The following is a 57,671-nucleotide window of genomic DNA, read 5'->3' as shown; positions in this document are numbered from 1 at the left end:
AGGGCGGCTCAGAGCCGCGCCGTTGCCCCCTTGGCGGTCGCGGGTCAGGCGAAGTGGCGTTCGGCGGCGGAGGCCGTCAGGTAGAGCCCCGCGCGGGGCGCGTCCTTTTCGGGCCGGGCGAGCGGCTGGGTGTGAACACGGCCCTGACGGGTCACCCACCAGCCTCGGTCGACTGCCTGGGTGAAGACCTGTGTGCGGCCCCGCAGGATGCGCGAGACGTGTCCGGTCGCGGGGTCGTAACGGACGTCCAGGAGGTATCCGGCGGCGATGAGCCAGCCGGTGAGAGCCTCGGCGTCCTCGACCGCGATGCCGAACATGCAGGCGATGGCCCCTTCGACCGCGTTGCGGCCGTGGAAGGCGTCCCAGGAGAAGGTGCCGTTCAGGTAGCGCATGGCCTCCTCGGGGGTGGGCAGCCCGCCCGGCGTATAGGGGGCGGTGGGGCTGCTGTTCAGGGGGCGGGAGTGGCTTTCGGCGCTTTCGGTGGCATGGGCGTCGACGGACACGCGACATCTTCCCTTCGGGTGGTGGAGGAGAGCAGATCCGCTCTTGAGACTGCAAACTATGTACTAGGCGGTTTGCATTCAATATCTGTCGCTGGGCGAGTGGGGTACGGCGCGGCGGTCTACCGCGTCGGCGGCAAGGGCGGAAACGCGGGAGAGGCCGATCAGCAGGGCTCGGCGAGCATGCTGGCCACCGCATGGTCCAGGCTTGTGAGGAACCCGGGCACTTCGGCCTCGCGGCCGTAGGGCACGGCCTTCGCGGTCCGCCGGAGAAAGTCGGCGAGTGCCTGACCAGGGACGGTGAACTCGGCGGTTCCGTCCGGGGAATGCAGGCGAAGGCTCAGTGTGCGGGAATCCAGACCAGTAGGGCCGATCTGAACATCGCCGAGTCCTGCGGGTCCGCTCAGTCCGTCCCTCAGCAGCTCCCGCCCGATGGTCCATACGACGGGGTCATGGTCGCCGCCCAGGTCGAAGGTGACCTTGACGCAGAGCGGGATGTCCGGCGAGTAGTACAGGCGGGTCAGCACGCGCGCGGCTACCGGGAAGCCAAGGCGCATGTAGAAGTGGGTTTCCATTCGGTGCTCCAATATGAGGGTACTGGGCCACAGTCGGGCTGGGGTGTCGCCGCAGAGCGCTCAGGGCCTCCGGAGCGGCGCTTTGCCGCGCCGGGTCAGCCGCGCGCGGGCGGGCGTCTGGTTACTGGGTCGGGCGGGTGTCGCGTACCGCCCGACCCGCAGACGGCTACGGGCGGCAGGAGGCCGCCGAGGCCGCGCAGTTTTCGGGACAGGTGTGTGGTCAGGGGGCAACGAGGTCAGCCCGGAAGCGCGCGCATGCATCGTCGTAGAGGGTGGAGCCGTGCTCGTTGTGGAAGTGGCCGCACTGCACACACTCACGGTTGGCCAGGTAGGAGGGTGCGGGCACGTGGCCCGCGGCGGGCTCACTGGCCATCGGTCTGCGTCCTGCCCGGACGGCCGTGCAGCTCCTCGCGGGCGGCCTGCCAGTCCTCGGCGCTCGGCGGCAGGATCCGCAGCGCGCCGAGGACGGCCCGCAGGATCGTGCCCGGGTCGGCCCCCGGCTCGCCGGCGGCGCCCTCGATCGCGTGCCACGCTCGGTCGTGCTCGGCCGGAGTGAGCACGTACGGCTTCCGCGCGCTGGCGGCGGTGCGCTGCTGCGCGAACTGCGCGGTCATGGCGAGCGCCTCACGCAACTCCGGCAGCCGGCCGGTGAGGACGACGACGCGCACCACGGCGGCCCCCTCGTCGTCGTTCGCCTGCCGGGTCACGGTGAACGTGGTCCAGGTGGTGCCCGGCGTCACGCTGAGACCGTCGCCCGTGTGGTCGGTGGCGCGGTACTCGCTGCCGGTGTTCAGCGCGGCGTCGAGCTCGGCGACCTGCTCGGTCGTCAGCCAGGCGCTGACCTCGTCCCCGCCGAGGGCGAGGTTGGTGGCCTCGACCCACACGTACGGCTCTCCGTTCCCGTCGACCGCGGTGCGCAGGATCAGACGGTGGTTCTGGCCGTCGACGTAGGTGTACGGGTAGGTGAGTTGCTTGGGCACGGGGTGCTCCGTTCTCGTTGGCCGCCGGGTGGTGCACCGCGGCGGTGAGCGGGGGGGGCAGGCGGGGCGGGGGACGGACAGGCTGGGGAGCTCGAGCGGCCACGGCCGGTGGCGGGCGTACTCGGTGCGGTCGGCTCAGCGGCCGGAGTTCGGCTTGCGGCGGCGGGGCGTGACGTTCCAGCGCATGGCGGTGCCTTCCTGGGCGTGCGGTGGTCAAGCGGCCTGGGTGTCGTTCGGCTCGACGATGCGGAGGTGACGCGTGCGGGCCTGCGCGCGCTCGCGGGCCTTCTCGGCGGCCACCTGGGCGGACCGCTTGCGCTTGCGCTGCGAGGCAGCGTCCGGCAGGCGCCAACCGGCCTGGGCGTCGGTCAGGGCGGCACGGCGCGCGGCCTGCTGCTCCTGGGTCGTCATCAGGGGCTGTGGGGGCCGGGCCTCTCGGACGGAGTCGCCGAACCTGCCGGTCGGGATGGCCTCGGCCATGAGGCGCTCGTACGGCGTCGTCATCTCGCATCTCCTGCCGGTTGTGCGGGTGGTGAAGGGGGCCGGGCGCGCGGCGGCGCCCGGCCGGGGCGACTACTCGTCGGTGGCGTCCGGCTTGGGGGTGCCGCAGTAGATGCAGGCGACCGGGGAGTCGGAGAGGGCACCCTTCTTGAAGAAGTGGTCGCCGACGTTCCCGTCGATCACGTTGCGGCTGCACCCGTCCGGCCCGGCCAGAGCGGCGTTCAGCTTGGCGTCGGCGAGCTCCTTGCGGGCGAGCACCTTGACGCACGCCTGGCACGAGACCTCGGTGCCGGGGTCCTCGAGGCTGCTCACGGTGTCCGTGGGGAAGTACATGCCGCACGCGCCGATGTCGCCGATCCCGTCGTCGAGCTGCCGGGTGGCGTGCACGGTGCGGCTGCGGTTCGTCTTCTTCCGGCTCGGGTGGCCGTGGGGGTCGGCCTGTCGCTCGAGGGCGGCCAGGGCCTGGCGCACGGCCTGGGCGTTCTCGTCGCTGCAGATGCCGACGGCGCGCAGCGACTGGCACGGCCACGGCTCTTTGCCGCCGATCTGGTGCTCGCTGCTCCGGCACTCCGGCCGGTGGCCGCTGCACAGCTTGGGCGAGGCACAGCACCCGTGCCGGGGGTTGGCGGTTTTCGGGTGCAGGGCGAGCATCGCGCCCTGCACCCGCAACAGCTCCTCCTCGGCGGGCGAGCGCGCGCCCCCCGCGACGGCTGCCAACTCCTGCACGACGTTCCGGCAGTGGCGCCACGCCTCGCCGTACGACCCGGCGTCGAACGTGCCCTTCAGGTACTCCGGCAGGGTCATCGCGGCCAGCCGCTCATCGACTTCGGCGAGCGTCTCGGCTCGCACCGCGGCCTCGTGCTCGTCGAGCATCGCCTTCACCCTGACGTGGAACACGGGCCCGCCGGCCTCGGGGGCAACGAGGTGGTTGAAGATCGGGCGGCGGGTCTGCCGGGACGGGGGCTGCGGCGCGGCGGCCCGCTCGTCGGCCTGGTGGTCCAGCCACATCGCAGACGTGAGCACGCCCAGGTGGGTGTTCTTGTGCGCGGTGTCCGGGAGCTGCAGCTCCATCGCGCGCAGGTACCGGGCGGCCTGGCGCAGGGTGTGGATGTCCTTCGCGGTGAAGGCGATGGGTTCCATCGGTGTCCTCCTGGGACGTGGGGTGGTGGAGTGCCGGGCCGTCTGGGGGAACGTCGCGGCCCCGCTGGCTGTGTCAGAACAGGCCGGACTGTCCGGCCGCCTCGAGCGCCTGCCGCTCGGCCTCGACGCGCTGCTGGCGCTCTTGACGGCGGAGCTGGTCCACGAGCGGGGCCTGCCGCCGGGCGGCTGCCGCCTTGCGGGCCTGCAGCTCCGCAGACGTCGCCCACCGCGTCATCGCCTCGTGGTCGGCCGAGGACTTGCGGGATGTTGCATGGACAGCAGGTCGGGGGCGCCGGGGTGAGCTGCTCGGGCTTGGTAACAGTGGCGGAGTGGCGGCTGGGTAGGTACAAGGTGGGACGCGCAGGGCTGCTGGGAAGGTCTGCTGGCCACCTCGGCTAGGGGCGGCTACTTGTGCCGGGCCGCTGGGTGCCTCGGCGGTTTGTCGAGTTGTCGTGCGGGCGTTCACAGGTCGCCACGGCGAGCAGGAACCACAGGCACGCGCCGATCAGCTCGAGCGCGGAGTTCCGCCCGTACGCCAGGCCGGCGAGGCCTGTCAGGGTGAATCCCGCTGAGACTGCGAGCAGCCAGCGGTGGGCGGATCTGGGGCCCCAGACTGCGAAGGCCACAAGGGACAGGCCGAGGAGCGCGCCGGTCAGTAGGAGCATCTGGACAGAGGTCATCTGCGCCCTGTTCTTGGGATGGTGGGGACGGGAGGGGGACGGGTGCGAGGGCAATGGACGCGGTCGGCCTTGGCCGGGCCCGTGGGACGTGCGCCCAACGGGCCCGTGAGGCAGGCCTGTCAGGCCGCAGGATGCGCGACGACGTTGGGGCAGGAATCCCCGTCGACGACTCCGTTGCCCTGGCAGTTGGGGCACTCCCGGGCCAGCTGGAGCTGGTGCAACGCGCAGAGGCTCGTGAGCGCTGCGGCATAGCCCGAGGCGGATCGGTCGTAGTGCTTCTCGATCGCATCGGCGAGTAGGCCAGCGGTTTCGGTGGCCAGCGCATAGCTGGCGGCGGCGGTCTCGGGCTGGCTGGATCGCTTGTTGGCCACGGTGTCTCCTCTGAGATGGGTGATTGATGGGGCGGTCGGTCAACTGCAATCTATATAAACGAGACTCGCCATTCAATAAGTCGGCCTCAAAGATGCCGATTTGCTTCACCGCCGGCCCGGCTGGCCGGCTGGGCGCCCGAAGTTGCGGCATGGGATGGCGCTCCGATGCCGCACCTCCATGGTGCATTGCTCTCTTCTTGCTGATCAGCGTCTGCCGGGCTGCGCCGATCGTCATCCACCAGTCAGAGGACGCAGGATTGGGGAGCGGTTCCCGGCGGTCGCGGAACCATACGACGGTGACTCCACCCCAACTAAGGTCGAGGTCTTCCTCCGTCAGTGGTTAAGCACCGTCGCAGAGGACCGGTTCCGGTTGTGCAGGACGTTCAGTGCGCCCACGCGGTCGGCGCTCTCCACCAGGCCGCACTTGACGCACTCGAATTTCGCTTGGGTGACGTGGTTCTCCGCTCCGACATGGCCGCATCTGCCTGGGGCGGGCACGTGTGGGAGGTGTTGCGGGCGTCTACTGGCATCACGCAGCGAGCGACACTCCAGCCTTCTACGCCAGGATGCTCGGGGTTGTCGTTGTCCCCAACCCACTTGGACGAGATGCCCTTGTTGAGCCGGTCTTCGCGGCGGCACGTTCGGAACAAACGCACGAGCAGACCTCGTCGACGTCGGTGGTCGCGAAGGGGGCGCTGCTGCGGTATCCGTGTCCGAGCTGGTCAGAGATATCGATGGCTGCGTTGGTGTCGTGTTCGGTGAGACTGCTGTAGCGACCCGCAGCGTTCAGGTCGTTGCGCCCGTCGTGCTGTCTACGCCGTAGGGGTCCAGGATTGTGTCCCAGTCTATGGCCGGAGCTCCACTGGCCAGTTGGCCGAGCGCGTCCAGTGCGGCGGTGCGTGTCAGGCCGGGTGAGAAGAGCTGGGCTGTATCGAGCGCATCGAGGCTCAGCGCGTGGCCGGCATTCCGCGGCATGGCCATGGGGTGCGCGTCGTCGGCCTGGCCGTTGAGGTCACGCGCCACGCGGAGGGTCACGAGGGCCAGGTCCTCCTCCGTCGCGGCGAGGTTGTCGTGCAGGTGGGCGTGAACGCGTCGTGCGAGCTTGGCGTTCGGCATCGGTGGGCTCCTCAGTTGCGTTGATTGATCAGGGTGGGCCAGGGCCAGCCGCACTGCTCACGGCCCTGGCCTCATGGGGGTTCCCAGGTAGGGAGGCGGAGGTGTCTGTGGTTGGGCAGGCGGACGCGACGGCGGGAAGGTGCTTCTGGATCGCTGACGTGGTGGATGTGGTGGGGGCGGAGGAACGGATGTACGGAGCTGCTCGGTCCGGCTACGCGAGGCCTGCGCCGAATCGCGTGCGAGCGCTGCCAATCGTGCGGCGCCGGGCGCCAGCGCTGGACGGCCTGGCCGCGGTTCGGGCGCGCGCTCTTCGGGTTGGACGGCCCGCTCTCTCTTCACGTCGGGGAGAGTGAGCCGTGCAGCTGCGCGTTCGTACACCTCGGCCTGTCGGCGGGGGCCGACTGCCAGGACTTGAAGCCGCGGCCGGCGGTCTACGTTCTGGGGGTCGTCGGATGGAGGGAGAAAACGGTAGACGATGCGGTACCGCGGGGCCTGGCGGTTAAGGCGACGACCGACGTCGTGTTCGTGGAGGTCGAAGTAGAGCTTCCAGCAGTTGCCCAGTTCAGCGGGCCAGGCTGGTAGCTTCTTCAGCTGCCTTCCTCGAATTTCCTCGGCGGCGAGCTGTCCGATGCGGATGAGGGCGATTCTCTGCAGTTGGACGTCGCGGAGGGCTGCGATGTCAGCGCCGACTTGCGGTAGGTGGTGGCTTCGGAAGCGGTCTCCTCTCATCGTGCTGGCCTCCGTCAGCCGGGCCGGTCCTCGCTCGCGTGGCCGAGATCCCGCAGCAGTTCTGCTGCGTTTTCGGGGTCGTGCGTGGCCACGAGCCGCGTGAGTTGCTCGAGGCTGACGCCCTCTTCCCCGGCCTCGGCGACGCGTTGGCCGGCGAGGTCCACAATGTCGGCGTTGTCGATGTGTTCGGCTCGGAGTAGCGCCACGAGTAGCGGCAGGGGCATGAGAACTGCCGCGAGCTCGCCGTCTTCGGTAGTAACGATCTGGGGCTGGGCTTGGTCGGGGTTCGCGACGAACCCATCTACGACAGCGTGCAGGTTCTCTTGCAGCCATCCAACGCTTGTCATGTCGGCTCCTTCAACATCACTTAGGGTACTGATACTCCGGGCGTTCACGAGGTTGCGGGGCGGCTGACGATACGGGAATCTTGGCGCCTCGAGTCCTGTGCTCAGAATGGGATGAACTCCGAGCAGTTCACGCCGCGGAGCCTGTGCTCGTGGTGCAGGTGTGCTTCACAGGCCGCGCACCTGCCGGCGGGCAGGTTGTCCGGCGCCCCGCAGGATGTGGCGTCGCACACCGTGCAAGGCAGGCCCTTTGCCGGGTTGGGAGCCGACATCCTGATGAGGAGGCGGCCTGCGATCATCCCTGTCCCGAGTTCGACCAGGTCATCGATGGCGGCGTTCAGCAAGGGGGTGTGCTCCGTATCCAGGGTCAGCGCCTGGACGCCTCCGCCGTCGTAGTGGAGCACGAAGTGTCCGGTCCGGTCAGGCTGGACCAGCGCACGGGCAAGGCCAGCCTGGGGAGGGTTGGACGACTGAAGGAGCTCGCGTAGTGCGCTCGCGGCAGCGGTCTGTCGGCGTGCCACGAGTATCTCGGTGGCGCGCGCCCTGATGGTGGCGAGCTCTGTGTCGCTGCGGTCTTCCAGACTCCGTAGATCAGCTTCCGCGAGAGCGGTGAAGGTGGCGCCGAGAGGTGGCATGGACAGGTCCATCGGTTGTTCCTCTGATCGGGCCCGGGCGTCGCGGTCGTGGCGGCGCCCGGGCACTGCGTTCGGGGTGCTGTCTTCGTGATGGGTTCGCAGAGTGCGTTCGGTCAGGTGTCCAGGTGGGATGCAGTCTGGGCCCGTGCTTCCTGGCTGATGAGGGCTTCCCACTGAGCTCCGGTAACAGAAGCCAGGTCGACTGCCTCGCCCGCGGCGGACCGTTGGAGCAAACCTTCGACGGCGGCCGCAGAAAAGCACACACGGCCGTCCTCGTCACAGTCCAGAGAGTCGTGAGGGCCTGGGAATGGCCCCAGGAACGGGTGGTGCAGGTTGAGCTCCCCCATGATCTGTATTCCGTCGGCATAGCCGATGCCGCTCCAGAAGCGCCAGGACGCCCCAGGCGCGCACTCGATCAGGGCGCGCATCATGGTCGTATGGGCGAACTCGCCACTGTTCGCGGCATTATCGGTGCCGACGGGGAACGTGTCGCAGGTGTACAGGGAGTCGTCGGTGAGCTGCGGAGGCATGGAGGCGGCGGGAGCCTCGCGGAAGCCGCGTCCGGTCAGCAGTGCGTGCAGGCGCGGCTGCTGGTCGGCTGGGCAGGTCGCGAGGTGCAGGTAGGCGCGGCGGCTTTCGTTTCCCATGGGGCGATTCCTTTGCGTGAGGTTGGTGTTGCTGGGGCCACCGGTGTGATGGCGCAGGGTGAAGGTAGGGAGGCGACTGAGCGCATTCAAGGCTTCGGGCGAGCTCTTCGTGAGTTGGGGCGAGGCCGACCAGCGGCCCTCCGAGGGGCTCGCCGCCCGCAGTTGGAGGCGGGCGGCGAGCTCGTGCTGACTGTGTTTAGCAACGGGCGCCGCAAGGGGCGCTCTGCTCGGTCAGAAGAGGAAGACGGGGGCGGTTCAGGGTGGCCCGTTCGATCTCTTTCCGGGGTGGCTGGGAGAGAGCCATCCGTACGGCTTTTTCCATCCGTTCGAACTCGGGCGTCTCGTCATCGAGGACAATTCCGGGGTCGGGTCCTCCCTTCTTCCGTGCCAGGTCAATAAGGTCGTGCATGGAGCGCCCGGCTTGGAAGGTGTCGCCGCGGACTGCCTCGACCAGGGCGATGAGGTTGGCGAGTCTGGGACGGCGCCTTACCGCGATGATCAGATCTCGCTTCGAGCTCAGGATGCAGAAACTGCAGGAGCAGCGGCTGGTTCCTGCCCAGTCCCCCGCGCCGGGAAACGAGTCGTAGGTCCAGTGGTGCTGGAGACCGGAGGCGGCGTGGAAGTCCTTGACGTCCTGGGTCGTCCAGTCCTTTGCCGGGCACCATTCGTCGGTGTGCCGTATCGAGTTGCTGCTGATGTTGCGGTAACCGGGACGCTCCGCTCGATCCCGGGATTCTTCGCTGCGCAGCCCGAGCACTTTGAGACGGCGGACCGGGCGGGTCAGTTTGCGGGCGGTCGGTGTGTGGGCTAGGCCGAGAGTCACCTTCAAGTTGTTGATTATCGGTGTCATCGCGGCTTCTTCAAGCTGCTCTTTGAAGGCCTTGGTGCAGAAGCGTGTACCGAGGCGGGGGAAGCGGCCATATGCGGCAATATAGGTGAGCAAGTCGTAGACTGCAGGCATTTCGTCCTGGGTCATCTTCGTTCGCTCCAGATGACGGCTCGCCGGCAGACCCGAGGCACTGCTTTGGAGAGCCGCAAGAGTACTGACGCTGGGGAAGACCTCGGTTCCGACCTGGACCGAAGGCCATTCGAGCGCTCCCAGCGTGGCGTGAAAGCTGTAGACGCGATCCACCACTCCTGCTTCGCGAGCCTCCTGCATCGCCAGGCACTCCATGAGCCAGCTGTCTTTTCCTCCACTCAGGTTGGCAGTGATCACGTCGTACTGGGTCAGGTCAGGTGTAGGACCATCGGTGATGGTATTGCCCTGCTCAACGGCGGGAGGCCGGGCGGCGAGGTCGAAATGTGTTTCAGAGGTCACGAGGGTTCCTTCGCGTGGTCGTGGGTCTTCTGAGCGGCGAACTCACTGCAATCTATTTATTAAGCCTGCTTCATTCAATACGCGTCGATGTTCGTTCTGTGTAGCGCCTGCGGGCGGGCGGCGCCGTAGTCAGGAGGCTCTTCCCACCGGACGGGACAGTGCCGAGGAACCCTCCCGCCCCGCAGGAGCAGGCCAGCTTCCCGTCGTCCGGTTCTTGTCGTGCCGCATGTGCTTGGGGAGCGTCGACTACCGCGCTCTCCGACCTCCGGTCCAGGGCGGCCCATGCCCAGCCCGTCGTAGTCCGAGGCAAGGAGTTGATGTGAGCAGACCGGACGATTGCCAGGGTGTAAGCCCTCTGAGTTCCGGCGTCAGTTATGGGCGTCTGCTCCGTGCGCCATACGCGGCTCGCCTTTTGTTCTCCACCTTGGTGGGGCGCCTGCCCAACGCAATGGCTCCGGTGAGCCTGCTCCTCGTGGCTCAGGCTGATCACGGCTCTCTCGGCTTCGGCGGGGCACTCTCCGCCGTGTATCTGGTGGCCTTCGCCGTCGGACAACCAGTCCTCGGACGTGTCGCGGATCGGCGAGGCCCTACCCTGCCGATTGTCTCTGGCGCGATCGCGGCCTCCTGCGCGCTCGGGGCACTGGCGGTCGTTGGCACTGAGAGCCGCGGGCTCAGCGTGGTGCTGGCAGCCGTGGCTGGCCTCTCGAACCCTCCGCTGGAGTCGGGGCTGCGCACACTGTGGCCGAGGATCCTCCCTGCCCGCCCCGAGTATGTTCGCGCGGCGTATGCCCTGGACAATGGTTCGCAGGAGGCCGTCTACGTGGCGGGGCCCCTGCTGGCCGCGTTGCTCGCCGGGTTTACTCCTGGGGGAGCGCTTGCTGCTACCGCGGCGGTCGGTTTGGTTGGAGGGCTGTCCCTTGGGCTGTCACGGCCTGCCCGGGAGCTGAGACCTCTCGCTGTGACGGAGCGCCATTGGCTCGGCCCATTGCGCAGCCCGGAAGTCCTCGTGCTCCTGGGTGCTCTGGTATGCGCTGGAGGGGTAGTCGGCGCGGTACGTGTCTGCGCTGCGGCTCAAGGCGAGGTTCTGGACGTCACATGGCTCGCCGGCGCCCTGCCTGCCATCATGTCCTGCGGCGGCCTGGTCGGAGGGCTCGCGTACGGTGCGCGGAGTTGGCCCGGGTCCCCCTTGACGCATCTGGTGCTGCTGGCTGTCGGACATGCCGTTGCATGGGTTCCGATGCTGTGGGGACCGCATGCTGCGTCCTCCGCGGCTCTCGTGGTCCTTCCGGGGGTGTGTTTCTCGACTCTGGTGTGTGTGGCCTGCCTCGTCATCAACATGGTGGCCCCGGCGGGTACGGCGACTGAGGCGTTCGGCTGGCTGATAGCAGCGATCAATCTGGGCATCGCGGCTGGGTCGGCTGCAGCTGGATGGGCTGACGGACATTATGGCGTTGCGCTTGGGGCCTCCGTCGCTGCCGCGCTGGTACTGCTTATCGCCGGCGGCCGGCTTCGCGCCCGGGCTGCCAAGGGACCGGCTGCGGCTCGCTCCGGACCATCCTCTGCTGCGGACCGCCTACACGACGCGGTAGCGCCCGTCTGAAGGCGGTAGCACCAACGAGAAGGGGAGGGGCCCGGTCACAGCCGGGCCCCTCCCCCGCACGGTCACGCAGCCAGGTCGAGCCGAACGATCGGCACTGGGCCGCCAAGCCGCTCACTGGCGACAGGAGCGTAGTCACGCAGCGGCGGATACCAAGTGCCCGAGCGGCCAGTGGTCTTCAGCCACATCGCCTCGAAGCCCGGCCGTTCCTTGTCGGCGATGCCAACGGGAGCGGCCACGAGATACGCCTCAGCACACGGGTAGCCACTGCCCCGGCGGAGGTAGTGTGCGCGCTCGATACCGGAGGTCGTTCCCCGCCCCAGCTCGGCTCCCCGGCGGGCCGCGAACTTCCGCACCAGGGCTTCCGCGTCGCTGCGGGACCCCTCGAACAGGGTGCGCACCGACCGCCAGGCAACTCCCTTCTTCGCCTCACCTCGGCACTGGGCCGAGCCTCCGCACCACGGCGGGTCGACCCGATGAAGCGGGGCGCCCTGCTCGTCGTGTCCGATGACGTGCTCGAGAGGAGGGTGTTCCCGTTGGCAGGTTTCAGTGCGGGGCGCGTGGCACCACCACCGCGGGGTGCTGCACTTCTTGCCATGATGCTGGCGGCAGTCGTCTGTGCGTGCGGCATCGTAGACCCGGCGTACCTCGTAGACGGCGTGCGGAGCCACGTCGAGGGAGCGGCGGTAAGTCTCGATGATGGCTTCGTTTGCGGGGTCCTCAAGCAGCCGACTGAGGAGTGTCGAGGTCGCATACAGCGAGGAATTCTCGTTGAGGGCGAGCGAAGCCTGTTCCATTCGCAGCACGTAGGCTGCATGTTCCGGGTATTGACGCAGCCGTGCTTCGTGTCGCTCTCTGGACGCTGCGACACCCGAGAATGGGCACATCCAGCAATATGACTTGTTGACGGTTACTCCCGCGCGCTCAAGGACGTATCGCTCTACTTCCGAGCGCCCCATTTCATCATCAATGAGAGGGTAGTACGGGGTGCAGATAGTTCTTCCTGCGGCCTCATTCACCTCGTTCTGAATCCTGCTGTCCTTAATCATTCGGGCGATCTCGTCATTGTTGTACCCGATGGCGCGGCGGCACTCGTCGCCCTCAAGCAGGTAGTCGAGGATGTTGTCCAGCACCCAGCCTTTCGAGCGTATCGAGCAGGTCCGGCGGCCATTTGCGACCTGGGGAACCGTTCCGGCGCGCGTAAGCCAGTCAGACAGGCGCCACGGACCTTGCTGGAATACCTTATCGGGCTTCCGGGTATCCGCAAGGACAGCGATTCCGTCCGCGTCAGACGAACCCATACGACTGACTTGCACCATTCGAACATTGGCTTCCCGCAGGCGGGGCAATAGGTATTTCTCTGCGGTTTCCAAAGTATCCGGAAATTCGTTGCCGGTGACTGCGTGAACGACCACCAGATCGGACAGGTCAGGCTTCAAGCCGTACCTTTCCGGGTCATCCAGGAATTTAAGTGTTATCGCCCAACTGTCCGCTCCAAGCCCAGTTGTCTGCACCGTCTTCACCAGCGCCTCCTTGCCTGATACCTTGCAAGCCCTTACGACTTGCAAGGTATTTACAGGGATGACGCCATTCAATGATTTCAGAGAATTAGAGAGCTAAGCTCGGGAGTAGAACTTCTAGGCGGAACCCATCTCCTCTTTCTGCCGCCCCGCCATTTCTGTGCGGGCACGACATCTTCACCAGGCGGCGTCACGCTTGGGGTAGGGGAAGCTCTCCGGCATGAGCGAGCGCTGCCGCCTGGAGGGGCGCAGCCGAAGGGCATAGCGGTGGTTACCCCCGTGGCGCATCGACACGGCGCCGACCTGTGGGAGGATCTCGGTGAGCCAGTGATCTCCCGGCTCTCCTGGACGCCGCGGACGGGCCCCAAACGCCTCAAGCCGCCGTTCAGCGCCCGCATGACCGGAGTGATTGGATTTGATCTTTGCCAAGGTACGTTCAGCCAGGACAGTCCCGTCTGGGAGTACGGTGAGAGTCCTGGCTCTGGTGCGCTGCAGATAGCGCATATTTAGAGCTTGGTAGATGATGCCTACGTGCCCGGGGAAGAGCTGTTCGGGGCCATGCGGAGTCTGGCGGAGCCTGGGCTCAGGGTCGCTATGAGCAATTATCCCGCGGATGCCTTGAGAGTATGCTTGCCGGAAACAGCGCGCTGCGAACCAGCTCTCAGCCGGCGCTTTCACCTCGTCGAGTAGAACGAGCCGGTTCAGTTCGACGGACTGCTGATACGGGATTAGATCTGGAAAGGGCCCGGTAAGTACGGCCTGGCGCATCGGGATCCCAAGGGTGAGAACCCCCACGAGAAGCGGTCGCACGCCGGTTACATCAAGAAGGCCATAACAGAGACTGACTGGCGGCCAGGTGCTGCTGTAGTGGTGGGTCTGTACGAAAGAGCGGGCAGCACCAATGGCAGGGCCCGCGAGTTCGGCTACACGGTACGCGTCGGGGTCGAAGCCGCCGTCGCTGGTTCGGCGCCAACTGTGCCGGCCACGGTTCCAGCGCTGACAAGCGTCGGGCTCTGGAAACGGGAGTGCAAGTTGGTGGTTGTTGAGGCTCACGGCAAAGTCCTGTCGTCGTGAAGCGATGCGGAATGGTCGGTGGTCTGGCCTGGCTGAGAGGTGTGGCCAGGGGCTGTTTTTCGGCCGCGGATGCAGCGGCCTTGGCGCGGACCCCTGAGCCCCGCAATCTCCGCTAGGCCGTGGATTCGAGCCGCCGAACCCTGTTCGGCCCGGGTGGGGAATGCAACCAAGAGGAGTTGGACCAGGCTGGGAGGAGCATGGCGTTGAGCAACGCCGAGCTGTTCGACCGGTCTGCGGCCGGGGCAGCATGTTTGCCTGCCCCGGCCGCAGAAGTGATGTGGCGGCTACTTGAGGCGGTCCATTTCCGCCTTGATGAGTACCGTGACCGGTGCCAGCCAGCTGCCCTCGCTGTCGTAGGGCGTTCGTCCGGCAGCCGTGGCCTCGATGGCGTCGGCCTGTGCGGCGTACACGCCGCCCAGTGCCCGCAGGTCGCGGACGGCGCTCGCGGCTCCCGAGGCGAGGGGCTCGCGCCAGCTCCGGTCGCTCTTGTTGCGGACGTTGTACAGGGGGCCTTCTACGGCGATGTGGGCCAGGTAGAAGACTGGCGGGTGGATGCCAAGGAGTCGGCCGAGCGCTTGGGACTTGGCGTACTCGGGGAGTGTGGCGAATCCGTGGGCGCGGCGGTATCCGGCGGGGTGCGGGCGGGTGATGAGCCCGAGGTGCCGTGTCTGCAGGGCGAGGGGCTTCATCAGTTCGGTCAGGGTCTTGCCCGTCTCCTGGCGGACGGACGCCAAGCGCGCTGTGACGAGGTCCGCCAGCAGTCGGCGCGGCTCGGGCGCCTGCGCCTTGGCGTGCTCGCGTCGCAGGGTGGCGGTGGTCACCGGCTTGGTCTCCCGATGCGCGGTGGTCAGGTAGGCCCCGGCGGGCAGCTTCTCCGCGTCCCAGACCTCGGCGTCCACGAGCGGGATCTTCCGGTGCTCACGGTTTCCCAGCTGGGTGAGGGCGAGGGACGCTGCGATGCAGAGTGCCCTCTCAAAATCCCGAGTGCGGTCGAAGAAGCTCTGGAAGCCGGGGGTGCGGGCGGCGTACCGATGGCCGTACTCGTGGAAGAGGGTCTGGAGGGTGTCGGTGAGGTCGTCGAGGAGGTGGTCCTGTATGCCGACCGTGTCGGTCGTGGGCCAGTAGGCGCCGCGTGCAGAGCAGCCATTCTGCCCAGCCTCGTGGTGGGTGAAAACTCGGAGGGTGCCCAGGCAGCCGCGCCCGAAGGTGGCCTCCATGATGCCTCGGGCAAGGTCCAGAGTTCGGCGGTGTGAGTGGCTGAGCTTGGTGATCGTGGTCCAGATGGTTGTGCGGGTGGGAGCCTCACGGGTGCGGGAGGCTGCCTCGGCTTGGGGCGGGTCCCCCACTCCAAGCAGGTGCATGAGGGCTCGGTGCTCGGTGGGGTTCAGGCCACTGGTGATGCACTTCCATCCCCGGTCCTGAAGACCGAGTTCGGCTTCCTGCGCGAGGTTGCGGGCGTTGTGGTAGACCCGTCCGTCGGGCCATCGGTTCTGGCCGATCTCACGGAACAACTGTCGGACTTCGTAGGAGGCGACGCTGGTGAAGAACGCCTCGGGACCGGCGAGCTCGCCGTCGTTGAGGGCGTGGTCGACGAACCTTGTCAGGACCTCAAGGCTCGTGCACTGGGCGAGCGCGGCTCGGATGTGCTGCTCCAGGACCCGGCTGCTGACGATGGTCCGGTCGCGGTTCTGGTGCTCCTTAGCGGTGGCCAGAGGGAGGTCGTAGCTCGCGACCAGACGGACGTCAGTGGTGACCAAGATCCCTCCAACCCAGATTCGTCCCGGCTGGCCGTCGAGGACGATGGTCGCCGTGCCCTGGGGCGGGCTGTAGTTCGCTTCGTTCAAGTAGCGGATCTCAGAGATGAGTTCGTCGGCGAGCTGCTGGTCGCATTCGACCGTGATGCGGGTGCCTCGGACGCGCTGGTTGTCCGTGAACATGAGGGTCAGCACGCGGGCGCTGTCCGTGCCGCCGTGGGCACTGATGTTCTTGAGCAGGTCGCTGTCCTCCAGTCCAGCGCTGAAGCTGTAGCCCACGGTCTCCACGGTCACCGCGCCGATCTGGGGGTCTCGGGCGAGCACGAGCAAGGCGAGTTTCTTGCCTTCGCCGAACTGTCCGATGTGGCGGGAGTCCTTGGTCGAGCCGCCGAACAGCAGGCCCTCGTAGGGGATGCCCGCCCCGTCGTCCTCGATCGTGAGGTGCCCTTCTGACCAGGTGACACTGTAGGTGGGGGACGCGTCGATCGCGTTGGAGACCAACTCCTTGAGGGCTCGCTTGGCGGTCCAGTCCTTCACGTAGTCCGACGCCATGGGGTACTCAAGTTTGCGTGCCTTGTCGGGCGCGGGGGTGGCCGTGGGCGTGGTCATGGAATCTCCAGGTGGGAGCGATCAGGAGCCGGATTTCCGGTCCTGGTCCGATCAGCCGGACACCTGCAAACTATGTTTTCGAAGTCACTTATTCGATAGCTGGAGAGGTTGAATTCAGGTGCCGCCACGCTCGTGTGGCGGGTCCAGGCTCTGCTCCCGCTCTCCTTGGGTTGGGATCGCCCCACCCCCGGGCAGAGCTGGCGTGGTGGAGGCAGGTGGCATGCAGCTTCGCCTGCGCTGCCAGCTCTACCTGTCCGACGTCTTCCGGACGTTCAGACCCCCAGATGTCCGGGCCCGCAGAACGAAAGGCCTTGACAAGGCAGTAGGCCGCAAACGGGAGTGTCCAGCAGCCCCTGGGCGACCCTGCCCGAGCGGCACCGACCCATCCGCCGCTGGAGAAGCAGACGTCAAGGCTGCGGCGCTTCACCAGTCAGGGCAACGGTCCGGCCCCTGGCCTCCTGGTCGGTACGGCGAGAGACTGGGGCGTGGCCGGCGTCCAGGCTGATCAGCAACGAGCCCCCGCTCGGCTATGGCCGCCATCTGTGAACGAGCGGGATGCTCGCGATCGCTCAGCTCACGGACGTGGGCAGTTCACCCAGTGCACGCGCGGGGAAGCGGTCCCTTCTCGTTGATGCTCCTACTCCCAGCTGCGGCCCACGGCTTGCCGTCGGGCTTAGCTGCCCTCGTCTCCCCGCGGATCCATGGGCAAGTCGGCCAGTTGGCACGCCAAACCAGCACGGCCACGGGTTGACCGGTGCAGCTCGTTCAGCTCTATCGGTCGACTGCTGCTGGTGGCTGCCAAGGCCGGCATGGCTAGTCCTGGATGGAGAACTGTTCCTTGAGCCAGTCGACGATCGTGCTGGTGTCGTACTCGTAGGCACTCCGGCCTACCATCAGATGCCTTCGCCCCAAGGGGGCGGGAGCCCCCTCGCGCTTCAAGCGCTTCGCGACCCAAGCATCGGAGCGCCCTGCCGCTTGGGCGATCTCGACGCGGATGCAGGTGTTGCCGACCTGCTGCGCCCACTGCTCAAGGTGGCCGGCGGTCAGTGGGCCCAAGCGCTTCCTTTCCCCCCGGAGCTCTCCCCGGTAGAAGCTCGCGACTTGAGCTGCGTCGTACTCGTACTCACCTTCGCCGTGCCCTTCTACTACCGGGTCGTTGTCGCGGCCTTTCGCGGTCAGGCGGTAGGTGACCCTCGGAGCCAGTTCTGCATCGCCTCGAGCGACCATGGCGGCGAAGTTGGTGCGTGAGACACCTGCCTTGACGATGTCGTCGATGAGCAACGATTGCGGATAGCACTCCTTGAGGAGTTCCCAGGCGAGATACTGCTTGGTTCCGACGCGAGGCGAGTTTCTGCGGCCCGCCGGAGTGAGTCGGTAGCGGATCTCCCGCGTGCGCTCGAGCATTCCGTCACGGGCGAGACGTTCGAGGGTGAGCTGCTTGATGTCGTGCTCGAGTAGCGCCTCTTCTGGAACCGTTTCCGACTGGCTTCGTTCGATGAACGTCTTCACTGTCCGCCACACGCTGCGTACTCCGACAGGCCTTGGGAAACCGTCACTAGACGCGGCTTTGTGGACTGCGGCGATGCTGACCTTGCGTAGGGCCGCGATCTCGCTGGCGGTCAGGCGGAGCCCAGGGGTAGCGGGAATCTCCCCGAGGGCGTCGGCGGCCTTGGGGCCGGGAGCGGTGCCAGCTTCGTCTGCAGAGAGTTTCGCGGCGATGTAGAAGGCACCGAACAGGTCACGATTGAAACGCCGGGCTCCGTGAGGCCCGTCGCGGTCGACCTCCGGGGGAAAACCTGGCCATGTCTGCCACCGCCGGACTGCGTCCACGTCCCGAAGGGTCACGTCCGCAATCTGCTGAAATGTGATGATCTCGGGCAGCGCACTGAGCCGCCGGGCGAACTGCTCGCTCAAGCTCGGGGTGCTGGACATGGCGCGCTCCGTCGGTCGGTTTGTCGTCTGGGAGCCGTGTACAGCTCCGTTCGGGCAGCGGGGGCTCAGCGCGCGGAAGCGGCTGATGCCAGTCCTGCGGCGAGCCACGGGCCTTTCCCTCGACACGCCCAGGCGAGATGCAATCTAGCTTGTCAGCGTGATCTGGTGCAATGAGGGGGCCGGCGCGCGCCGCAGCGCAGTCGGCACCACAGGGAGCCGACTGCAATGCCGATCATGCCGGGGAAATGCCACGCCCTGCGGACATAGAAGCGGGCTGCACTGTCTGCATCTGCTCCGTGCGCCCGCCGTTGCGAGGCGGGGGTGCGGTCCCGGCCGTGCGGGCAGCTCGCCTGGTCGCTTCGTCTGCCAGGCGGCGCGCGGCAGCGCAGACGTCCGGACGGTCTGTGACCTGCTGTGAGCGGGAAGTGTTCAGCGGTGGCTGTGGTGAAGTCGGCGTGGAGGCCGTCGGGGCCGATTGTCGCTCGTACGCGGCCGCCACGATGATGAAGAGTTCTGCCTGGGCAGCGGTTACTGGTGCGGTTGCAAGGTCCGTGGCCCGCCTGCGGAGGTGGTCCCCAAGCTCCTGGATGCTCGTGGGCCTTTGGGAGAGTGTCGTGGGGTAGCCGGCGATCCGGTTCCTGTCGTGGGGGATGAGTCCTTCGGGGGGTTCTCCGTGGTGGGCCTTGTAGCGGCTGTGCCAGCGCGCGCGGTTAAGGATCCACTCTTCTTGGAGGGCGTGTCGCTGTGCCCGTGGGAGACCGGGCGTGGCCAGCTGAGTTTCGATGATGCGCTGGGTGCTGGCGTAGATCTGGAGCCGTCGGTCACCGCGGGGCGCGAGCACGGGCTTGGCGGGTTGGGGGCGACTGCCGCGCAGGCGTTCTGTGAGCTGCTCGATACGTTGGCTGGCCGCGGGAGCACGCAGTCGGGCGGCGAGGTCCCTGAGCTGCTCCGCTGTGCGGACTAGGAGGTCGAGTGCTCTGGTCCAGAGCGTAGGGCGTTGGCTGGCGCGGATCCGGTTCAGCTGCGGCAGTGTCTGGTCGATCTGCGCGATGAGGGCGCTCAACTCGGTGCGGATCCGTGGTGGGGTGCGCGGTGAGTCGTTGATGGCCTCAATGTGGGTGTCGAGGTCCGCTCGGGCGCGGGTGAAGACCGGGGGAGGGCCTGGTCGGGCTGGCTTGGCTGCCTGTGCTGCGGGGGCGCCGGTTGACACATTCGCTGTGGAGGCGTTGGCGGTGCTTGCCGTAGCAGCGAGGGCTTCGAACAGTTCACGGAGGGCGCTGATGTGCCGATCGAGATGTTGGTCGCTCGTGCCTTCTTCCACCTTGGTCTGGACCGCGTCCTGCAGGACTTGTGTCTCCAGAATTACGTCACCGTTCGTCCCGGGTGGCTGTCCGGGCCCCTTCGGGCGTGCGGCCGTTTCCGCGCGCGGCGGCTCCGACCCGAGTTCGAAGGGCGCCTGGGGGCTGGTCTGAGGTCCTTCGGCGCCGGCGTCGGTGGTGGTTTGAAGGAATTCCGAGCGCGGTGGGGCGGGCTTGGGGCGTACTGTCGCCGGCGCTGGGTCGGGTGGCGTCGGCTCGGGCACTCCTTGGGCAGCATGGTGTTCAGTGGGCGGGGGGAGCGAGACGTCGGTGTCGAGATTGACACTGGTTGCGTCGGTGGTAGTGGTTACGGTGTGTCGCGATGCGATGCCGGTTCGGTCACCGTTTTGCGGGGCCTGACGCTGGGAGCCGACCTTGTCCTGACGGCTCTGGGGTTCAGGTCCGCCGTGGCTGCCGCCGTTGTCATGCGCGGGGCTGTCAGGGGCACCGTCATCTGCGTCGGTGGCGATCGCGCTGCCGGTGGCCGGGATAGCCAGTTGGGTCTCGTTGAAGGCGCCTGCTCCGCCATGGTCAGGTACGTCGGGGCGAGGTGTCGCGACGTCGGGGTCGCTGCTGGCCCTCGGCGGCCGGGATTCGTCCTCGTCTGCTTTTTCCGTCACCATTTCGTTAACCAGCGTGGCCTGGACCTCTTCCCGTGCGGTCTCCTTGGCTGGCTGCTGCGGACGAACGGGCGATGCTATGTCGAACAGGTTGACGATTACGGGTTCGGCGGCATGTGCCCATGTAGCGACCGCGTGCTCGAAGTCTGAGGCGGTGAGGCGGGAAAGGTCCGAGTCGGAGATGACCGCGATCGGGATGGAGGGTTTGGAGGTGTCGTCGGTTAGCCCCAGGTAGAGCCACCGGGAACCTATCTGGAGGTCGGCTACTTCCGGTGGTTCGGCGCTGACCATGTGGTAGATGGTGATCCCGTCGATGTCGCCGAGCACGGTGGGCACCGTGGGTGCTTGCTCGCTGCCGAGGGCCGAGCCGGCGAGCTCGTGCAGGGGAGCTTGCTGGGCTGGATCGGCTTCGGCCGTATCTCCGTTGTGAGGTACAGGAGGCTCTGAGGTGCCTGCGGCCGGGGGCGTGTCGTCGGGCGACGGTGCGCTGTGTTCTGCGGCAGGAGCGGCGGCTGTTGCCTCGGCGCGCGCTACCAGGTCTTGGCCGAGGGCCGTGAGGTAGGGCACGAGCGGCCTCGTCCCACTCGGCGTGTCGACCAGGATGTCCGGGGGCAGGGACTCGTTGCGGGCCGACTCCCAGAGGTCTCTGACCTGCTCCGGGAGGGTCGCGGCGGTAGCCGCATCGACGATTTCCTGGGCTCGGCGTTGCTTGTCTGGGTCAGGGAGAGATGAAGGAGCCGGCGCTATCCCGGTTTTTTGATCGACGGTTTCCTGCGGGGTTGTGGTGGGGCCTACTTCGGAGGCGGGTGCGCTCACTTGGGGGCGGTCCGCGCTGGTTTCGGTTGCGGCAGGTGGCTGGTCGGCGGGCGGCTGGCTGAGCTCGCTATCTGCGGCCGCCGGTGCGGGATCAGGAGGGGTGAGTTCTTGATCGTCGGAGATGAGCGGTCGCCGCAATGGCACGGGCGGGAGTTCTTCTGCGGACGCCGCAAATGGGCGGAGCCGGACCAGGAGGTCGGGCTGCTCGATGACCAGGTCCTCAGTCAGGGGGTGACGCTCCTGGTCTGCCGCTATCAGGCGAACCTGGCTGAGGCGGATCGAGTAGGTTTCGTCGTCGCGTCCCTTCAGCTTGGCTCGGATGCGGGATCCTGGTTCCCCCAGTTGTGGGTGTTCCAGGGATCGCTGCAGCTGAGGATCCAGATCCGCGGGGTCGAGTTCGACCCAGGTCCCTTCGGGGACGGCCCAGCCGGCCTGAACGTCTGCGTACGCCACTCCGTCGGCGGTGACTGGGCGTGTGGTGTCGCTCGGCACGGTCATGTTGCGGGCGAGGACGACCGTGTCATCCGTGTCGAGGACGAGTGTGACGAGTCCGCTCGGGCTGACGGTTCGGCTTCTGATGTCGAAGAGCCTGAGTTCGTCGTCCATCTCGAGCAGGATCAGTTCTCCCGCTTCCAGGTGGTCCGCCCACTGGTGGCCGGCGGGTGCCTGCGGTCGTCGCGTGCCTGCTTCGAACTTGAGGTATTCCGTCGCGGCGTGTGAGTCGGCGCGGCCGTGGGATCGGTCGAAGTGGGCGCGTTCTCTCAGCAGGGCAAGGTACAGCGGAGCGCCGTCCTCAGTGCGCCAGGTCTGTGCTGTCGCGGGGAATGTGGGAGACGCGAAGTCTATGGTGCCGGGTCCTCCATGGCAGAAGAGGGTCGTGAGGCGGTTCGCGAACTCCTCCGCCTGATGGGCGTCCGAGAATCCAGCGAGAGGCCACGGTGGCTCACCGTCGAAGCCGTAGACGTACTCGTTGGGCCAGATGACAGTCGCGGTGGTGGCAGGGAGGAGTTCCCAGCTGCGGTCGGTCTGCTGGTGCAGAGCGAACTGCCCACCGGCGACCAGTTGAAGTGTGCTGAGGTCGTGTACCTGCCGGCCTTGCGGTCCCTCGGCCCAGAGCTCTCGAAGAAGGCGCGTGGTAATGGGCCGCCCGTCGGCAGGAGCCGTTACTGCAGGGTGGGCTGTGGGGTGCGCGATGGTGACGTTCGCGGTGGGTTCGTGGGTGACCTTCCTGGTCCCGCCTCGCGGTCCCGCTAGTATGAATTCCAGTACGCTGCTGGCCCGCTTTCCTGAGCCGCGGGTGCGGCGCTCAATGGATGTGACCTCAAGGTACTCGGTGCGCTCCTTGCCTTTGGAACCGCGGGTCGCGGCCAGGCTGTCACCGAGGCGCACGTGTCGCGCGGGGAGGTGAGCGACGTCTTCGCCAGCTGCCTCCGACCTGTCCAAGTCCTCCCAGCGTGCCACGTCCTCTGGGTCTTGGATACTGGGGTACCGCTGGGTGTCCTGGCGGCTGATGAGTGCCGGATGAACTATCAACCGGCGGCCTTCTTCATCGAGCACGACTTGCCACTCGCCGGTCCCGAAGGGGGCGGGGGCTGCCCCGTCCGCTGTGATCGGGTGTGAGGTCGTCGCCTTGCCGGGAAGGGACCGGTGCAGGAGCAGACGGGTTCCGTCGGCATGGAGGAGTCGGCCGGGACGTAGCAGTGTGTCTGCTGGCCGTGCGTGCGGCACCGGTGTCCTGGAGTCCTCCAGCGGTGCGGTGGCTACAGCGGGAGACAAGTCTCCAAGGTTGAGCGGTGGGTGCATGCGCGGTCCCGAAGCTGCACCCTCGTCTACCAGCGGTTCGCTCGCATGAGTTCCGAGGGGATTCAGCGCAAAGTGGTTTGCGTCATCCAGGATCGCACTGTCTCGGTCGTCGGCACCGGGTGAACCGGCTTCGTCGGTGGTCGACCGGTCTTTGCCTTTGCCGGGTGTTCCGACCTCCGTGTCGCTGGGGCTGCCGTCTGCGTCAGCCTGGCCGGCGTTGGCCATGTCTGCTTGCGAGGTCTGCCGAGTGGGAGTGTCCGAGACTCGCGCGGTGTCTGTGCTCGTGTCGCTGGCTGCGGAGTCGTTGTCGGTCTGGCCCGGGCGCCGCCAGAGGTCCCACTGCTCCGGGGTGAACTTCTCCACCAGGCCGCGCTGCGGCATGGTGACAGTGTGGCGGATGCCGCGGTTCTCCCACTGCTGCCGGTCTTCGTTCCACTCCCGGCGCTCGTAGGAGATCTGGGTGCGGCTGAGTGACGTCGACGAAGCGCCCCAGAATGTGCCGTAGTACGGGGCGATCCGGTTGTTGACGCCGTCCTCGGCCTGGAAGGAGACCAGGTCGCCGTCCTGCAGATCCCATGGGTGGTACAAGGTGCCGCCGTTGGGGCCGTCGCCCTGTGGCTGCGGGGCGCGGTCGGGGAGTGCCTGCAGCGCCTCGTCAAGGACGGTACCGAGGTCGAGCATGCCAGCGCGGGCGACGTTCACCTGCGCGTGGTCGCCAAGAAGTTCCCGGGTCAGGCGCTGTGCGATGAAGTCGAGTTGCCTGCGGACGCGGCGCAGGTCCTCGCGGGCGTCGGCGGTCGGCGGGTTCCCGTTGCAGATGCCGTCCAGCGACTCCCGGATCTGCTCGTAGTCCTTGCGGATGCGGCGTACCGCGTCCTTGTCATGGCGGGACAGGCCGGCCAACGTCGGCAGCGGTGGGAGTTCAGGGAGCCGGTCCGCGACCATGCGTGCTGTCGCAGTCTCATCTTGCTCGAGAGCATTGTTGGCGGCAGTGACAGGCCTCGGAACCTCCCGTTGTGCAAGGCCGAACAGGGCGCCCTGCTCCTCCTGGCGCTTCGGCTGCTCGTCCCGCTTCGGGGCGGGTCGGGTCTCCTCAGCGGCCGGGGGCTCAGCAGCATCGGTCTTCGTGGCCTCGGTGGCCGTGACGGGTCTGGCATCGTCACCCGCGGAGGCCTCCGCCTGCTCCTCCAGGCGGGCGGCGAGGGCGGACAGCTTTTGGGCCTGTATATCGAGCTGCTGGCCAAGTTCGTGGAGGGGACGGCCGATGTGCCCCTCGTTGCGGGCGACGGGGCCGGCCTGGGCGAAGACACGCACGAGTGCATTCCGGGCCGCGGTCATCACCTCTGCATTGGACCGATAGGCCTCCGCTCCCCTGCCCCGAGGGGACACACGACTCATGACAGTGTGCAGACTGCGAAGCTCGGGTTGCGGTCCGTCCCCGTCAGGCCACTGAAGCGCCGCAGCGTCCTGAAGGGCCTGGTAACTCTCCGAAAGGTTGTGCATGTCCGCCAGCACGGTGTCGTGGCTGGTGTGCTCGCCGAATAGCGGAGCTACGTCCTTGGGCGGGCGGCGCTCCCGCGGGACCACGGAGAGACCAGTCCTGTGCAGCCGAGTGAAGCTGTTCTCGGCGCCGGTGACGACATCACGGGTGAAGAACGTGGTCGCTCCGCTTGGGTGACTGGCGTAGGCGACCGCAGTGACGGCCGCGCCCCTAGCGCCGCCCTCGACGATCAGGTCGCCGACCCGGACAGCCGTGACGCCGCGCAGTTCCGGGTACAGCTCCTTGCGGTGGCCAGCAGGAGTGAGCAGTACCTGTTCAGGCATAGCCTGCACGGCGATGTCCCCGGCGGCGACCTCGTCGCCTGCCGAGTCGCGGACCACGGCGTCGAGGAGGATCGCATGACCGTTCGTCCCCAGTGAGGCCCGGTAGCCAGGGTAAATATGGCCGCTGATCACCAAGGGACTGGGCAGTTCACGGTCGGCGAGTTCTGACGCGTCGATGTCGTCCAGTGTGAATGTGACCAAGCTGCCGGGCCACAAGGTGCCGCGGTGGACGGTACGGCTCTCGCTCGATGGCGGTGCTGGTGGTTTCGTGCTGTCCTCTTGGTCCGCACCGAACAGTCCGAGCTGTTCCGACTCGCCTGTCTCCTGGGAGACCAATCCTTCCCCTGCTTCGAGGACCTGCAGGGGGGTGCGATCGCCACTCGTCTCACTGCCGCCAGTTGCCAGTTCCTGCTCTATCAGCGAGGTGTTCTCGTCTTGGGTCTCCCCATCATCAGCGGATGATGGTGCTTTGGCGTCTTGGGTTCGCTTCGCTCCGTGATGCTGAAGGATTTCGTCGGGGGTGAGGTTCGCGGTGCCGTCGTTGTCGTGGCCGCTGACTACTGCGCTCGGGGCGGCAGCGTCCCGCTCCGTGCCGCGATTCCTCGGCTCGGAGGCGGCCTGCTCGATACGTTTGCCGTAGTTCCGGTAGGCCCGTGCCTCCTCCAGGGCGGACTCCAGCCCTTCGCCACCCTCCGGCGTCGAGTGTTGGGCGCGTGACAGCGCTTCGGTTTCTACAGGTTGCTGGCCTTCGGCTGGCTCGTCCTGGGCGTCTCCGGTGGGTTGCTCTTGGTCGTCGACCTGGTGTGGGTCGCCATGGCGTTCTCCGGCGCCGGCGGCCGCGTCGCCACCCTCACCCGGCTCGCCGTTTGACCCCTCGGGGGTAGCGACGGCCGCCGCGAGTATCTCGGCGACGCTCCCGTCCCGATCGGTGTCCCGCTTGGTCAAGGGCTCGGCGTACGCGTGGGCGTCCGATGGGGGCGTCTCCGGGTAATGGGCCCGGTGGTGCGCCAGGGCCAGCGCCTCACCGGCGGGGGCGCGGTGGGCATATTCGGCGACGTTGGCGCGCTCGGTCCAGCCGCACACACACCACGCCTCGACCCACGACCGTCCCGGTCCACCGAGGGTGACAGCCTCCCGGTGTGGCACCCCATCTGCAACCGCGCTGGCGTGAAGGCGGAGCCGTTCAAGCATCGGCGCCCATGCGGACATGTAGCCGTCGACGGCGGTGCAGGACGCGACCAGGGCTCCCGCCTCGTCCTCGACCAGGAGCGGCGCCAGATTGTTGGAGGCGTCGCGGCCTTCCCACGCCCTGCGAACCGTGTAGAGGGCGCCGGTTTCGGCGACGATTGTCCACGATCCGTCAGGGTGGTACTCGATCGCCTCTGACTCCCCCACCTCCGGCAGAATCCACAGCCCGGCGTCATACTGCATGCGGCGGGCGGCGGCGAACCCGGTCGCCAGGTCCTCGCCGGTCTGGGCGGCATGATCGGCGACGGCGGCCAGGGCCGCGTCCTTGCCCTCACCGGATCCGATGCTGATTACGTCCCACCGGCCCGACGGTTCTACGCCGTGCCAGTACGCCCGCCATATGATCCCCCGCGCGCCTTTGCCCTGGCAGTCGTGGGAAATCTCGTACTCGCCGACGGTTAGCCCGGGGCCGGTGACGGTGAACTCATACCAAGACGGCTCCCCGTCGCGGGTCTCCGGTGTGACGGTCAGTGCGTTGACGTCGATGACCACGGGCGCATCCTCGGCAGGCTCCGGCGCCGCGTCGCTACCCTCCACCCCCGAGCCGGCGAGTCCCGCGAGGGTTGCGACGGCCGCGCGGGCTGCCTCGTTCGCCGCTTCCACGTCCGCGCGGGCCTGGTCCTCCGTCGGCCCGTACCCGGCAGTTGCCGCGTCTTGGGCGGCCTCGACGGCGGCGTCGGCCCACTCCGACGCCTCCCCCGCTGCCTCCTCCGCCTTGGCGCGGTCTCCTGCCTCCAGGTGCCGGACTGTCTCTCTGCCTGCCGACTCCGCCCGGATCCGAGCCGAGAACGCGCGCCCGGCGGCGCCCTGTCCAGCTACCAGCGCGGCCCGGTCCTGGCGGGCCTCGGCTGCCTGCTCAGCCGCCCGCTTCTGCGCTTTCGAGTCCCCACCCGCAGCCTTCACCTCTGCGCGCGCTTCACGCTTGGCGCGGTCGTCACCGGCTTCGCACGCCTCGGCGATGATCTGATCGGCCAGAGCCTGAGCGGGCCACGGGGCGACCTCGCCGGCGTCCAGCGCGGCCGTCAGCATCTGTCCGGCAACCTCGGCGATCCGGTCGGGCCACTGCTCCCAGTGCAGAGCACACACCTTCGGATCCCCCTTGGCGAGGGCCTGCGCGAGGCTCTGAACGTCGCGGTAACCAGTGCGCCCGTCGCGGCCGTCCACCTCGTTCAGGAGCCGGTGAGACAGGCACCGCGCGCACACGGTGTAGTGGCCAAGCTCGTTCCCCTGGTCAGTGACCACGGCGACCGTGTACCGGGCACCTGACCTCTTCGCACTGCACTTGCCTACGTACGGCGCCGACGCATCGCAGTACGCGTCCGGTGTACCGGTCAGGTCGTCCGTGAGCTGGGCCACGATGCGGAGCCGCGCGTTCGGAATGGCGCCCTCGGCACGGTTCCAGATCTTCCACTCAGCAACGTACTGCCGGTTATCCGGGCCCTTCCGGGACCAGTCCTCGCCCGTGCGGCCCTGCGCACCCTCCGGGTCGGTCAGGTGCTCCCAGCCCCACCGGCACGACGCGATAAGCCCGATCGAGCCGAAGCGGTTGACCAGGTACACGCCCTCTTCAAGCTGGACGCGGTCCGTGGTCGTCGAGAACTGGGGGGTCTGCGCCGTCAGGTGCCCGTACCGGGCCCACAGGGAAGCGAACCGGGTACGGGTCGCCGAATCCTCACGGATCCGCGCCAACACGGCGCGAAGGGGCCGGTCCTCCAGGTTCGCGGACCACCAGTACGAGCCGTCAGCGTCGTGGCCGGCTTCCCACTGATCCTCATTCGGAGAGCCGTACGTCACGGGGCGCAGCCGGAACGTGTGCCCGCCCGCCGTCGTCAGGATCCAGCCAGCTGTCGGTTCCCGCCGGTCGGTGAACGACACGGGGGCGATCGTTTCGCCCTTGATGAGCGCCGCCCGAAGCAGTGCGCCGCGCCCGTCCGTCTCCGCGTCCCCGGCCGCCTCCTCGCCGCCCGTCTCGGCGTCCGCCTGGAGGTTGGCGTGCACCTCCGCCCCCGCCAGTCCGGCCGTCGTCATCAACGTCAGCTGACCCGACGGCCTTTCGGCGTCTGCCGCAGCCGCGACCATGCCATGTGCCCTCTCTACCTGTTCGACCGCCGGCTCCGTGCCGGGCATGGACTCGATCCGCTCGCGCTCCGCTTCCCGGGCCGCTTCGGCCTCCTGGGCGGCGGTCAGCGCGACGACCTCACGGGCGTACATGCGGATGAGCTTCTGGGCATCGGCCGCCCCGTGCGCGTGCCCGATGATCGGCGCCGCCGGACCAAACCGGCCACGGCGCGCCCGAACCTCCGTGATGTCGTGCACCGTGTTCGGGTAGCCGTCGCGCCACAGGGACTCATCTCGCCCGTTGTTGCTCACGGAGTAGAACCGGCCCCCGCACTCCCACACCCCGCGCTCACCCTCCACGGGCCGAACCGGGGAGCCTTTCGGCTGGCGCTTGCCCTTGGCCGCAAACTCGATCGCTTGTGTACGGGCCTCTACGGCCTCACGAGTCCACAGGGGCGACAGGTCTGCCGGCGCGCGCCCCTCCTCGACCTCCGGGTCGTCCAGGACCTCCGGCGCCCCCTCCTCGACGGGCGCGGACTGCGCCGCCTCCTGCCGCTTCGCGCGGCTGGCCTCGTACGCCTCGGCCGCCTGCCGGTCCAATGTCACAGGGATGCGGGTAGCGAAACCGACCCTGCCGTCTTCGGCCGTGACGAGGGTGCCGCGGGACCACTGGTCACGGTCGACCGAGGCGGCCAGGCCGCGGGCGGCCAACGCGTCGTCAATATCCCAGTCGGTCAGGTCAGCCATGCCGGACGGCTGCTCACCCTTGAGGCCACGGGAGCGCAGCGGGAAGTACCCCGCGTGCACGGCGCCGCACTGACAGACGACGCGGCCAACGACGCCGGGCGACTGGTGAAACGCGATCACCTCGACGACGGCGGCGACCTGCCCGGCGACGTCCGCCGCGCATGCCGTCTGCCGGGCCTCCTCGGCCCTCGTGGCGTCCTCGAACGCGCAGCCGTACAGGTTCAACGTCTCTTCACGCCCCGACTCGGCACGCTGGGCCGCGTCTTCCATTCGTACGCACTCGGCCACGAAGTCCGCGAGCCGCCCGGCTTCCCGGTAGGTCTCCGCCGACTCCGCGTAGTGGTCGGCGTCGCGCTTCGCACGGTGGACATCGTCGTACGCCTCACGGCAGAACCGAACGGCCGACCACACATCATCCGCCAGCGCGTCAGACTCTCGTACGCGCTCCCCACATGCCTCGGCCCGCTCCACATCCCCGGCCGCGAGCACCGACGCCTCATGCACCCGCACACGGGCCGTGGTGAACCGTTCGACGGCCGCCGCCCACTGCTCCGCCTCGCGCCCCGACGCCCGGCGCGCCTCCCTGGCGGCCGTCAGGCCGGCAAGCCCTTCGGCGTCCGCATCCCTGATCTCCTCGGCCCGCTCAGCTGCGTACTTCCGGTCCCAGACAAGGGCGTTCCGGAAGTGCTCCACACCCGCATAGGCCCGCGCCGCCGTCTCGTACGCCTCCCACAGCTCCGGCGCATGCGCGGCGAACCCGGCCGCGCGGGGGCGGTAGTGGTCGCCGTGTGGGTGCCTGACCCACTCGGCAAGGTGCTTGCGCTCGTTCGCCGTGGCAAACCCCTCCGGGTTCCGGCGCACGGCCGCGATGTCGGCGAGGAGGGCACGCGTACCCCGGCCCATCGGGGACACGTCGTCATCGTCCGGGGCCGCGATGTGCTCACCGACTGCCAGGGCGAACGCCACGGCCGCCGCGTCCTGCCGATCGCTCGCCATGTTCGAGGCTGACGTGTACCGCGACGGGAACGACACCTGTCGGCCGTCCGAGCGTGCAGCCTTTTCGGCCCTCCATGCGTCGTACTGCGCGACCATCGACAGGGACGCGTCACCCCGGGGAGCGTGGGCTACGCCGTTGTTGTCTGTGTAGCCATCGAACCAAGCAGCCCAGTCGCGTTCCGAGTCCTCGAGCATGTAGATCAGGGAGCCGTACCCGCGGGCCGTCGGCGTACGGCCTTCGGTCGCCAGACGCTCACGCCATGCCTCCTCTTCCGCATTCAGCCGGTCCTGAGCTTCCGCGATCACGGGGGCAGCGAGTTCTTCGCACTCCGCGCGGTCGACGGCGCCCGCGATCGTTTCGGCCGCGTCGGTCACCCGCTTAGTGGCGAGGACGATCACGCGCCGCCAGGCAGCGCACCCGCGCGCATCCTCGCCGTTGGAGTCGGCGAGCCACGCCCGGGCGGCCTTGACGGCGTCGACGGCGCGCCGCTCCGCATCCGCCGCTTCCCGGTAGGCGGCCCCCGCTATCTCGACGGCCCGACGGCCGACCGGCCCCGTACCGTCCAGCGCGTTGTACGCATCGCGGACGTCCGCCAGACCGGCCGTGATCTTCGCACCCGCCGTGTTCATCTCACGTACCCAGGTAGCGGCATCCCGCCCCCACACGGTCCGGCCGGACTCTTCCGCTTCACGGCTCACGGGCACCTGAGCAGCAACGGCCGACCGGACAGCCTTGAAACCGGCTGACGACGCCGACGACATGAAGCCGCCCTTGTCTTCCGACCACGCCACCACGTGCTCTTCCTCCTCCACCCCCTTGGGCACCATCACAAGCCCCGTGATCACGATCCGGCGCACCCATGCGCGGCCCGTCCAATGCCGCTCCGCGCGAACGTCCCAACCCCGTTCGGCCGCCTCATGGAAGAGCACACCAGCATTACGCGGCATGCCCGCCAACACCTGAGCGGACGTCTCCGTCGGCTCCCCGCCGGTCGACTCCTCGGCCGGCGTGTCGCCCGCGGTGGGCTGCTGATCGTCCGGCCCGCTCGGAGGCGCTGGCTGCCCAGCGGCCCCCAGGTGTTCTGCAGGGCCGTCAGTGTCCCCGCGGATGGGGTCTGCCGCGAGCTGCTCGACGGCGACGTTATCCGTCTTGGGTTCAGGTTCCTTCTGCAGATCCGGGGAGGGGACGGGTTCGTGCCGCACCGAGTCTTCCGAGTGGGTAAACACTTGGCCATGCACCGCGTGATCGATGCCCGCCGCAGTGAGCGCGGCGAGCAGCTCACGGACCGCCTGGTGTTGCTCATCCTCGGACTGGTCTGTTCTCGGCCGCCACACTCCCTCCGGTACGGCATCGCGATCCCACCAAAACCGCTGCTCCCGCAGCACATCCCCGGCCTTGCGCCTGCGGTAGGTGTTGAAGACGGCGTATCCCGTCTCCGGATCATGGGCGACGACGACTCTGCCCGTGGGAACAGCGGCAGCCAGGCGCCACTGAGGCGCATCGGGCAGCGCGAAGCGGGAGTGGGGGGCAGCCAGGATGTTCGCCAGGTCGATGCCGTGCGGCTCTACCCCTTGCCGCACGTCGGGCACACCCAACGCAAGATCCATCAGGTGCCGGTGCAGGGCATGCCGATCCTCGCTCACGTCCCGCATGGTGATCACGCGGCCCTGTTCGGAGATGCCACCGGCCCGGTCCGCTCGGCGCCCGATGTCGTCCATGAGGCGTTGATAGGGAGTGTCGGAGGCGTAGCGGCCTTCGCCGAGGGCCATTTCACTGGAGAGGTAGGAGACTGCGTCGGAACCACTGAGCCCGACCACTTCGAGCAGGGGTTCGTAGTGCCGTAGCACCGCTGCGGCGTTGAGATCGGCAGTGCGTGCGGCACTGCGCCATTCAGCGGCCGCAAGTCCTCTCTCGTCGACGATCCCCGTATCCGAGGCGGCGGCCGCCGCCTCGGACTGCACTTCCTCCACGGTCATCTGCACGTCCTCAACGCCGGTGGACGCGGTGTCCGTCTCGGGCGGGGGTTCCTCCTGCGGTGCCGGAGCGGGGACGCGATCAGGGCGGGTCAGGCCGAAAGACTCGAACAGGTCCACCGTGCCTAGCCCGTCTCCGTTCGAAGCGGGAGCGTCCTGGGACGGACTTTCTTCCGGGGCGTCCTCGTGCTGTTGCTCCCGCCCGTCGTCCTGCGAGGTTGCGCTCGTGTCCGTGCCGTCCGGCTGATCCGTTGTTGTTTCCTGCCCGACGGGCTTCTCGGCGGCGCTGGCGGAAGCCCCCTGATCAGCCTGGGCTTCTTCGTTGGTCTGCCCTCTCGAGACGTCGGCGTCGATGGGCTTGTCCAAAACCGTGGTGCCCTCTGGCGCTTTCGGTGCGTTGACCGGCGGCCGGTGCCCGCGTGCCACCACGTATGGCACCGAACGGTCGGAGTGGTCCACTCGCTCACTGACCCACGGCCGGCCGGCGCCCATGCCGTTGACGGCCGTACCTGAGACCTCGCACCACCCGCCATGGGCGAGCCTGACGGACTCCACCCGCAGCCACACGGCCGAACCGGGGACCTTGACCTCAGCGCCCATGGTGAGCTGGCCACGGGCGTCCCCCGTGATCTCCCACATGCTCACCCCGTGTTCGTCGGTGCTGACGGCCTTGACCTCCGGCACGGGCACAGGCTTCAGCGGGGCGCCGTCTTGAATCAGGGATTCGCCGGTCGACGCAGCGGCCGCGGTCACCGCGGGGTGCTCCACGGGCGCCGCACCGCCGTCGGCCAGGGCGCCCCCCTCGCCCTCCCACCCCTCCATGCTCCCGGGGTCCGACACCCCGGCGGGAGGGGGTGCCGACCACTCCGGCGTGCGCACGCCGAGTGTCCCCGGCTCCGCTTTGTGCTGCACCGTGGACAGGAGCGACGGTTCCTGATGAGTACCCGAGCGCCCGACCTTGATCGGCGCCGACCACAGCAACGCCCGCTTGGCCGTCACCCGCCGTCCGGACACCCAGGCCCCCGATTGGCCCTCATTCCATACCCCGTCAATCCACACTGCGCGCAGCTCGTACGGCAGCGGCTCACCGTTCTTGATCGCCACCCCCGCCACCCGCACCGCGACCGTGCCCCCGTCGCGCTGCATTGCCACGGTCCACCCGTTGGCCATGGACACTTCTGCGAGGCTTACGGCAGCCATGGGCAGCCACACCCCTGGGGCCGTCTCGGTCTCCGCCACGACGTCCCCCACCGTGTCCCACGTCGCCAGGGTCTCGGCATCCAACGGCGTTCCGGCCTCCGGGACCTTCGGCGCCTTCCAGGGCTTGGCGTTCAGCCCTTTGGACGCGTTCACGATGGCGCGCCGCAGGTCCGTGTCCGGGCCGTGGCCACCCATGCGGTTACGGCCGGGAACGTCCTTTGCCGTCAGGGGTCGTCGCTCATCCCGCGCGGCCACAGCGTCCCCGAGCACATCGACGAATGCCGCGTACCCCGTGATCTGATCCGCCGGTACTCCCCCCGGAATCTGCTCTACGTCGTGCGACGCGTCCCACGGCAGCGTGAACACCATCGCCGCCTCGCCGTCTTCGGACAGCCACGCGCCACGACCGGCCTGGACCTCCCCCGCATGCAATCGCGCCAGGTGTGCACCTACCGCCGCTACGCGTTCCCCCGCCAGCCCCTGCTCCGTCACGATCGCGGACTCTTCCCGCTCCAGAGCGCGCACTGTATCCCGCGCGTTCCACGCCGCACGGTCGGCAGCAAGCGCCACGTCGTGCGCGTGCGCACGCCAGTCACCCGCCTGCTCTGCGCTGAGCCACACGTGATCCCCGAGCACACCCGCGCTAAGGCGCGCCTCCCGCTCCACCTCCCGCATGTCCGCCAGCCAGGCGGCACGCTCGCGCGCGATGAACTCGGCCGACTCGACACGATCCCGCGCCGCCGCAAGCTCCCCCCTCACCGTGCGCAACCGCACGTCACGCGACAGGCGCACGGTTCCCTCATACGGACCGCGGAACGCAACGGGGAACACGCCGCCCCCCTTGCCGTGGCAGATCAGCAGCGGCCGACCCTCGCCCTCCAGGACGCCGCCCTCAGACTCCCACGCATCCACTCCGCCCGGATCCGACACAACGTCAGCCGCGTACGCGACTGGAGCGCCTTGCTCCACCCGAACCGCGTCTCGGATCCACCCGGTCGGCAGCACCGTGTCAGCGCACTGCCCGCACAGCAGACGCCCATCGGCCACGGCCCACATGTCGGGAGCGTCCGACCGTATGCAGCGCGCGCAGCATCCCGGGACAGGAGTCCGCCCCTCCATCACGTCCCGGTCCATCGCCGGCACACGGTGCAGCCCTACCACCGCCGCCCACTCCGCGACCGGCGCCCCGTCGCCTTGGTCGGCATGCTCGTACGTACGCCGCACCGCATCCGCGCCGAGCATCCCCGACCCGCCCAAGTGACTGTGGGAGTCCTCACCCGCCCGCGAAGCGATCCCCCGATCCATCGTTTCCCCGTGCGTCGCAACCCGCGCCGTCTGGGGACCTTCGCCCTGGTCCGCCTCAGGGGCCGTCGTCACGAGTTCCGCCGTACGCACCACCTTGCGGAACTCCGGCCACATCAAAGGCCGGTCCATGCGTGTGCTACCGACCCGCTTGACCGCCCGATGAAACTTCGGCCTGCCCGTCCACATGCCCGTGTAGACCACCGTCACCGGTTCCCCGGTCGACACAGCCACCTCACCCGACAGCGACAAGGCCCACCCGAGCCCTTCACGGCCCGTCATCGAGCGGCCCACCTTGACCGACCAGCCACGCCCGGCAGCCTCACGAGCAAGCGTGACCAGGTCGACCGGAGCGGATGACTCCGGCGCGTCCTGATGCCACTCGATCTTCGACAGAGCCCTGTCCGCCACCGCCATTCCGCCTGCCACGGCGTCCGTGTCGATGGCAGACGCTTCCGTGGACACGGCCGGAGCAACCGGCGGCGGATCGTTCACTGCAGCGTCACTCTGGGGTACCGCAACGACCGGCCGCACCTGGTCAGCGTCCGCCGCCCTCAGGGTGTGCTCGCGCGTTTCGCCCGACCGGTGCGCGTCGTACGCCTCGACCGCTTCACGCGCCGACACGAGCGCGGGCAGCACCTCACGACGGATCATGTCCGCGGCGTCCGAGGTGCCTTCCGCCTCGGCAGCGCGGGTCATGAGTGTGTTCACTTCACGCGTCGCTGACTCGGCCAGCTCGCGCGCGAGGGCGGCACCGTGTGCCACGTGCTCACGCTCCATGCGGTCCACCGACCACAGTCGAGAGATCTCGTCACGGTGGGCCCGGCACTCGGCCATGACGGCCGCGTATGCCTCAGCTGCCGCCGATTCGGTCGCGGACCAGATCCGCCATGCTGCCGCGTAGTCCCCCAGCCACAGCACGTCACTGTCCGCCACCCACTCGCCGAACCGTTCAGCCTGCTGCGCCGTCGCGCGCTCCCACCGGCGTGCGTATTCGGCAGCGTCTGCCGCGTACTCAGCTCGCTGGGCCGCGTCCGCCGCTTCAAGTTCCGCGCGTTCCGCTGCCTCTGCCACGGGGTCCACTTGCCGGACCCGAGCCTGAGACAGGACGCGCTGGTAGTCCTCCAGCGTCACGTAGCCGGTCAGGATCCGGCCGCCGAACTCCACCCCGGAACGCTCGGTATCGAACGTCCAGCGCTTACGCCCGTCCTGCTGCGTCCACATCAGGGAGAGAACGACAAGCGACTCCCCGCCTTGTCGGCTGTCGTGCGCCGTGCCGGATGCCTCGCACTCCCACACGCCGAGCGAGGATTCACCGTCCCCAGCGTCGATGCTTCCGGCTCTCAGCGCAACGGCCCATCCGGCAGTCTCCGCCTCACGCGCGAACTTGACCATGGCGGGCGGAACACCCTTGCGCCCCACATTGGACGTGTCCCACTGACCGTAGGCGCCCACCCACCAGGACCGGTCAATTGCCTGGCACGCCGGAGGGGTCACGCGGGTGACGAACCCGGGTTGGGACCGTTCCTCTGGTGTGCCGGCTGGTGGCACGAGGTGGCCCGCGCTCGTGTTCCCCTCTCCAGGTTCAATCTGCGTTGGGGAGCTCACGTTGCACCGCCGCGCCTCTGTCCGGCGTTGACCAGCTCACGCTCACTGGAAGTACGGGTTGACGGGGACGGAAGTGTTACGAGCAGCGGCATGTCAGCTCCGGATTTCAGCGGCCGGGTGTCCGGCGTCCCGGGCCGGGCATGCCTGGTGCCGGGGGTTCATGGCGCGGCGCTTGGGCAGTTGGGCGCCGCATGTCGGTGGCTGTGGCCTGCTCAGTGATCTGGTGGCTCCTTTCTCGCGACAGAAGCACTGCCGCGCTTCCCAGGAGTGCGTTGCGCAGTGCCTCCGCTGCACGGTCTTGTTCTCTAAGGAGACGGGGGTGCGAGCTGCTGCCATGCGCTCGAATGGCGGCTGCGGTCGTCTCGGCAAGGCGGTCGAGCATCGCGCTGGCGGAGTTCTGGCCAGGTGCCGTGGCGGGGTCCAAGGCAGGCAAGACCGCATCGAGAACTGCCGAGCCCGCCGTCCGCCCCGTCGTTCGGGTCGGGTCGGTGGCGCGGCGCAGGATCTCTGCAGCCTCAGCGGCTCCTGTGCTGGGGTTCGCCAGAGCGCATATCGTCAAGGCCGTCGTGAGACGAGGGTTGGTCTCGGGGAGCCGCAGTGATCCCGCCGATTCGGCAGCTGCGGCCGGGAAGAGCTGTTCGGTCAGTTCACGGAGGAGGACTGCCGCCTGGGCTGCAGCCTCGGTGTCGTGAGGGGCGGCTGCCTGCACGACCGCCCAGTCCGCGAGGAGGTGCTCGTGACCTCGTGCGGCCGAGATGGCTGTGGGGACTGTCTTGGCCATGGCAAGTGCCTGAAGCTCGCCTCTGAACGCCTGCGAGGCTTCCCAGTTGCCGGCGTGTGCCCGAGCCCTTCCGACGCTAGGCTGCAGCGCTGGCTGAGCAAGGCGCATCCACGCTCGGGCCGCTCGCTGCCAGTGCCCCGCATCGGGCACCTCGCTTCCGGGCAGTCTGGCCAGAAGCCAGCCCGCCTCGGCGATGAACAGTGGATGGTCTGCTGGGGCCGGACCGGTGTAGCCCTGGCCGCCGCACCCAGTGCAGGGGTCCTCTGCTTGGTCGTTGGGACCCTCTCCTGTGGGGACGACATCATTGTGCGCGGCGTGGCCGCCGCTGCCCATGCAGTCGGTGCAGGGAGCGATGCCGGCTTCTGCACGGGCCATGGCCAGCAGGCTCCGTGGATCGGCGAGCATCGTAAGGCTGGCGTCCGTACCGGCAGACCGGATTTCCGCCACGAGCGTTGGTGCGGGGCCGGAGGGGCGGTCGGCGGCAAGCCACCACTGCGCGGCTTCCAGGGGGGACCGGGTCTCTTCCTTGTCCGGCAGGACGTAGACGATCAGGCCGTCGTCGCTCACTCTCGACCCTCCATGGCCGCCTCGAAATTCGACGGGATTGGCGTCGGGGCCGGCTGCTCACTCGTCCGGCCGACGCGACTGGTGGCACGGGCGGCCGTGATGCGCGCCTGCTGGCACCTTCGCCGCTCGAGGCGCGTGTAATGCTCGTCGATCAACGCCGTACGCATCTGCTCGGTGCTGACGGCGGTCTCTCTACCCGCCTCTGCAGCCGCATGCAGTTTGTGCGCCGACGTGGAGCGTGAGTCTGAGGCGTTCCAGCCTGCCCCAAGCCGACAGGCTGGGGCTCCGCTCAGGAGGAGTTGAGTTGCTCCAAGCTCTGCTTCCCGACCGCTGCCGGCCTGAGACAGCCTGGAGGAAGACATGCCCTGGTCTCGCACTGACAGCGTCAAATGTTCTCCCCCCTTCGATGGCTGCGGGGCACGGTGGCCCTTGAAGCGCAGGACTCAGCACAGGCGAAGGGAGCTCAGGCTCAGCAGCTCCCTCACCGACTGTCCCAGGGCTTCCAGTAAGGAAGGACGTGCATCCCGTGAGGTGGGCAGATTCTGCTCAGCACTCCCGCCTGACGGAGCAACCCCAATCGGTGTTCCCGCAGGGCGGGAGTGGATGTAAAGACCCCATATAGACGACCGCCCTGCCCTAACGATGGCGACCTCAGGGTCGCGTAGGACACGAGTTGCTGACGGCGGCGCCGAGGAACTTGAGTTCGGCGATGGAGTCGATGTTGGGGCCGATCCGGGCGGCGGTGGCGAGGGTGGCCGCGCTGAGCAGGGAGGGGGCCATCGCGGCGCCGGTGATCACGGTCAGGGACGGCAGGGCCTGCTGGAGGCGGTCCATCGCGGGCCCGGGGGCGAACAGCGGGGCCAGGACGCCGCGGGTGGCATACAGGCCCACGGCCGTCAGCGCGCCGACCGCGATCTGGAGGGGCGCGGCCGGCCTCCTGCAGCCCGCCCACCGGCCCGCGTAGACGCTGGAGGTGAACGCGGTCTTCGTCCGCCGGTTCAGCAGGAAGGCCGGGACGGAGCCGGTGAACGCGGCGCGGGCCAGGGGCTTGAAGTCGCCCGGCCGGGTCCGCTGCCAGCCGGGGATCGCGTGACAGGCGTCGATGACGGTGGTGTCCAGGAACGGGGCGTGCACGGGGACACCCCATAGGTGGCGGACGAGGGCGTCGTAGGTGGCGTGCCCGTCACCCATCAGGTCCAGAGCGAGCCGCTCGTGCACCTGCCCGGGCCCGGCGTGCGGGTCGGCCTCCTCGACGCGGGCCGTGCTCCTGCGTGGTCAGGCCGCGATGGCGGTCCTGATCTGGTCGCGGAGGTCGGCTGCTTCTGGGGTGTCGGCGTAGGGTTCGGCTTCGTCGTGCAGTTCGCCCAGGCGGTCTCCGACTCGCGTGCTGCCGATGGCCCCGAAGAGGGTGAGAGCTGTGTGGGTCTCTTGGCGGGCGCCGGCGACTTCTCCGACGGTGAGGTGGGTACGGGCGAGGCCGAGGTGGTCGAATGCCTTGCTGCGTACGCGGTGTTCGGGGCGGAGTTGGAGTGCCCTGCCCAGGAGGTGCAGGGAGCGTTCGGCGTGCCGGGCCCGCCGGGGGCCGTCGTCGTGTTTGGCCGCGATCTGGTGGGCGATGCCGACGGTGGCGGAGAGTTCCGCCTCGTCGAAGAAGGTCATGTGGGCGGGTTCCTGCTGGGGGTCGATCGCGGTGAAGAGTTCTTCGGCGGTTCCGGCGGCGCGTTCGCTTTCGCTGCTCTGGCCGAGGATGGCGTGGAAGCGGGCTTCCAGGGCGGCGAGCATCGAGCGTGTGGCGGCGGTGGCCTGGCGGCGGGCGCCGTACTGGGCGAGGGAGACGAGGTCGAGGGCTTCGTCGTAGTGGCCCAGGTGGGACATCTGCCGGGCCATGCACTGCAGGATGTGTGCTCCGAGGGCTTTGTCGCCGGCTTCGCTCGCGGCGTGCAGTGCGACGATGAAGATGCGCTGGGCCTGTTGGTGCATGCCGGCGTCGAAGGTCATCCACCCCGCGACGGAGCCGAGGTCGGCGACGGCGGAGAACAGGGCCCGGCCGGTGGTCTCGTCGTAGGAGGCGGTGTTCAGGAGGGTGTTGGCGTCGGCCATCTGTGCGATGACGGCCTTGCGGGAGAGGATGCCGCCGTGGCGGTTGTCGGCGTCGCGGAACATGTTGGTGACGGCGCGGATGCCCTCGATGTCGCTCGCTCCCAGACGGCCGCCGTCGCGCGCGACGAGGGCCGAGGGGGTGGCGGTGGCCCACGGCTGAAGGGGGCCGAGGAGTTCTTGGCCTGTGTGGACGGCGTGGGCGTCGTCGCTGTGACGGCTGTGAGGGACCATCATCTCGCTCCGGGAGAGGTGTGCGATCGCGGCAATGGTGGCGGCGGGCTGCCAGGGAAGGTTCAGGTCTGCGGCTACGGGCGTCGTTCGGTCGGGCATGCCGATGTCGGCGCAGGTGACGGGCAGGCCCGTGCACTGGGCGAGGTGGTCGGCGATGAGCTGGGGGACGGGGTGGCGGGGGATTTCGCCGTTTCTCCAGGCCCGTACGCGGCCTTCGCTGGGGCTGATGCCCCGCTCGCCGGCCGCGAGCGCGCGGGCCGTGACGCCGCGGGCGAGCGCGGCGTTGGAGAGTCCTGCTCGTTCGATCCAGTGGTGTAACAGGGCGTTGGGCTCTTTCGCGGTGCGGGGCGTGGGTGCCATCCGTCCTCCAGGAGTGCCGTCCAACCTCTCAGCGTAGAAGAGCGGCCGGGGCGAAGGTATGGCGGCGGGGCATTCGGCGGTATTCGGCGGGGGTGTCCGGCGGTGGGGCGGCGGCCGGCTCCGCCGCAAGCGGCGGTTCGCGGCGGGTACCCGCGGTCGTCCGCGGGTGGTGATCTGGTCATGCCACGGCGAACGCCGCGGCGGTGCACCGTTCGACTCACGTCACGGAGGTACGACCATGCGTCCCACCACCACCACCATCACCACCGAGACCGTCGAGCCCGTCCAGCCGGCCGACTGCGACGGCGTGGCCATCGCGCTCCCGCAGACCTTCCGCGTCGAGGGGGCCACGCTGGGCCGCCAGCCGAACAACGACGGCGACAACTCCGGCGCCATGTGGTTCGAGTGACCGTCGGCGCAGCGTGAACTCCCCGGGGGGCCGGCGCCAGCCGGCCCCCCGGGTCCGTTCTGCCACGAATGGGGAGGCTCGTGAAAGAGGAATGGATCACCGGAGGCGCCTCGACGCCCCGGTGGAGCGCCGGGCGGCACACCGCGGGGATGCCGGGCGTGAGCATGGGGCAGGGCTGCCGGTTTCGTGTCCTGACGGACGAGCGGGTGCGTGTCGCCGTGGTGGGGGACTTCCTCCTGGAGGCGGGAAAGGAGCAGTCCCTCCTCCAGGCGGCGGCCGCTGGGCGGTGGGCGGACCTGACGTATCTGCCGGGTTCGTACTGGGTGATCGCCCAGAGCGCCGCGCGCACCTTCGTGTGCGGGGATCTGTCGGGGTTCCGCAGCGTCTTTCACGCCGCGCAGGGACCGCAGACCATCTGGTCGACCAGCGCCCGCCGGCTCGCCCGGCACGTCGGCGCGGGGCCCGACCTGGCGATGATGGCCGCGCGTCTGGTCGCCGGAGCGGAGCACTGGCCCGAGCGGACCGTCTACCAGAACGTCCGCGCCGTTCCCCCCGGGTTCGGGCTCCTGCTGGACGGCCGCGGCAGCCGGCTGGTCGACGTCCGCGAGATCACCCCGGCCGCCACCCTCGCGCAAGGGGCCCCGGCGTTCGCGCAGGCCCTGGAGACGGCGGTCCGCTGGCGCGTGCGGCAGGCCGGGGGCCTGGTGGGCGCCGACGTGTCCGGTGGGCTGGACTCCTCCACCCTGGCCATCCTCGCGGCCCAGGACGGCGAGGTCCGCGCCGTCACCTACGCGGACGGGTACACCAGCGCCGAGGACCTGTTCTTCGCCCGCCGGGTCGCCGCCCACATCGGCACGGACCTGGCCGTGGGAACGGGAGGGGACGAGCAGCTGCCCTTCGGCTGGACGCTGACGCAGCCGCTGGCCGACCAGCCCGCGGCGGTGAGCCTGACCACCGCGCAGCACGCGCTCTACCTCCGCCCGGCAGCCGGGCTGCCCCTGCACTTCACCGGCAACGGCGGCGACGTCGTCCTCGACTCGTGCAGTGCGGCGTGGATCGGGATGGTGCAGCTCGGCGAGCGCAAGGAGGCCCGCCGCCGGGTGACGAACTGGGCCCGTGCCCGCAACCGGTCGCCCCGCCGCCTGTGGAGCGCGGTCACCGAGGCCGCTGGCAGCGGGCACGCGAACGCGCTGCGCGCGGCAGCCCGGCGCACGGCCCGAGGCGACTTCGACGCCCGTCGGCCCGGGGTGTGGTCCTGGTGTCATCTCGGCCAGGCGGGCAGCTGGCTGACGGCCCAGGGACGCGAGCGGGTCTGCGCACTCCTGCTGGAGGCGGCCGGTACCACGACCGCCGAGGCGCGCGCCGATCTCGCCGAGCAGTACTTCTCCCTGCGGCTGGTCGGGGCGGACGCCCGGGACACGCTGCCGCTCACCGCCGCGTGGAAGATCCGCCCGGTCCACCCCTTCCTCGACAACGAGGTGGTGCGGGCCACGTTCGCCATCGCCCCGCCCGAACGGCACGGCGTCACCAGCTTCAAGCCGCTGCTGCCGGCCGCGCTGCCGTACCTGCCGGCCTGGCTCACCGCCCGCACCTCCAAGGGCAGCTTCACCCGCCAGCTCACCGCGGGCATGGTCCACCACCGCGCGCGCCTCGCCGAGCTGATCCGATCCAGCGCCCTGACGGCCGGCGGCCTGCTGGATGCCGAACCCGCCCTGGCGGCCCTGGCCGGGGTCGACGGCACGCAGGCCGCCTGCCTCTACGACCTCCAGCGGCTGGTGACGGCGTGCCAGTGGCTCGAGGCCGCCGAACACCGGGTTCTGAATCTGGAGGCGGCGTGCTGACCGTACCCCCCTACGTGCACTGGGGTCGCTGCCCGGGCGGCACGGCGGTGCTGAATCTGCGCGACGGCCAGTGGCAGATGTTCGGCGGCACCGGCGCCCGGGTCTGGGAGGCCGTGGCCCTGCGCGGAGGCGCCGAGGGCCTGGCCGAGGAGATCGCCGTCCCCAACGGCCTCGACGTGGCCGCGACCCGCAAGGCCGTCGACGACTACCTCACCGCGCTCGTCTCCATGGGCCTGCTGGCCCGCACCCCGGCCCGGCCCCCGCGAAGGAGGAGGTGGTGGCGGCGATGACGCAGATGATCCACGCCCCCGCACGACCGCCCTTGGCCCGGCGGCTGCCGGCGAGCGCCGCCATGCTCGTGGCACTCGCGATCCGCCTGATCCCGGCCGACCGGTGGCGCATGCGGATACGCCTCGCGCTGGCCCGGTCGGTCGCCGCGCTGCCGGCCGCCGACCTGCCCCAGGTTCAGAGCACGTACACGGCTGTCGTCGCCTGCCAGCCGTGGTGGTGGCGAGGCCAGATCGACTGCAAGGAACGCGCGCTGGCCACCGTGCTCGCCATCGCCTTCACCGGCCGCCGGTGCCACCTCGTCCTGGGCGCCCGCGCCGTGCCCGCCGCGTTCCACGCCTGGGTGCGCACCGCCGACGGCCGGTACGTGGGCGACGACGAAGCCGGCGGCCGCGACCACCCCTGGACACCGATTCACACCACCCCCTGAAGACGCCGGGGGCTGGGGACACCGCACCTGCCTCCAGCCCCCCACCCTCACTCATACGAGTGAAGATATGTCACGTCGGATTGACCTGTGGGTGGCCTGAACTGCTCTGATGCTCCAGGCCGGTTGGAATTGCGGTTGATCGCACCGCGCCCCCTCCTGCCAATGGGCCGGGTGACTACGACGACCCCGGCGGCCTCCGGCACCGAGCAGACACCCGCCGCCGCCACGAAGGCCCCGGCCCCCGGGGCGCCGCCCGTGATGCGGTTGCAGGAAGACGGGCACGCCGGTGAGACCACCCGCATCAGCACCCGCGCCATCGCCGCCCAGATGCCCGCCACCTTGCTGCGGGCCGCACGGCTGAGCTGGCAGGCCGACCGCCGCGCCACCCTCGCCCTCGGCTTCAGCGCCATCATCAGCGCCGTGCTGACGGCCATCGCCCTGCACTACACCTCCACCACCTTGACCGCCCTCCTGGGCACGGGAAGCGCCTCCGACCGCCTGCGCCAGGCCCTGCCCGCCCTGCTGACCGTCACCATCGCGGCCGGCGGCAGCTACCTGGCCGACTCCACCGCCCGCTTCTGCGCCAACCGGCTCGCCCCCCAGGTCAACCGCGAGGCCGACCTCGCGGTCATCACCGCCTCCACCGCCGCCGAACTCGCTGCGTTCGAGGACTCCACGTTCGAAGACCGCCGCTTCGCCGCCACCCAGGGCGCCGAGAAGATGCCCGAACTCATCGGCGGCACCCAGAGCCTGATCTCCGCCTGCGCCCAGCTCACCGCGGCCGTCGCCGTCGTCGCGACCCTCAACCTGACCCTGCTGCCCCTGCTGCTCCTGGCCGTCCTGCCCCGCGTCTGGGGAGCCGTACGCGCCGCCCGGCTCGACCACGAAGCCGCGCACCGCAACCTCGCCGACACCCGCCTGCGCCGGGTCCTGTCCCAGTACACCACCGACCGCGGAACCGCCGCGGAACTGCGCGCCGCGACGATGGGCGACTTCCTCCTGGAGCAGTACCGCATCATCTCCCACCGCCTGGAGCGGGAGCAGATCACCGCCTCGCGCCGCGCGGCTCTCACCCAGGGCGCGGGAGACCTCCTCGCCGCGCTCGCGGTGGCCGTCGTCTGGGCCGGCATCCTCACCCTCACCCTCACCGGCCGCATGACCGTCGCCGCGGCCGCCACCACCGTGCTGGTCGTGCGCACCGCCAACGCCTCCCTGACCGCGAGCGTCCGGGCCTCCGCCCGCCTGTTCACCACCAGCCTGTACGTCTCGGACTGGGCCCACTTCCTGGACGGGGCCGGAAAGTGGGCCATGCGGCGCGGCGGCAAGGCCGTCCCACCGCAGGGACCGCGGATCATCCAGGCGCGCGCGGCGGAGTTCACCTACCCGGGCAAGAAGGAGCCGGCCGTCCGCGGTGTGGACCTCGACATCGAGCGAGGCCAGGTCGTCGCGCTCGTCGGAGAGAACGGCTGCGGCAAGACCACGCTGGCGAAACTGTTGACCGGCCTGTACCTCCCCACCGCAGGCACGGTCAGATGGGACGGCGACGACCTGGCCGACCTCTGCCCCTTGGCAGTCTGGGGCGTCACCGGCATGGTGGCCCAGGACTACGTCCGCTGGCCGCTGGCCGCCCGGGAGAACATCACCCTCGGCCAGCCCCGCCCCGAAGGCGACGACGCCGTGCACGCCGCGGCCGAAGCAGCCGGCGCCGACACCGTCCTGACCAAGCTCCCCGACGGCCTGGACACCTCCCTGGCACGCTCCTGGTGGGGCGGGCACGACCTGTCCGGAGGCGAATGGCAGCGCGTGGCCATCGCCCGCGCCTTCCACCGCGACGCGCCCGTACTCATCCTCGACGAGCCGACCGCCGCCCTCGACGCCCGCGCCGAGCACCAGATCTTCAACCGCCTGCGGGCCCTGTCCGCCGGACGCGCCGCGCTGTTCATCACCCACCGACTGGCCAACGCCCGCGCCGCCGACAAGATCGTCGTCATGCGGGACGGAAAGATCGAAGAGACCGGAACGTATCAGGAGCTGCTGAACAAGAACGGCCTGTTCGCCGAGCTGCACCGCTTGCAGGAAGGCGTCTAGAAAACGGCGCGGCACGGGCGGGGGGGCCGGGACCGGGACGGCGTGTGCCACGGGCAATGGGCAGCACATGGCGGAGCCGGCGAGACGAAGTGGCGGGCGGGAGCCCACCGTGGACGGCCGACCTTCGGAGGATATGGGGCTTGAGCATCCGCTGTGGAACGTGCCCGGGGCCGGGTTGCTCACATCGCCTTCTGGGGGGAAGGTAGAACGCCGAAGCGTCCCTCCTCACCATCCTTGAGGAGGGACGCTTCTGGAACTACTGGCCCGAAGAAGAACCGGGCCTGGATTTACGCGGGGCCGAAACTATTGCCGCTCGCGGCTGCCACGAAACTGCCCCATGCCGTAGCAGGGAAGGCGAGCTGCGGCCCTGCCTTGTCCTTTGAGTCGCGAACGAGCACTTCACCTTGGGGGCGCCCCGCCGATCCCGCGGTCACCCGCACTGCACACTCGACGCAGTCACCTCCGTTCTGGCCGCTGTAACTGCTCTTTCGCCATGTGAGCTCCTGTGTCAACGGAGACTCTCCTTACTTCTTCATAACTGACGGCCTTCCATCTGAAGGCCTCCCAGGCCGGTGCCTGGGCATCCTCTCAGAGTCTCCCCTGCGCCCGCAGATCGCCAGCGTCTGGGTGGGGTGAGGGCTAGCGGCCCAGGTCCGCGGCAGCATCGTTGATCATCCTCACCGAGAGGCTGGGGTCGGCGGCCAGCGCATCGAGCCGTTCGAAGGCGTCGATGAACGGAGCAACCTTCTCGGCGTCGGAGTGGACGCCGCCGTCTATGAGCGTCTCAAGGTAGGCGAGTTCACGAACTGTCGGGTCCTCAAAGTCCCAAAGAGTGAAGGGACCGTGCATCGCGGGATGGGCCCCCGCAGCGAACGGAAGCACTCTGATCTCGATGTGTGGTTGCTCCGCGAGTTTGCTGAGCCGCAACAACTGCTGCCGCATGACCGCGGCTCCACCAACGGGGCGACGGATGATCCCTTCGTTGAGGATCACCGTAACGGACGGCGGGTTGTCGGGGCGCTCCAAGATGCTCTGCCGCTTCGCGCGAACGGCAGCGTGCAGGCTCTGGGTTTCCTCGTCTGCGTCGGAGAGGGCGAGGATGGCCCTCGCGTACCCCTGGGCCTGGGTGAGACCTGGCACGAACTCGGACTGGTAGATGCGGATGGTCCGGGCAGCAGCTTCCAGGCCGAGGCAGGCCTGGAACCAAGGCGGGATCTTGCCCTTGTAGGGCTTCTCTTCCCACCAGTCTTTCCTGGTCTTGGTGATGAGAGCGTAGTTCTCCAGCTCGTCGCGCAGTTCAAGCGGAGCTCCGTAGTAGTCACACAGCAGGCGGACGTCGCCCACCTCGACTGCGGTGTCCTTCGTCTCCAGGCGCGTCATGCGAGCCGTAGACCAGCCGAACACCTTGGCGACGGCCGAGGCGTTGAGCCCTCGTTCCTGCCGGAGCCGGCGAAGCTGCAGTCTGAGCAAGATGCGGCACAACGCGACTGATCTGTCGTCTACGGCAGCCATCTCGACTCCTTCGGTGCGGACTTGGCCTCGGGCGACGCGGGGAGCGACCCCCTTGTGTCACGTGTCGGTCTGACGATAGCCGTCGGCCGCAGCCCCTGGGAACGCTGACAATGCTCGCTGAGAAATTTTCGCAGCATCGCTTTACGTAAAGAAGAAGTCGCTGCCATACTCATCGCGTCGCAACAGTTGGCAGCTACCTGCACACACTGTGTCACTGCACCTGGCTGCCCTCCGCCAACCGACGAGGACTGGCTATGCCCCCCACCTCGCATGATGCGCGCCTGTGCTCCGGGCCCCGAACGGGCTCCATTCCAACCGCCGCGGCCCACGAGGCGTGGAAGGCTTCCGACCCGCAGGACTACCGGTCGATACAGCGGAGTTCCAAGACCCTGAGCACCGACGGCGTCGCATACGACTTGGTGCGTGAGCAGCGGGTTCGGCTGGTCGTGAAGCCTGGAGTGTACGACGTTGCCAAGTGGTGGGTACGCCCGCTCTCGGGCGGGGACGGCTGGCTAGCGGCGCCGAACGAGCTGGAAACGGCGGACAGCCATGCCGAGTGACCGACTCATCTCGACTTCCCCGCAGTGCCGCGGTCGGTCGATCCGCCGCTCGGTGACCGTTCACGGCATGGCATGTCCGTATCAGTTACACGCCACTCTCGTCGGGTGTCGCCCAGTATCGGATCAGCATCTCGTTGACCCACCTGGGGACATGCACCTCGCCCTGCGGGCCCATGACCGGGAAGTAGGGCGCGACGTCGAAGACAGGCGTGCCGATGACCGCGTCGAAGTCCGTGACGTGGAGGTCTCGTCCGTCAACCCCCACCAGCTTCGGATGCGACACAGCGAGCTGGTTCGGCCGTCGATGGTTCCGGTGGACGAACGTCCCTGTGGCCGGCCAGGCCGGGTTGTTGCGCGCGCTACGCGCGTGAAGCGCCACGTCCGTGGGGCTGGCCCGGTGAAAGTGCCACAGGACCTCCAGGTGCGAGAACTCCTGGAGCCCTTGAAGGGTCTCCAGAGGGAAGACCTCGTTCATGCGGATGATCGACTCCACGCCGCCTTGGAAATCGTCGACGGGATCCGTATGACCCGCGACGACCTGCGCGACTGCTGTGATCTCGATGCGCGTTGGGCTGGTCATCAGCATCCCCTTCATCATCTGCGCGTGGGGCCGTCCCGGCCTCGGCGGCAGAGGTGCTTTGGCACTTCAACCCGGACAGCCTATGGGGCGCGGCGTGCAACTTCGCCGGCCGGTCGGGATCGAGCCACCGACGACTGCGACGTCCGTCAACGCGGAAGGGGTGAGGGCACGCGGGTCCAGGTGGGGGGTTCCGGCTGGTTACGCCTGGGTCAGCATGGAGCGGGCGCGCGCGTCCAGTTCTGCGGCTTTGCTTCCGGCCCGGTTCCGGAAGGGCGACAGTGCGCGGCGCATCTGGACAACGGTCTCCTTCGCCCGGCCCGACTGGACGCCGGTCATGGCGTCCAGGGCCTGGCTCCAGGTGTCGCAGGCGAGGTCAAGATGCCCCTGCTGTGCCTGGACGGCACCGAGGTAGCCCAGGGTGACGGAGTGCGTCCGGGCGAACTGCGCTCGTCGTGTGCGGACACTGAGGGTGAAGTGCTTCTCGGCGCCTGGGAGGTCGCCGAGGTCGCGCAGCGCGGCGGCGGTCTCGTGGGCGAGGCTGGCTCTGCCGAAGAAGAACACCCTGCCCGGCTCGTCGTCCCCCGCGCGTGCGCGGTCAAGGTCCCGTTCGGCCTGGAGCAGCGCGGCGATGGCGGCCTTCTTCTCGCCGGCAGCGGCCAGACCGCGAGCGAGAACGACCCCCAGCAGCGAGCGCTCGCGCCAGCAGGCGCGTGCGTAGCGGCGGCTGGACAGGGAGGCTTCTGCCAGCCGTACGGCCTCCTGCGGTTGTCCAAGGTCGACGGCCTGGTGGGCCATCGCCCGCAGGATGTGCCCGGCCAGCGGAGCGTCTCCGGCTTCTTCGGCGAGGCCCGTGGCGATCGTCAGCCAGCGCTGCGCGATGGGGTGCTCGCGCCCGTCGAAGGCCGTCCATCCCGCGAGGTAGGCGGTTTCGGCTGCTGCGGAGGTCATCGAGCGGCGGATGTCTTCGGACAGGAACCGGCTGTTCAGAAGCTCGGCGACATCTGTGCGGAGGTATGCGACAAGGGCGGCGCGGCCGGAGCGGCCCCCGCGCTTCTGGTCGCGGCGGGAGAAGATCCCGGTCAGCTCGCGGACGTCGTCGACGTCCTGGGCCGTGACCACGTAGCTCGACAGAGGCTTGCGCGCCCGGGCCCGGTCCGTGGCCCGCTCGAACCACTGGTCGTCGGGCAGGGCCAGCGCGGCCACCGAGTAAGCCGAGGTGGCCAGCAGGTGTCGGCGGTCAATATCCACCATGTCTTTGCTCCCGAGCGTCACCAGCGTTGTCAGTGGGTCGTCGCTCCACGCCGGCAGCTCGAGCTCGTCGGTGTCCGTCGGCAGTCCGATGTCGGCGAGCGTCACGAGGCGACCGAGGCATCGGGAGAGCGTCTCGGCCAAGATACGGGCAGCCTGGGGCTCGGGGACGACGCCGCCCACCCACTTCGCGATGTGGGACTGGCCCACGCCGGTCAGCTCGTTGGCGCCGTGTTCCGCGGCAACCGACCTGACACGAGCAGCCAGTCGGGCCTGAGACAGGCCCGCCTGGGCAATCGCAGCGGCCAGCTTGACGTTGCGCGTACGCCCCATGGTGCGTCCTCGTCCCCGAAACGATCTTTCATCACGTTCATTGGTCCCGCGACCTCGCCGGGATACCCAGCGCTGCGAAGACGCGGTTGTCTCGTGAAGACGATATTCCTCAACCCCGCATGCAGCGCGGGGGATTCGAGAACCTCATCCACACGAACCCGCCGGGCGAGTGGCCCTGAAAGCCCGATGGCAGGAGAGGAGCAGCGGCCGATGACCCACCTGACACGCAGGAGGCCCGGCTGCCCGACAGCTCTGCCCGCCGTTATGCCGCATGGGGGCGCGGCCCTCCCGGCTCAAGGAGTGTGTGCGGTGCCCCACCTCCCCTGTGACGGTGTCAGCACGCGCGGTGCGGACGAGCCGCAGTTCGAAGTGTCATTGCCCGCTGAACAGGCGGCCATCTCGCGTGTGCGGCGTCAACTGCGCGCACGGCTGGAGCAGGACGGCCTTGAAAGCGTTGCCGATGACGTCGTCCTGATCTGTACGGAGCTCGTGACCAATGCGGTCTTGCACGGTTGCCTTGGCTTCCCGCCCGGGATCACCGTCAAGGTCACCGTCGTGTGGTCTGACGTCCAGCTGCGCCTGAACGTGCGTGATCCGTCCGGCGTACGGCCCAAGGAGCAGGAGTTCTCTGCGAGCCGGACAAGCGGGCGCGGTCTGCGGCTTGTCGACGAGCTCTCTGACCGCTGGGGGGTCGAGACTGACCCGTCCGGCAGCGGCAAGACCGTCTGGACGGAACTCGACGCTCCCCGGAGGCGAGTTTCGTGAGCATCTACGCAATCACCCGCTCTTCGGCACGCCACTCTGGGGCAGGACCTGCGGCCTCCGACAGCGCGCCGCCGAGCGCGCTCTCCTTCCCGTCACCCTTGAATGCTGCGGCGGCCCGGGTCCGCACTGCGCCGACCGGCACAAGGGAGCAGGCGTACGGGCACCTGCTGAACCGGCTGGATGAGTCGGCCCGCTTCACGGCAGCGGCAGAAGCCGAGGAGACCGAAACGCTCCTGGAAGACGTCCTGGGTCAGGCGGCCGCACCGGACCAAGCACAGATCGCCGCCTGGACACCGAGGCTTGAAGCAGTCCTCCGCATCCTTTGCGAGAACTCGGGGCGGATCGTCCAACGTTACGGTCCCGACGCCAATGCGGCCGTCCAGCACGGCCTGACCCTCCTCCAGGACGTACGGGCCGCGGCACCCGACTTGGGACGACTTCGCCGTCTTGCCCACGCCGTCTCGGCGATCCTCGACCTCGCCGGAGACGCCCCGTGAACACGAAGCGTCCGCTGCTCCGGACACACCCGCAGCCCCTCCGCCCGCAGCGGCGTCAGGCACCCACCGTTGCCCGCCCTCAGATCGGAGACCACGTGTTATCCGCATTACGCCCGGCGCTCGGTTGGCGTAGGCGTTCCCTGTCGCAAAGCGCCGTGTACGCCGTCGAAGATCTGGTGGAACGGGTGCTGGGCACGTCGCCGCTGCCCCGCGACGACAGCGACGTCGAGCTGCTTCTCGTGGGGCTGCGCCGGCAGCTCCGCCACCTGGAACAACTCCTGGAAGACACGGCCCCGGACTTGGTCAGCCAGGCACGCCGTATCCGTGACGAGCCGCTGCCTGAGGGGCGCATGCCCGTGGTGATCCTCACCATCCGGCTCGCGGAGATCGCACAAGCCCTGGTCGGCGCTCTCCCGGAGAACGCCCTGCCGCGGCGCACGGACACACAAGATCCCCTCCTCTCCGACGGCCGGGCAGTGGACCGCCGCCACAACGTGGCCGAGCCCGAACTCGCCAAGACCGAACCGATGCCCCTCCCCGCGCTCGCCCGAGCGCCAGCGCCCGGCCCCACCCGGAACTTTTCACGGCCCATGTCGAATCGGGCGGCCGAGTTGGTCAGTGCCGCGGCGGGTTCGCTGGGCGATTGTGGGCCGCCCGCATAGACCCGAGCCCGGCGACTTGCCATGCCCCGCTCGTCGCCGGCGCTCGCTGTGGGCTTTCGGCTTCCGACTCTGGGGGACCGTTCGGCACACCGCCGGCCCGGCCCCGGAAGCCGAAAGCGAGTGGCAGATCCCCCGTGCTGCCGTCCCGGCTGCCGCGGTTCCCAGAACGCACCCGCGGCAGCCGGTCCACCCCCTCATGCCTCCCCACCCCTCACAACGTCCGAGGACTCATGACCCCCATAGACCGCTCTGGCCACAGGGCGCCGAGGCGCATCATGACGGTGCGCACCCGACTCATCGTCGTGGCCTCCGTCGCGATCACCACACTGCTCGTCCTGGTCGTCGTCAACGCCGTGCCGGCCTGGGACAAGCAGAGGAACCTGCGCAACGACAGCACCACGGGCCGCCTTGGCGGCGAAGCGTCGCTGCCCCTGTTCATCGCGGCACAGGCCGAGCGCAAGCTCACGGCCGCCTACCTGGCTCACCCGTCTTCCGTCGCGAAGGCGGCCCTGAAGGAGCAACGGGGCAAGACCGACGCCGGTCTCGCGTCCTTCAGGCGCTTGTCCGGCACCGAGCTGCGCACCGACCAGCGGCACCGATGGGAGTACGTCGAAGCGGTCTATCGGCAGGTCGATGACCTGCCCCGGGTGCGTAAGAACGTGGACGCCCGGGAGGGCGAGCCGGATGAGGCCACCGGCTACTACACCTCCCTGATCAACAGGATGATCAGCTTTTACCAGGCGTTGAGCGCGATGGACGACGGCCCGCTCACCCTGGAGACCAGGCCGTTGGTCGGGCTCTTCTACGCCTCGGACGCTCTGGCACAGCAGGACATGCTCATCACCCAGGCACGGGAATCCGGGCAGATGACGGACGCCCACCGGGTGGCCTTCGCGGAGGCGTACGGCACCCAACAGGTGATGTACGAGCGGTGGATCGCTCCCTACCTGCCCGAGCAGGAGAAGGCGCTCTACGACAAGATCACCGCGAGCCCTGAGTGGAGGGAGCTCCAGGCGGCGCAGCGGTCGGTCATCACGCCGCCGACCGATGACCTCGGGAAGGAGCAGATCGGCGACCGGTCCTCCCTCGCCCAGTGGGACGACGCCTACGCAAAGGTCAGCGGGCAGCTCGCCGGCCTGAACCTGCAGCGGACGCAGGGGCTGCTTGCCCACGGCTTCCAGCGGGCGGACGAGATCCGCACTCAGGTGTTCTTCCAGGCCGTCGGCAGCCTGGTGGCGATCCTGCTGATCGCCGGGCTCATCATCTGGTTGATCCGTTCCATCTCCTCGCGGCTGCGTCAGTTGCGTCAGCAGACACAGGAAGGCGCCGAGCGGCTGCCGCAGGTCGTGGACCGGCTGATGCGCGGCGAAGCGGTCGACGCAGAAGCTGAATTCCTCGAGCCGGACCGCGGTGACGAGTTCAGCCACGTCCAGGCCGCCCTGATCGAGGCCCAGCGCACTGCGGTGCGTCAGGCCGCTGCTCAGGCCGGCGACCGCCGAGGGATCGGCGCGTTCGTCGCGGCGGCGACCGAGCGGACCCTGGGACACATCAACCGGGCCCTGGGCCACCTGGAGAAGGTGATGGCCCGGCCGGACGTCGACCCTGCCCTGTTGGACGACCTGATCACCATCGACGGGGCCGTATCCGCCAGCCGTCGCCACCAGGAGCATGTCGGGACGCTGGCCGGCAGCATGCGACAGGACCTCTATGACCGGCCGAGGTCGATCCTCGACCTCGTCAACGACGCTGCGGTGGAGACCGGTTCTCCCAAGCGGGTAGCCAATCAGGTCACCCACACCGCCTTCGTCCCCCCACAGCACGCGGCCGCCGCGGTGAAGGTCGTTGCTGCGCTGATCGAGAACGGGATCGGCAACTCCACCGGCGATGTGACCGTGCGCAGCGTCAAGGCCGTGCACGGAATCGCCCTGGAGATCGAGGACACCGGCTTCGGGATGCCCCAGGAGGCCATCGACGCCGCCAACGCCGAACTCGCCCAGCACGATCAGGCGACGTTCGAGGCCATGGCGCAACGGGGAGGCAAGCTCGGCCTGTTCGTCGTCGCGCGCCTGGCCGGCCACCACCATTTGAGCGTGTCGCTCAGGCGATCCGCGTACAGCGGGATCACCGCCGTCGTCATGATCGACAACAAGGCGCTCACGACGGTGAAGCAGGACGCCGTCGCGCCTTCCGCGCCGGCCCGCCCGGCGCGGCCGACGGCTCCCGCCCCGGCGGCCACGGGCGGAGTGCCGTCACGCGCTTCCCTTCCTCGTCGGCGACAGTCGGCCCTGGACCCGGCCGCCGCTCATGCGCAGCGGCAGGCTGAGCAACTCGGAGCCGGCGCCCTTCCTGCAGCCACCGACGCGAACGCCGATCCGCTGCCGCGCCGCAACGCAGGCCAGCACCTCAACCCCATCCTGCGCAGCAGCGCTCCCTCCCCCCAGCCGCGGGGCGCGAAGGACGAGTCTGATCCCCAGCAAGTTGGGGCCGACTGGGCGGACTTCCAGGCCGGAACACAGCAGGCCCCTCAGACCCACCCCCACCGATAAGGACGAGAAGACATCATGAACCCCGAGATCCAGAACCTCCTCGACCAGCGCGTCGGCCAGATCGCTCACGTGCTCGGAGCGGTCGTCGTAACCGAGGACGGCATCTTCCGCTACATGAGCGGCTGGACGAACGTGGCCGCCGACCCCTCCAGGGACAAGTCCGCCGAGGCAGCACGCAGGGAGCTGGGCGAGCACCTGGCCGCGATGACCAGCAGCATGGCCACCCTGGCCCAGCGGCAGGCCGACTACATCAGCGGCGGCCACATGCTGCGCACGGTGGTGGAAACGGAGAAGGGCTGGTGCGTCGCCAGCCGCGCCGGCCAGCACTGCGTCATCGCCGTGCACGCGTCGAAGGAGGCCACTCTCGGCCAGCTCGGCTTCGAGCTGACCGATCTCGCCGGCCAGCTCGGCGGCATGCTGGACGTCGAGCAGCGAGAGCTGGCCACGGGCGAGCACGGCGGGACGATCCTGTGACGGCGGCGTCGGGCGGCCGCCGGACGCGGCCGTACGCCGGAACCGGCGGCCGCACCCAGGCTCCCGACGCCACGCTGAGCATCGACACCCAGATCACCGCCCATACGGGACACGAAGGGCGGCTGCTCAGCGAGCAGCATCAGCTCGTTCTGGACCTGTGCTCCGAACCCAGGGCGGTGTCGGAGCTCGCCGGACTGCTGCGGCTGCCCGTCGGGGTCATCACCGTCCTGGTCACCGACCTCCGGCAGCGCCAGATGGTGACCACCCAGGCCCCGGTCGACATGTCCCGCAACGACAACGTCACTCACCGCCTCATGGAGCGCGTACACGCCGCCCTGCAGGCCCAATACGAAGAAGAAACCAGGGGGGCACGGGGTGCCAACTGAACCCGCTCCGGAAGTCGTCAAGCTCGTCGTCGCCGGAGGCTTTGGGGTCGGCAAGACCACGTTCGTCGGTGCGGTCAGCGAGATCGAGCCGCTGAACACCGAAGCCGTCATCACCGAGGCGAGCACCGGGATAGACCGCACCGACGGAGTCGAGAAGAAGACCACCACCACCGTCGCCTTCGACTTCGGCCGGCGCACCGTCGACGACGTCACCTTGTACCTGTTCGGCACGCCCGGCCAGGACCGGTTTTGGTACATGTGGGACGACATGGTCCGCGGCGCGGTCGGCGCCATCGTCCTGGCCGACACGCGGCGGCTCGCCGACTGCTTCGCGAGCATCGACTTCTTCGAGGCCCGCGGCGTGCCCTACATCGTTGCGGTCAATGCCTTCGACGGCGCTCCCGCCTACAGCGAGGCTGACCTGCGCGCCGCCATAGCTCTGCCGCCGCACATCCCCCTGCTCCAGTTGGACGCCCGCGAGTCCGGCTCGAGCACCCTCGCGCTGCTCACGCTCTTGAAGTACCGGCTCAGCCAGTCCGCCACCGCCTGATCCGAAGGACCCCCATGCCCGCCTTCTCTCCCTCCAGTCCCGTTCCCCTCTTCACCGACGAGTTCCTGGCCAACCCCTACCCCGCGTACGGCACCCTGCGGAGCACCGGCGCCGCCGTGCACCTGGAGGAGTACGGCGTGTGGGCCATATCCCGGCACGCCGACCTTGCCGCGATCCTCAAGGCCCCGGACGTCTTCGGCTCCGAGGGCGGCATAGCCCTCACCGCCCTCGCGAACCAGAAGATCCTCGCCGGCACGGTCCTCGCCTCCGACGGTGCGCGGCACGCCAAGCTCCGCAAGGTGCTGTCCAAGCAGCTCGCTCCCCGCGCGATGAAGGCCCTGGCCCGCCGGATCACCGACCGCGCGGAACGCCTGGTGGACCAGTACACGGAGCCGGGTCGGTTCGACGCCGTCGCCCTGGCCCGCCACATGGTCTGCGACACGGTGATGGAGCTGATGGGCCTGCCCGACGCGGACCGGGAGGTGCTGCTGTCCGGCGCCGCGGCGACGTTCGACGTATTCGGCCCGCACGGCGACCGGCACCAGAAGGCGCTGCCGCTGGCGTCCCGCATGGTCGAGATGCTCCACGAGAAGCTGATCCGCGAGAACGTGCCCTCCGAGTCGTGGATGGGGGCCATCTTCGAAGCCGTCGACGCGGGGCAGATCGAGGAAAGCGACGCGGTACCCCTCGCTTCGGCGTACACGGCCGCGGCCATCGACACCACCGTCCTCGGCCTCGCCGACTGCCTCGTCCAACTCGCCCGGCACCCGGAACAGTGGCAGATCCTCCGCCGCGACCCCATCCGCTGGGCCACGCCCGCCTTCCACGAGGCCCTGAGACTCGAAGCCCCCATACAGGGGTTCGGACGGCTGCTGACCAAGGACGCCGACATCGGCGGCGTCCGCCTGCCCGCGGGCGACCAGGTGTGGCTGCTGTACGGCTCCGCCGGCCGCGACCCCCGCCACTGGGGAGACGAAGCCGACGAATTCGACATCAGGCGCCCGCGCAACCACCAACACCTGGCCTTCGGCAGCGGACCACACCTGTGCGCCGGCGTCCCGCTCGCCGAGCTCCAGGCCCGATCCGTCCTGCGCGCCCTGGCCGCCCGCTGCTCCCACCTCACGCTCGACGGCGAACCGGTTCGCGTCCTGAACAACCTTCTTCGCGGGTACTGCAGCGCGCCGCTCGCCGTCGAGCTCTCCCCGCGGATCTCCGCGTCCGACAGCACGCCGGAGGCATCCCAGCAAGGACCCGTGCCGTGACCCTCGCGATTCTCCCGACCGGCCAAGCCCTCGGCCGACCGCTGAGCCCGGACGGTGCTCCGCGCCCACAGCCGGTCGGGCCGGGCTGGGAAGTCCTGCTCATGCCCGAACTCCTCGCCGACCTCGTGGCACAGGCCCTGAAGAGGACCGCGGTGGCGGCCTCGGCTCTGGGCTGGGTCTTCGCTCACGCCGGACAGCGGGGCATCTTCCTGCCCGAGTTCTCCGACGTTCCCGCCTGGCCGCCCGGCACCACCTACCTCAAGGCTGGCGCGAGCGTGACGCTGCCGCCCTACCACTGGCAGTTGACGGACCGGGACAACACCAGCGGGTGGGTGAGCCAGGACGGCCCCCCGCTCAGCAAACCCCTGCTGCTCCACCCCATCTTCGCCCTGATCGCGGCTGGAATGCCCAACTGCGCCTCATCCGCACCGGAGTCCTGACCATGCACACGCTCTGCCGCATCTCCCCTTCGGAGACCACCGCGCCGTCCTCCGACAGCCACCAGGAGCCACGCGACCAGCCCGCGCGTCCCGCTCTCGCCGAGGTGCTTGACCTCCAGGAGACAGAAGTGCCCCGCACCGCGCATGCGCTGCAGCACTTCTTCCCGGAAGCCTGACGGCCTCCCGCCCCGACCCCGACAACAGCTGTCTCCAGCAGGAAGGCCACGACGCCATGTCCCGCCCACTGTTCCGCGCTCAGCCCGGCATCATGGTGCGGTCCGTACTCCTCCACGACATCCCCGTCCCGCCGGCGCCGGACCTGATCACGACAGCGCCCGCCACCAGGGCATCGTGGCGACGCTGGGCACTTGAGGTCTGGGACGTCCCGCAGGTCGCGGCCGCCGTTCGGCACGCGAGTCCAGACCTCTCCCGTGAGCTCGACAACCTGAAGGAAGAGCCTGCCGAGGCGGAGTCCCTGCGGCGCATCGCCCTGACCCTGCTCAGCTACATCCTGCGCTTCACCCACCGGGCCACCCCTTTCGGCCTCTACGCCGGGGTCTTCGAGGGACGCTTCGGGCCGCACGCCGAAGTCCGATGGGGAAACGAGCACCATACTCTGACCCGGCCAGCCGGCCTGTGGTTCGCCGCCATCGTGCAGCAGCTCGAAGCTGTACCCGAGGTCCGGCAGCGTCTGAGGCTGCTCGCCAACAACGCCCTGCGCGTACGTGGTGAGCGCCTGGTCCTGCCGTGGCAGCCGCGAGAGCTGGAGGAGACGGGCACGGCCGTGCGGGAGGTGTCGCTCCGGCACACCGCCGCGGTCAGGGCCGTCGTCCAGATGGCGCGCACTCCCGTGGCCTACCGGGACATCGTGCGAGAACTCGGCGCCGCCCACCCCGATCTCGGTACGCGTGGATCCGAGGAACTCCTGGACGTCCTCATCGCCAAGCGGATGCTGCTGACCAGCCTGCAACCCTCCGGCACCGAGACGGACACCCTCGGATACGTGCTCGATGAGCTCGACCGGGTGGACGCCATGCACAGCGGTCCGGCGGCCGAGGTGGCTCTGGCCCTGCGGGAGATTCACGCAGACATGCGTGACCTCGACAGCCACGATCCGCTGTCGGAGAAGGCCGACCGGCAGCGGACCTCGATCGTCACCCGGATGCGGGCACTGGCCGACCAGCC

General features: G+C 68.9%; 42 protein-coding genes (1 of these 42 only partly in view). 17 read left to right on the top strand and 25 right to left on the bottom strand.

Translation table 11 applies throughout. The annotated features are described in order from the left end of the window. Positions 1–44: 44 nt before the first annotated feature. From ACFYOJ_RS27745 to ACFYOJ_RS27680, 14 genes are all read right to left on the bottom strand, one after another. On the bottom strand, positions 45–503 hold the full coding sequence (locus ACFYOJ_RS27745; protein WP_356555817.1) for a hypothetical protein: 459 nt from the start codon (positions 501–503) through the stop codon (positions 45–47). A gap of 161 nt (positions 504–664) precedes the next feature. Further along, a complete protein-coding gene (locus tag ACFYOJ_RS27740; protein ID WP_356555819.1) occupies positions 665–1,075 on the bottom strand; it encodes an SsgA family sporulation/cell division regulator in 411 nt (136 codons plus the stop codon). A gap of 220 nt (positions 1,076–1,295) precedes the next feature. After that, entirely contained in the window at positions 1,296–1,448 is a 153-nt protein-coding gene (locus ACFYOJ_RS27735; protein WP_356555821.1) for a hypothetical protein, read from the bottom strand. Further along, on the bottom strand, positions 1,438–2,055 hold the full coding sequence (locus tag ACFYOJ_RS27730) for a hypothetical protein (protein WP_356555822.1): 618 nt from the start codon (positions 2,053–2,055) through the stop codon (positions 1,438–1,440). The genes ACFYOJ_RS27735 and ACFYOJ_RS27730 overlap by 11 nt, the downstream gene beginning before the upstream one ends. Positions 2,056–2,268: 213 nt before the next feature. Next, the gene (locus tag ACFYOJ_RS27725; protein ID WP_356555823.1) at positions 2,269–2,559 is read right to left on the bottom strand and encodes a hypothetical protein; all 291 of its coding nucleotides are present in this window, start codon (positions 2,557–2,559) and stop codon (positions 2,269–2,271) included. A 69-nt stretch (positions 2,560–2,628) separates the two neighbouring features. Continuing rightward, positions 2,629–3,696 (bottom strand): hypothetical protein, encoded by a 1,068-nt coding sequence (locus ACFYOJ_RS27720; protein ID WP_356555825.1) that lies wholly within the window; start codon positions 3,694–3,696, stop codon positions 2,629–2,631. Positions 3,697–3,769: 73 nt separating this feature from the next. Then, the gene (locus ACFYOJ_RS27715) at positions 3,770–3,931 is read right to left on the bottom strand and encodes a hypothetical protein (RefSeq protein WP_356555827.1); all 162 of its coding nucleotides are present in this window, start codon (positions 3,929–3,931) and stop codon (positions 3,770–3,772) included. Between the two features lie 160 nt (positions 3,932–4,091). Further along, positions 4,092–4,376: a hypothetical protein gene (locus tag ACFYOJ_RS27710; protein WP_356555829.1), complete on the bottom strand. Its 285-nt coding sequence runs from the start codon at positions 4,374–4,376 to the stop codon at positions 4,092–4,094. Positions 4,377–4,495: 119 nt separating this feature from the next. Then, the gene (locus tag ACFYOJ_RS27705; RefSeq protein WP_356555831.1) at positions 4,496–4,747 is read right to left on the bottom strand and encodes a hypothetical protein; all 252 of its coding nucleotides are present in this window, start codon (positions 4,745–4,747) and stop codon (positions 4,496–4,498) included. Positions 4,748–5,533: 786 nt separating this feature from the next. Next, a complete protein-coding gene (locus ACFYOJ_RS27700) occupies positions 5,534–5,863 on the bottom strand; it encodes a hypothetical protein (RefSeq protein ID WP_356555832.1) in 330 nt (109 codons plus the stop codon). Positions 5,864–6,606: 743 nt separating this feature from the next. Beyond that, a complete protein-coding gene (locus tag ACFYOJ_RS27695; RefSeq protein WP_356555834.1) occupies positions 6,607–6,939 on the bottom strand; it encodes a hypothetical protein in 333 nt (110 codons plus the stop codon). Between the two features lie 101 nt (positions 6,940–7,040). Then, positions 7,041–7,583: a hypothetical protein gene (locus tag ACFYOJ_RS27690; protein WP_356555836.1), complete on the bottom strand. Its 543-nt coding sequence runs from the start codon at positions 7,581–7,583 to the stop codon at positions 7,041–7,043. A 101-nt stretch (positions 7,584–7,684) separates the two neighbouring features. Further along, positions 7,685–8,218, bottom strand: a complete 534-nt coding sequence (locus tag ACFYOJ_RS27685; RefSeq protein WP_356555838.1) for a hypothetical protein — start codon at positions 8,216–8,218, stop codon at positions 7,685–7,687. A gap of 196 nt (positions 8,219–8,414) precedes the next feature. After that, positions 8,415–9,536 carry a phosphoadenosine phosphosulfate reductase gene (locus tag ACFYOJ_RS27680; RefSeq protein WP_356555840.1) on the bottom strand — a complete coding sequence of 374 codons (1,122 nt, stop codon included), beginning with the start codon at positions 9,534–9,536 and terminating at the stop codon, positions 8,415–8,417. Here ACFYOJ_RS27680 and ACFYOJ_RS27675 point away from each other — a divergent pair. Then, positions 9,472–11,136 carry an MFS transporter gene (locus tag ACFYOJ_RS27675; RefSeq protein ID WP_388598146.1) on the top strand — a complete coding sequence of 555 codons (1,665 nt, stop codon included), beginning with the start codon at positions 9,472–9,474 and terminating at the stop codon, positions 11,134–11,136. The genes ACFYOJ_RS27680 and ACFYOJ_RS27675 overlap by 65 nt on opposite strands. Positions 11,137–11,198: 62 nt before the next feature. Here the strand turns inward: ACFYOJ_RS27675 and ACFYOJ_RS27670 are convergent, their stop codons facing one another. The 7 genes from ACFYOJ_RS27670 to ACFYOJ_RS27640 all read right to left on the bottom strand — a co-directional run bounded on the left by ACFYOJ_RS27670 (position 11,199) and on the right by ACFYOJ_RS27640 (position 39,615). Next, positions 11,199–12,656: a hypothetical protein gene (locus ACFYOJ_RS27670; RefSeq protein WP_356555843.1), complete on the bottom strand. Its 1,458-nt coding sequence runs from the start codon at positions 12,654–12,656 to the stop codon at positions 11,199–11,201. Between the two features lie 1,355 nt (positions 12,657–14,011). Beyond that, positions 14,012–16,090 (bottom strand): ATP-binding protein, encoded by a 2,079-nt coding sequence (locus tag ACFYOJ_RS27665; protein ID WP_356555845.1) that lies wholly within the window; start codon positions 16,088–16,090, stop codon positions 14,012–14,014. Positions 16,091–16,903: 813 nt separating this feature from the next. Beyond that, positions 16,904–18,022, bottom strand: coding sequence for a hypothetical protein (locus ACFYOJ_RS27660; RefSeq protein WP_356555847.1), 1,119 nt, complete (start codon positions 18,020–18,022; stop codon positions 16,904–16,906). Between the two features lie 232 nt (positions 18,023–18,254). Further along, complete coding sequence (locus ACFYOJ_RS27655) at positions 18,255–35,363, bottom strand: hypothetical protein (protein ID WP_356555849.1); 17,109 nt, start codon at positions 35,361–35,363, stop codon at positions 18,255–18,257. Between the two features lie 319 nt (positions 35,364–35,682). Next, positions 35,683–36,924 carry a hypothetical protein gene (locus ACFYOJ_RS27650; RefSeq protein WP_356555851.1) on the bottom strand — a complete coding sequence of 414 codons (1,242 nt, stop codon included), beginning with the start codon at positions 36,922–36,924 and terminating at the stop codon, positions 35,683–35,685. Between the two features lie 651 nt (positions 36,925–37,575). Then, positions 37,576–38,142: an asparagine synthase-related protein gene (locus tag ACFYOJ_RS27645; protein WP_388598134.1), complete on the bottom strand. Its 567-nt coding sequence runs from the start codon at positions 38,140–38,142 to the stop codon at positions 37,576–37,578. Between the two features lie 57 nt (positions 38,143–38,199). Beyond that, a complete protein-coding gene (locus ACFYOJ_RS27640) occupies positions 38,200–39,615 on the bottom strand; it encodes a transcriptional regulator (protein WP_356555855.1) in 1,416 nt (471 codons plus the stop codon). 238 nt (positions 39,616–39,853) lie between these two features. On the opposite strand from ACFYOJ_RS27640, the gene ACFYOJ_RS27635 reads away from it, so the two are divergent. The 5 genes from ACFYOJ_RS27635 to ACFYOJ_RS27615 all read left to right on the top strand — a co-directional run bounded on the left by ACFYOJ_RS27635 (position 39,854) and on the right by ACFYOJ_RS27615 (position 44,671). Further along, positions 39,854–40,024 (top strand): hypothetical protein, encoded by a 171-nt coding sequence (locus ACFYOJ_RS27635; protein WP_356555856.1) that lies wholly within the window; start codon positions 39,854–39,856, stop codon positions 40,022–40,024. Positions 40,025–40,188: 164 nt separating this feature from the next. Then, positions 40,189–41,865: an asparagine synthase-related protein gene (locus tag ACFYOJ_RS27630; RefSeq protein WP_356555968.1), complete on the top strand. Its 1,677-nt coding sequence runs from the start codon at positions 40,189–40,191 to the stop codon at positions 41,863–41,865. Beyond that, positions 41,859–42,155: a hypothetical protein gene (locus ACFYOJ_RS27625; RefSeq protein ID WP_356555858.1), complete on the top strand. Its 297-nt coding sequence runs from the start codon at positions 41,859–41,861 to the stop codon at positions 42,153–42,155. The genes ACFYOJ_RS27630 and ACFYOJ_RS27625 overlap by 7 nt, the downstream gene beginning before the upstream one ends. Beyond that, positions 42,152–42,583, top strand: a complete 432-nt coding sequence (locus tag ACFYOJ_RS27620) for a lasso peptide biosynthesis B2 protein (protein ID WP_356555859.1) — start codon at positions 42,152–42,154, stop codon at positions 42,581–42,583. The genes ACFYOJ_RS27625 and ACFYOJ_RS27620 overlap by 4 nt, the downstream gene beginning before the upstream one ends. 162 nt (positions 42,584–42,745) lie before the next feature. Beyond that, entirely contained in the window at positions 42,746–44,671 is a 1,926-nt protein-coding gene (locus ACFYOJ_RS27615) for an ATP-binding cassette domain-containing protein (protein ID WP_388598131.1), read from the top strand. A gap of 287 nt (positions 44,672–44,958) precedes the next feature. Here the strand turns inward: ACFYOJ_RS27615 and ACFYOJ_RS27610 are convergent, their stop codons facing one another. From ACFYOJ_RS27610 to ACFYOJ_RS27595, 4 genes are all read right to left on the bottom strand, one after another. Further along, positions 44,959–45,183, bottom strand: coding sequence for a DUF397 domain-containing protein (locus ACFYOJ_RS27610; RefSeq protein WP_356555862.1), 225 nt, complete (start codon positions 45,181–45,183; stop codon positions 44,959–44,961). A gap of 127 nt (positions 45,184–45,310) precedes the next feature. Beyond that, positions 45,311–46,183 carry a helix-turn-helix transcriptional regulator gene (locus ACFYOJ_RS27605; protein WP_356555863.1) on the bottom strand — a complete coding sequence of 291 codons (873 nt, stop codon included), beginning with the start codon at positions 46,181–46,183 and terminating at the stop codon, positions 45,311–45,313. Between the two features lie 645 nt (positions 46,184–46,828). Further along, positions 46,829–47,329, bottom strand: coding sequence for a TrmO family methyltransferase (locus ACFYOJ_RS27600; protein WP_356555865.1), 501 nt, complete (start codon positions 47,327–47,329; stop codon positions 46,829–46,831). 192 nt (positions 47,330–47,521) lie between these two features. Then, positions 47,522–48,904, bottom strand: a complete 1,383-nt coding sequence (locus ACFYOJ_RS27595; RefSeq protein ID WP_356555866.1) for a Tat pathway signal protein — start codon at positions 48,902–48,904, stop codon at positions 47,522–47,524. A gap of 309 nt (positions 48,905–49,213) precedes the next feature. Between ACFYOJ_RS27595 and ACFYOJ_RS27590 the strand changes: the two genes are divergently transcribed. The 11 genes from ACFYOJ_RS27590 to ACFYOJ_RS27540 form a co-directional block, all read left to right on the top strand. Beyond that, positions 49,214–49,669 (top strand): ATP-binding protein, encoded by a 456-nt coding sequence (locus tag ACFYOJ_RS27590; RefSeq protein WP_356555867.1) that lies wholly within the window; start codon positions 49,214–49,216, stop codon positions 49,667–49,669. Beyond that, positions 49,666–50,166, top strand: a complete 501-nt coding sequence (locus tag ACFYOJ_RS27585) for a hypothetical protein (protein ID WP_356555869.1) — start codon at positions 49,666–49,668, stop codon at positions 50,164–50,166. Before ACFYOJ_RS27590 ends, ACFYOJ_RS27585 begins: the two co-directional genes overlap by 4 nt. A 155-nt stretch (positions 50,167–50,321) precedes the next feature. Next, entirely contained in the window at positions 50,322–50,828 is a 507-nt protein-coding gene (locus ACFYOJ_RS27580) for a hypothetical protein (protein WP_356555870.1), read from the top strand. Between the two features lie 275 nt (positions 50,829–51,103). Beyond that, positions 51,104–53,374 carry a nitrate- and nitrite sensing domain-containing protein gene (locus tag ACFYOJ_RS27575; RefSeq protein ID WP_356555872.1) on the top strand — a complete coding sequence of 757 codons (2,271 nt, stop codon included), beginning with the start codon at positions 51,104–51,106 and terminating at the stop codon, positions 53,372–53,374. 15 nt (positions 53,375–53,389) lie between these two features. After that, positions 53,390–53,848, top strand: coding sequence for a roadblock/LC7 domain-containing protein (locus tag ACFYOJ_RS27570; RefSeq protein ID WP_325744942.1), 459 nt, complete (start codon positions 53,390–53,392; stop codon positions 53,846–53,848). Beyond that, the gene (locus ACFYOJ_RS27565) at positions 53,845–54,234 is read left to right on the top strand and encodes a DUF742 domain-containing protein (RefSeq protein ID WP_356555873.1); all 390 of its coding nucleotides are present in this window, start codon (positions 53,845–53,847) and stop codon (positions 54,232–54,234) included. Before ACFYOJ_RS27570 ends, ACFYOJ_RS27565 begins: the two co-directional genes overlap by 4 nt. Next, positions 54,224–54,784, top strand: a complete 561-nt coding sequence (locus ACFYOJ_RS27560) for an ATP/GTP-binding protein (protein ID WP_356555875.1) — start codon at positions 54,224–54,226, stop codon at positions 54,782–54,784. Before ACFYOJ_RS27565 ends, ACFYOJ_RS27560 begins: the two co-directional genes overlap by 11 nt. Positions 54,785–54,798: 14 nt before the next feature. After that, positions 54,799–56,046 (top strand): cytochrome P450, encoded by a 1,248-nt coding sequence (locus ACFYOJ_RS27555; RefSeq protein ID WP_356555876.1) that lies wholly within the window; start codon positions 54,799–54,801, stop codon positions 56,044–56,046. Then, positions 56,043–56,486 carry a hypothetical protein gene (locus ACFYOJ_RS27550; protein WP_356555878.1) on the top strand — a complete coding sequence of 148 codons (444 nt, stop codon included), beginning with the start codon at positions 56,043–56,045 and terminating at the stop codon, positions 56,484–56,486. Before ACFYOJ_RS27555 ends, ACFYOJ_RS27550 begins: the two co-directional genes overlap by 4 nt. A 2-nt stretch (positions 56,487–56,488) precedes the next feature. Next, entirely contained in the window at positions 56,489–56,662 is a 174-nt protein-coding gene (locus ACFYOJ_RS27545) for a hypothetical protein (protein WP_356555880.1), read from the top strand. A 56-nt stretch (positions 56,663–56,718) separates the two neighbouring features. Continuing rightward, a protein-coding gene (locus ACFYOJ_RS27540) for a lantibiotic dehydratase (RefSeq protein ID WP_356555882.1) crosses the window boundary here: on the top strand, positions 56,719–57,671 show its beginning. It continues 2,170 nt past the right edge of the window; 953 of the gene's 3,123 nt are visible here — the first part of the coding sequence; its start codon is at positions 56,719–56,721; the stop codon falls past the right edge of the window.

The organism is Streptomyces sp. NPDC006384 (assembly GCF_042870695.1).
GTDB lineage: Bacteria > Actinomycetota > Actinomycetes > Streptomycetales > Streptomycetaceae > Streptomyces.
This window is presented reverse-complemented; position numbering and strand designations above follow the sequence as displayed.

Coding starts and splice junctions, on each gene's coding strand:
- ACFYOJ_RS27545 (WP_356555880.1), top strand. CDS start 56,489: ATGCACACGCTCTGCCGCATCTCCCCTTCGGAGACCACCGCGCCGTCC.
- ACFYOJ_RS27725 (WP_356555823.1), bottom strand. CDS start 2,559: ATGACGACGCCGTACGAGCGCCTCATGGCCGAGGCCATCCCGACCGGC.
- ACFYOJ_RS27615 (WP_388598131.1), top strand. CDS start 42,746: ATGGGCCGGGTGACTACGACGACCCCGGCGGCCTCCGGCACCGAGCAG.
- ACFYOJ_RS27715 (WP_356555827.1), bottom strand. CDS start 3,931: ATGACGCGGTGGGCGACGTCTGCGGAGCTGCAGGCCCGCAAGGCGGCA.
- ACFYOJ_RS27665 (WP_356555845.1), bottom strand. CDS start 16,090: ATGACCACGCCCACGGCCACCCCCGCGCCCGACAAGGCACGCAAACTT.
- ACFYOJ_RS27655 (WP_356555849.1), bottom strand. CDS start 35,363: ATGGTCAAGTTCGCGCGTGAGGCGGAGACTGCCGGATGGGCCGTTGCG.
- ACFYOJ_RS27635 (WP_356555856.1), top strand. CDS start 39,854: ATGCGTCCCACCACCACCACCATCACCACCGAGACCGTCGAGCCCGTC.
- ACFYOJ_RS27740 (WP_356555819.1), bottom strand. CDS start 1,075: ATGGAAACCCACTTCTACATGCGCCTTGGCTTCCCGGTAGCCGCGCGC.
- ACFYOJ_RS27575 (WP_356555872.1), top strand. CDS start 51,104: ATGACGGTGCGCACCCGACTCATCGTCGTGGCCTCCGTCGCGATCACC.
- ACFYOJ_RS27710 (WP_356555829.1), bottom strand. CDS start 4,376: ATGACCTCTGTCCAGATGCTCCTACTGACCGGCGCGCTCCTCGGCCTG.
- ACFYOJ_RS27695 (WP_356555834.1), bottom strand. CDS start 6,939: ATGACAAGCGTTGGATGGCTGCAAGAGAACCTGCACGCTGTCGTAGAT.
- ACFYOJ_RS27690 (WP_356555836.1), bottom strand. CDS start 7,583: ATGGACCTGTCCATGCCACCTCTCGGCGCCACCTTCACCGCTCTCGCG.
- ACFYOJ_RS27700 (WP_356555832.1), bottom strand. CDS start 5,863: ATGCCGAACGCCAAGCTCGCACGACGCGTTCACGCCCACCTGCACGAC.
- ACFYOJ_RS27595 (WP_356555866.1), bottom strand. CDS start 48,904: ATGGGGCGTACGCGCAACGTCAAGCTGGCCGCTGCGATTGCCCAGGCG.
- ACFYOJ_RS27630 (WP_356555968.1), top strand. CDS start 40,189: ATGGGGCAGGGCTGCCGGTTTCGTGTCCTGACGGACGAGCGGGTGCGT.
- ACFYOJ_RS27600 (WP_356555865.1), bottom strand. CDS start 47,329: ATGCTGATGACCAGCCCAACGCGCATCGAGATCACAGCAGTCGCGCAG.
- ACFYOJ_RS27570 (WP_325744942.1), top strand. CDS start 53,390: ATGAACCCCGAGATCCAGAACCTCCTCGACCAGCGCGTCGGCCAGATC.
- ACFYOJ_RS27660 (WP_356555847.1), bottom strand. CDS start 18,022: ATGTCCAGCACCCCGAGCTTGAGCGAGCAGTTCGCCCGGCGGCTCAGT.
- ACFYOJ_RS27720 (WP_356555825.1), bottom strand. CDS start 3,696: ATGGAACCCATCGCCTTCACCGCGAAGGACATCCACACCCTGCGCCAG.
- ACFYOJ_RS27685 (WP_356555838.1), bottom strand. CDS start 8,218: ATGGGAAACGAAAGCCGCCGCGCCTACCTGCACCTCGCGACCTGCCCA.
- ACFYOJ_RS27735 (WP_356555821.1), bottom strand. CDS start 1,448: ATGGCCAGTGAGCCCGCCGCGGGCCACGTGCCCGCACCCTCCTACCTG.
- ACFYOJ_RS27620 (WP_356555859.1), top strand. CDS start 42,152: ATGACGCAGATGATCCACGCCCCCGCACGACCGCCCTTGGCCCGGCGG.
- ACFYOJ_RS27555 (WP_356555876.1), top strand. CDS start 54,799: ATGCCCGCCTTCTCTCCCTCCAGTCCCGTTCCCCTCTTCACCGACGAG.
- ACFYOJ_RS27605 (WP_356555863.1), bottom strand. CDS start 46,183: ATGGCTGCCGTAGACGACAGATCAGTCGCGTTGTGCCGCATCTTGCTC.
- ACFYOJ_RS27675 (WP_388598146.1), top strand. CDS start 9,472: ATGGTATTGCCCTGCTCAACGGCGGGAGGCCGGGCGGCGAGGTCGAAA.
- ACFYOJ_RS27640 (WP_356555855.1), bottom strand. CDS start 39,615: ATGGCACCCACGCCCCGCACCGCGAAAGAGCCCAACGCCCTGTTACAC.